The sequence below is a fragment of the Streptomyces noursei ATCC 11455 genome (assembly GCF_001704275.1).
GTDB lineage: Bacteria > Actinomycetota > Actinomycetes > Streptomycetales > Streptomycetaceae > Streptomyces > Streptomyces noursei.
Genome location: NZ_CP011533.1, coordinates 3,427,375 through 3,485,045, shown reverse-complemented (window position 1 = coordinate 3,485,045; position 57,671 = coordinate 3,427,375). Strand labels below are relative to the sequence as shown.

The following is a 57,671-nucleotide window of genomic DNA, read 5'->3' as shown; positions in this document are numbered from 1 at the left end:
TCTCGCCGCACGGGCGAGCGACCCCGACCCGCGGGCCGGCCTCCGCGCCGTGGCCGCGCTCCGCCGGCTGTTGGAGCAGCTGGAGGCGGTACAGGTGCGCAGCGCCCGCGCGAAGGGCTGGTCGTGGCAGGAGATCGCCGCCGAGCTGGGGGTCAGCCGGCAGGCGGTCCACAAGAAACACGGGAGGCGTTGATGTTCGAGAGGTTCACGGCCGCCGCCCGGGCGGTGGTGGGCGGTGCGGTGGGGCACGCGGACCGCACCGGAAGCGACTGCATCGGCGAACCGGAGCTGCTGCTCGCGCTGTTGGACCAGCGGGACTCCCCGGCGGCGGCCGCGCTCGACGGGCTCGGCGCGCCGCGTCCTGCGGTCGTCCGCGACCTGGCGGCGGACCGGCGGCGGGGCGGTCTCTCGGCGGCCGACACGGCGGCGCTGGCCGGACTCGGGATCGACGTCGACGCGGTCGTGGCCCGGGTGGAGGAGGCGCACGGGGCCGGGGCGCTGACCGGTGGGGGGCGTCGGGCCGGGCGCGGCAAGCGGGTGCGCCGGACGTTCGCGCCGGAGGGCAGGGCGGTGCTGGAGCGCGCGCTGCGGATCGCGGCGGGTCGCGGCGACCGGCGCCTGGGCGACGAGCACCTGCTGCTGGCGCTGACGGCCGGGTCCGGCCCGGCCGGGGTGGTGCTGGCCGGCCACGGGGTGACGTACGACGCCGTGGCGCGGGTCCTGGCGGAGCCCTCCGCCCGACGCGCGAGCTGACCGGTCCGAGGAGCAGTGCGGCGGTGTCGCCCGCGGCCCGACCCGGCCCGGCGGCCGTGCCCGGCGCACCCGCCCGCGAATTCGGTGGAACCGGCCGCACCGGGCTGCGTACCGTGACCCGGTTACCGGCCGGCGGTCGGCAGCCGGCGGCCGGTGTGCTCGCCCCTGCCCGCCCGCGGGCCGACCGGAGCGGCAAGAGGAGCGCGTGGTGTCGGGTTGGGACCTCCCAGCGGTGGCTGGGGGAGGGGCGGCGGACGAGGGGTTCGGCGCGGTCGCGGAGGAGTTCCGGCGGAACTTCACCGAGCGCGGGGAGCTGGGCGCCGCCCTCACCGTCCACGTCGGCGGGCGCAAGGTCGTGGACCTGTGGGGCGGCACCGCCGACGTGCGGACCGGGCGGGCCTGGGAGGCGGACACCGCGGTTCCGGTGATGTCCTGCGCCAAGGGGATGCTCGCGGTCAGTGCCCATCTGCTGGCGCAGCAGGGCGTCTGGGACCTGGACGCGCCGATCGCCGCGTACTGGCCGGAGTTCGGCCGGCACGGCAAGGAGCGGATCACCGCCCGGATGATGCTCGCGCACACCGCCGGGATCCCGCTCGCCGAACGCAAGCTGACGTTCGATCAGATCATGGCGTGGACACCGATGATCGAGGCGCTGGAGGAGCAGCCGCCCCTGTGGGAGCCCGGCACCGCGTACGAGTACCACGCGCATGCGCTGGGCTTCGTCCTCGGCGAGGTCGTCCGCCGGCTCACCGGGCTGAAGCCCGGGGCCCACTTCCGTCGGGCGATCGGCGACGACCTGGGCCTGCGCACCTGGATCGGGGTGCCGCAGGAGGAACTTCCGACGCTGGCCCGGCTGGTCGAGGCCGAGGGGCGCCCGACCCTGCCGCCGAGCGACTCGCTGATCATGCGGGCGCTGACGCTGCACGGCGTGGTGCCCTTCCCCGGCCTCGACGATCCGCACGGCTACAACGCGCCGGCCGTGCTGACCCGGGAGTTCCCCGGGGCCGGCGCGGTCTCCTCGGCGCGCGGACTGGCGGCGCTGTTCGCGGCCGTGGCGACCGGCGTGGAGGGCGGGCCGCGGCTGCTGGGCGAGGAGACCGTCACCGACGCCGTCCGGCCGCTGTCCGGCGGCCCGACCTTCTCGGGGCTGCCGGACCTCGGCGCCCGCTACGGCAGCGGCTTCCTGCTGGACTCGCCGTTCCGCCGGCTGCTGGGCCGGCGCTCCTTCGCCACCAGCGGGGCGGGCGGCCAGTTCGCCTTCGGTGACGACGAGTTCGGGGTCGGCTTCGGCTATGTCACCAACCGGCTGGGCGCCAGCGGCGACGTCCGCGCCGAGCGGCTGATCGAGGCCGTTCGGGCCTGCGTGGGGGCGCCGGCCGTGGCCTGAGCCCGCGGCGGCGGTCGGCGCCGGGGAGCCTTCGCCCCCGGTGCCGACCGCCGGGCCGGCCGCTACGCCTCGCCGTCCGTCTCCCGGTCCGCCTCCGTGCCGTCCGTCCCCGGGCGGCGCAGCAGCGTGCCGATGTGGGCGGCGGCGTTCGCCAGCCGCCGGCGGGACTCGGTGAGCTGTTCCTCGGTGACGCCGTGGTCGCGGGCGGCGTCCCGCAGATCGTCCCGGAAGCGGTCCAGCAGGCGGTCGAAGTCGCGGGCCGGATCGCCGCTGGCCGGCTCGGCGGCCCATGCGGGCGCGGGGGGCTCCTGGGGGGCGCGCGCGTCGTGGGACCCCGACGCGGCGGGCTCCGGCGCCGCCGGGGCCTGCTTGGTGAGGTCGATCCGCTCGGTCGCCACCCGGGTGCCGTCCGGGGCGGTCCCGGTGCGCTCCTCGGCCGGGCCGGCGTCGGCCGGGGCGGCGTCGCGCGGGGCGCCCGTGAAGCGGCCGACCTCGCGGGAGACCTCGCTCAGCGCCTCCCGCACCGCCGCCGACCAGTCGCCGGTGCGCACCGCCCCCTGGGTCTGCTCCTGCACGCGCCTGATGACCCGCTGGATCTCCTCGCGGGCGAACACCTGGGCGTCCCGGGCCTGTTTGCGGGCCCGCTGGGCGTCCTGCTTGGCGCGGCGGCTCTCCTCCTTGGCGCGGCGGGCCTGTTCCTTCCACTCCTCCTTGGCGCGCCGGAACTCCTCCTTCGCCTGCCGCCAGGAGTCCTTGTCGCCGAACGCGGCGTCGAAGTAGTCCGAGGCTTCCGGGAACGGCCGCCCGCCGGCTTTGCGCCCGGCCTTCCCGGCGCCCGCCCGGGCCTGCTGGGCGGCCTCCTTGACCTCCCGGCGCAGGTCCCGCGCCGAGCCGCTGACGTCCTCCCGGATGTCGGAGGCGAGGGCCGCCACCGACTCCCTGATCTCCAGCTCCAGATCGGCGAGTTCACCGCCGCGGTCGGCCAGTTCGGCGCGGCCGGCGTCGGTGATGGTGTAGACCTTGCGGCCGCCCTCGGTGGTGTGGTTGACCAGGCCCTCGGCCTCCAGCTTGGCCAGCCGCGGGTAGACCGTGCCGGCGGACGGGGCGTAGAGCCCCTGGAAGCGCTCCTCCAGGAGGCGGATGATCTCGTAGCCGTGTCGCGGGGCCTCGTCGAGCAGCTTGAGGAGGTAGAGGCGCAGACGGCCGTGGGCGAAGACGGGGGGCATGCTCAGAGCACCTTCTTCCCGGCGGGCGGGGTCGTGGGGGAGGAGCCGCCGGCCGGGCCGCCGTCGGCCTCCTCGTAGGCGGGGCGGCGCAGCAGGGCGAGAGCGCCGGAGACGGTGGTCGCCTTGAGCCGGCCGGTGCCGGCGCCCAGCGAGCCGGTGATCCGCTTGGTGCCCCACTGGCCGCTGACCCGCAGGTCGTCGAAGGCGTTGGTGACCACGCCGGTGGTGGTGTTGGCCTCGACCTCGGCGTCGGCCGGGTCGGGCAGCCGGATGGCGATCTCGCCGGAGACCGTGGTCAGGTCGATCTCCGCGCCCGCCGCCGGGTCCAGATCCAGGACCATGTCACCGCTGACGGAGTCGGCGTGCACCGCGCCGCCGGCGCCCTCGATGACCGTCAGGTCGCCGGAGACGGAGTTGAACTCCAGGGATCCGGTGAGGGCCTGCGCCTCGACGTCGCCGGAGACGGTGTCGGCGCGGACCGGGCCGGAGAGGCCGACGAGGGTGCTGTTCCCGTTGACCCCGCGCAGCTCGGTGCGCCCGGCGATGCCGGAGACGACCGCGGTGGCGCCGACCACCCCGACCTCGACGCGGGTGGTGGTCGGCACCGTCACCGAGGCCACCGCGCTACGGTTCCAGCCCCGGCGGTCCAGGAATTTCAGGAAGCCCTTCCACTGCACGTCGTCATAGCCGACGCAAAGGACACCGCCCTCGTAGGAGACCTCCACCGGCGGGCCGTGCAGCTCGGAGATCTCCAGCCGGGCCGGCCCGCCCTCGGAGGTGCCGACGACGTTGACGGTGCCGCCCACCAGGCGGACGGTCAGGGCGCTGACGGGTTCCTCGATCTCCAGCGTGCGTGCTGTGGAGACCGTCCACTCGGTCCGGGCTGACATACCTGGCCTCCCCTGGGTAGGCAGACAACGCAACATATCGCGTCTTCGTTAGACACGATATATCGCAGCCTGTGGGAGTCAAGTGGATCCGTCCCTGACCGTGCCCTGATACACCCCTTTCGTTCCCCCTAGGTGACGCGGACGGACCGGCGCCCCGGCCGATGCCTACGCGTCGTCGTCCTCGTCGTCCAGCCGGGCCAGCCAGGTGGCCAGCCGCTCCACCGGCACCTCGAAGTCCGGGTTGAGGTCGACGAACGTCCGCAGCTGATCGGCCAGCCACCCGAGGGTGACCTCCTCCTCGCCGCGCCGGTTCTCCAGCTCCTCGATGCCGCGGTCAGTGAAATACACGTGCTCTCCAGCAGGTCAATGGGACAGTGCGGCCAGGATAGGCAGCCGCGCGGACCGCCCGTGCCGCGGGCGGCGGGTGGCCGTACCGCCCCCGACAGCCCGAAGGGCCCGCCCCACCCGGAGGTGGTGACGGGCCCTTCGGGGACCGTGTTCAGCGGTGGCCGACCGCTCAGGCGTCGAAGACCTCCGCCATGAGCTGGGCCTGCTCGGCCTGGTGCCGCTTGGCGGAGCCGACCGCCGGCGACGAGCCGTGCGGCCGCGAGATGCGGCGCAGGCGCTCACCGTGCGGGACGTCGGCGCCGACCGCCAGGTCCAGGTGGTCGATCAGGTTGAGACCGAGGAACGGCCAGGCACCCTGGTTCGCCGGCTCCTCCTGCGCCCACAGGTACTTCCCGGCGTTCGGGAACTTCTTGATCTCCGCCTGGAGCTCGGCACCCGGCAGCGGGTACAGCCGCTCGATGCGGACCAGCGCGGTGTCGAAGGCGCCGCGCTTCTCCCGCTCGGCCTCCAGGTCGTAGTAGACCTTGCCGGAGCAGAAGACGACCTTGCGGACGTCCTCGGCCTTGACCGTGCTGTCGCCGATGACCGGGCGGAAGCCGCCGGTGGTGAACTCCGCCGTCTTCGACGCCGCCGCCTTCAGACGCAGCATCGACTTCGGGGTGAAGACGATCAGCGGCTTGTGGTGCGGGTTGTGCACCTGCCAGCGCAGCAGGTGGAAGTAGTTCGACGGGAGCGTCGGCATCGCGACGGTCATGTTGTTCTGCGCGCACAGCTGGAGGTAGCGCTCGATCCGGGCCGAGGAGTGGTCCGGGCCCTGGCCCTCGTAGCCGTGCGGGAGCAGCAGGGTGACGCCGGAGGTCTGGCCCCACTTCTGCTCCGCCGAGGAGATGAACTCGTCGATGACGGTCTGCGCGCCGTTGGCGAAGTCGCCGAACTGCGCCTCCCACATGACCAGGGACTCGGGACGCGCCAGCGAGTAGCCGTACTCGAAGCCCATCGCCGCGTACTCGCTGAGCAGCGAGTCGTAGACGTTGAAGCGGGCCTGGTCGTCGGACAGGTACAGCAGCGGGGTGTAGTCCTCGCCGGTCTTCCGGTCGATCAGCACCGCGTGGCGCTGGCCGAACGTGCCGCGGCGGGAGTCCTGGCCGGCGAGCCGGACCGGGGTGCCCTCCATCAGCAGCGAGCCGATGGCCAGGGTCTCGCCCATGCCCCAGTCGATCGTGTCGTCCTCGATCATCGCCGCCCGGCGCTGCAGCTGCGGCAGCAGACGCGGGTGGACGGTGATGTGGTCGGGGATGTTGACCTGGGACTCGGCGATCCGCTTGACGACCTCCTGGGAGATCGCGGTGTCCACGAAGACCGGGAACTCGGCCTTGGGCTGCGGCACCTCGGGGGTGACCGGGGCCGTCGTGGCGTCGCGGACCTCGGTGAAGACCTTCTCCAGCTGGCCCTGGAAGTCCTGCAGCGCCTGCTCGGCCTCTTCGAGGGTGATGTCGCCCCGGCCGATCAGCGACTCGGTGTAGAGCTTGCGCACCGAGCGCTTCTTGTCGATCAGGTCGTACATCAGCGGCTGGGTGAAGGCCGGGTTGTCCGACTCGTTGTGGCCGCGGCGGCGGTAGCAGATCAGGTCGATGACCACGTCCTTGTTGAACGCCTGGCGGAACTCGAAGGCGAGCCGCGCGACGCGGACGACGGCCTCGGGGTCGTCGCCGTTGACGTGGAAGATCGGGGCCTCGATCATGCGGGCCACGTCCGTCGCGTACATGGAGGAACGCGAGGACTCGGGGGCCGCGGTGAAGCCGACCTGGTTGTTGATGACGACGTGGACGGTGCCGCCGGTGCGGTAGCCGCGCAGCTGCGACATGTTCAGCGTCTCGGCGACCACGCCCTGGCCGGCGAACGCCGCGTCGCCGTGCAGCTGGATCGGCAGGACGGTGAAGTCCGTGCCGCCCTTGTTGATGATGTCCTGCTTGGCGCGGGAGACGCCCTCGACGACCGGGTCCACGGCCTCCAGGTGGGAGGGGTTGGCGGTCAGCGAGACCTTGATCTGCTCGCCGTCCAGGCCGGTGAAGGTGCCCTCGGCGCCCAGGTGGTACTTCACGTCGCCGGAGCCGTGCATCGACTTCGGGTCGAGGTTGCCCTCGAACTCGCGGAAGATCTGCGCGTAGGACTTGCCGACGATGTTGGCGAGGACGTTGAGGCGGCCGCGGTGGGCCATGCCGATGACGGCCTCGTCCAGCCGCGCCTCGGCCGCGGAGTCGATGACCGCGTCCAGCAGCGGGATGACCGATTCGCCGCCCTCCAGCGAGAACCGCTTCTGGCCGACGTACTTGGTCTGCAGGAAGGTCTCGAACGCCTCGGCGGAGTTCAGCCGGCGCAGGATGCGCAGCTGCTCGTCGCGCTCGGGCGACTTGTGCGGGCGCTCGACCCGGTCCTGGATCCACTTGCGCTGCTTGGGGTCCTGGATGTGCATGAACTCGATGCCGGTGGTGCGGCAGTACGAGTCGCGCAGCACGCCCAGGATGTCGCGCAGCTTCATCATCGACTTGCCGGCGAAGCCGCCGACCGCGAACTCCCGCTCCAGGTCCCACAGGGTGAGGCCGTGCTCGGTGATGTCCAGGTCGGGGTGCTTGCGCTGGTGGTACTCCAGCGGGTCGGTGTCGGCCATGACGTGGCCGCGCTGCCGGTAGGAGTGGATCAGCTCGAAGACCCGCGCGGCCTTGGTGACGTCGTCGTCGTGCGACGCGTCGATGTCGCGCATCCAGCGGATCGGCTCGTAGGGGATCCGCAGCGACTTGAAGATGTCGTCGAAGAAATCGTTCTCGCCGAGCAGCAGCTGGCTCATGATCCGCAGGAACTCGCCGGAGGCGGCGCCCTGGATCACCCGGTGGTCGTACGTGCTGGTCAGCGTCATGACCTTGGAGACGCCCAGCTTGTTCAGGGCGTCCTGCGAGGTGCCCTGGAACTCGGCCGGGTAGTCCATCGAGCCGACGCCCATGATCATGGACTGGCCGGGCATCAGACGCGGCACCGAGTGGACGGTGCCGATGCCGCCGGGGTTCGTCAGCGACGCGGTGACCCCGGTGAAGTCGGCCATCGTGAGCTTGTTGTCCCGGGCCCGGCGGACGATGTCCTCGTACGCCTGCCAGAACTCGAAGAAGGTCATCGTCTCGGCCTTCTTGATGGCCGCGACGACCAGCTGGCGCTCGCCCTTCGCCTTGACCAGGTCGATCGCCAGGCCGAGGTTGATGTGCGGGGGCTTGACCAGCGTCGGCTTGCCGTCCTTCTCCGCGAAGGAGTAGTTCATCGACGGCATGGCCTTGAGGGCCTGCACCATGGCGTACCCGATGATGTGCGTGAAGGAGACCTTCCCGCCGCGGGCGCGCTTGAGGTGGTTGTTGATGACGATCCGGTTGTCGAACAGCAGCTTCACCGGGACCGCGCGGACGGACGTGGCCGTCGGCAGCTCCAGGGACGCGCTCATGTTCTTCGCCACGGCCGCCGACGGGCCGCGCAGCGTCACGAGCTCCGGACCCTCGGGGGCCTCGGCGGGCTGCTTGGCGGCCGGCGCCGGCTTCGCCGCGGCCTTGGCGGGCGCGCTCTTGACCGGCGCCACCGCGGCCGGCTTCGCCGGGGTGGCCGGCTGGGCCGCGGGGGCGGTGGCGGGCTCCGGCGCGGCCGCGGGGGCCGGGGCCGACGGAGCCGGGGCGGGGGCCGAGCCCTCCGCGGGCTTGGCCGGCGCGGCGGGGGGCGCGGCGTCAGCCGCCCCGGTGCCACCCGGCTTGTAGTCGGCGAAGAAGTCCCACCAGGCTCGGTCTACCGAGTTCGGGTCCTGGAGGTACTGCTGGTAGATCTCGTCGACGAGCCACTCGTTGGACCCGAACGCGGCGGCAGGATTCTTCCCCTGCGCTCCCTGTTCGGTCGAGACACTCGCACTGTTGGGGGACTGTAGCGACACGGCGGCAACCGCCCTCTTCCGCTTCCTAAGGTGGTGGACAGCGGGAATAAAGGCTACGCCTCTTGTGACCTTTGGTGCAGTCCGGGAGGGCCACTCGTCGCGCACGTCACATTCACCGAAGGGTTTCAGGGCCTGACTTGGCGGGAAACACACGTGGTTTGCCCGCGTGCGGGTAGCGCTCATCGCCGTCGCACCCCGGAATGTGTGCTCCCGCCACCGACCCTACGTCAGTCGGCGTCAACCCCGGGATGACTCCAGCCCCGGAAGAGTGACCCGGATCCGGCAACCCCGGGATGATTCCGCCACCCCGATCCGTCCGCCGTGCAGGTCCACCGCCCAGCGCGCGATCGCCAGGCCCAGCCCCGTCCCGCCGTCGGTGCCCGGACCCGAGGGGCCGGGGCCGCCGCGGTTGAACCGCTCGAAGACCCGGTAGCGCTCGGACTCCGGAATGCCGGGGCCCTCGTCCTGCACCTCCAGCACCAGGCTCGCCGGACCGTCGCCGCGGCGGGCCCGGACCGTGACCCGGCCGTGCCGCGGGCTGTGCTTGATCGCGTTGTCGATGAGGTTGGCGACGACCTGGTGGAGCCGCTCGGCGTCGGCGTACGCGGTCAGCTCCGGTGGCGAGACGTCGAGGTGCAGATGGACGTCGGTACGGGTGTGGGTGCCGGAGCCGGCGAGGCCGGAGAGCCCGGAGAGGGTGGAGGCGCCGCGGCTCATGTTGGCCTCCTTGAGCACCCCGGACAGGTACGGCCAGACCTCGAAGCGTCGGGCGTGCAGCGGCACCACGCCGTTGTCCAGCCGGGACAGGTCCAGCAGGTGCTCGACCAGCCGGCCCAGCCGCTCGGTCTGCTTCAGCGCCGTGCGCATGGTGTCGGAGTCCGGCTCGCAGACGCCGTCGACGACGTTCTCCAGCACCGCGCGCAGCGCTGCGATGGGGGTGCGCAGCTCGTGCGAGACGTTGGCGACCAATTCCTTGCGGTGGGTGTCCACCGCCTCCAGGTCGGCGGCCATGCGGTTGAAGGCGTCGGCCAGGTCGCCGAACTCGTCGCGGCGGCCGGCGCGCACCCGGCGGGTGTAGTCACCGTGCGCCATCGCCCGGGTGACATCGGTCATCTCGCCGAGCGGGGCGGTCAGGCCGGTCGCCACGAACTGGGTGATCAGCAGCGAGGCGATGATCGAGAAGACCGTGATCACCCGCAGCTCGGTCGCCGAGTGCATCGCCACGAAGACCAGGAGTGTGGTGATGATCACCGAGATGATCACCAGGGCGCCGAGCGCCGCCTTGACCGAGCGGTACGGGTCCAGGGGGCGCAGCGCCTCCCAGAACCGGTCCCACAGGGCGCGCGCCCGTGGCCGCCACTGACGGATCATGCCGGCGGGGTCTCCAGGGCGTACCCCACGCCGTGGACGGTGCGGATGCGCTCGGCTCCGATCTTGCGGCGCAGTGCCTTGATGTGGCTGTCGACCGTCCGCGTGCCCGACGCGTCCGCCCAGTCCCAGACCTCGGCCAGCAGCTGTTCGCGGGAGAGCACCGCGCGCGGGGTGTTCGCCAGGCAGACCAGCAGGTCGAACTCGGTGGGGGTGAGGTGGACGTCGTTGCCGCGCACCCGTACCCGGCGCTGGGCGTGGTCGATCTCCAGCTCGCCCAGCCGCAGGATGCCGCTGCGCGGGGTGTGCGCGGCCAGCGCGGCCCGCTCGACCCGGCGCAGCAGGACGTGCACCCGGGCGGCCAGCTCCCGCATGGAGAACGGCTTGGTCATGTAGTCGTCGGCGCCGACCCCGAGGCCGACCAGCATGTCGGTCTCGTCGTCGCGGGCGGTGAGCATCATCACCGGCACCGGGCGCTGGGCCTGCACCCGACGGCACACCTCCAGGCCGTCGAAGCCCGGCAGCATCACGTCGAGCACGAGCAGGTCCGGCTGCCACGCCTCGGCGGTGTCGACCGCGGCCGGGCCGTCGGTGGCCGTCTGCACCTGGAACCCCTCGGCGCGCAGCCGGGCCGCGATGGCCTCGACGATCGTCGGATCGTCCTCCACGACCAGGACCCGGCGCTGGGCGCCCGGCGTGGCCGCGGTGGTGCCGCCCTGGGTTGTCTGAGTCTGGTCCATCGCCCGCCCCTGCATGTGCCCTGCGTGGTCGCGTCTTGCTGGGCAGCAGCGTAAGGGCATGATGTGACAGTCGGCTACGCGCCCTACGCGGACCGGAGCGCCAGGTGGACGACGTCCGGGACGCCTCGGGCAACCGGCATCTCTTCCGTCCTTACGCCCTCGAAACCGGCATTTCTCAGCGCCTGTTCGAACGCCGGCGAGGGTTGGGCCGACCACACGGCGAGCACTCCGCCCGAGGTCAGACGGTCCCGGCAGGCGGCCAGGCCGGCGGGGGAGTAGAGGCCGTCGTTGTCCTCGGTGACGGTCCAGTCGGGGCCGTTGTCGATGTCCAAGCACAGGGCGTCGTAGGCGAGTTGGCCGGCGTCCGTGCACAGGTGCGCCACCAGGTCGGTGTGCAGGATCTCGGTACGGGGATCGGCCAGCGCCGGTCCGGAGACCGCCGCCAGCGGGCCCGTGCGGTGCCAGTCGATCACCGCCGTCTCCCGCTCCACGACCGTGATCCGGCCCCACCGTGGCTCGTCCGCCGCCCGGGCCAGCGAGAAGCCCACGCCCAGTCCGCCGATCAGTACCGAGGGGCTCCCGCGGTCGGGCGGCAGGGCGGCCAGCGCGGCGTCCACCAGCAGCCGTTCGGAGCGGCCGTCGGAGGTGTCCATCAGGAAGCAGCCGTTGGCGATGATCTCGTATACCGGGCCGCACCTCTCGGGCGCCGCAAGGGTGTTGGGGTCCGCGGCGGCCGGATCCCGCTGCCGCAGCACCACCTCTCCGTAGGGGCCCTCGCGGCGGTCGAGGGTGCGTACGGCCGGCTCGTCGCCGGCGGTCGGATGCCAGGGGTGAACGGGAGCCATGCGGCCATCTTGACCACAGTCCGGCGCGGCGGTCCAACGGTTTCGGACCCGGTTCCGGGACGGTTCCCGGGCGGTTCCGGAGGCCGACACGCGCAACGCCGTGCCTCGTACGAAGGTTGAGGGCTGTGAGGGATATCACTCACACAGCTGACTCATGGGTTGGCCGGGCACAGTGGAACGCGGACGGTGCGCGGGGCGGCGGAAGGGGCCTGGAATGGCGAGTGCGGTGGAGACGGCCGGCGGCGCGCCGGCCGGGGACGGTGCGGCGCCGGACGACGGTGCGCCGGTCCTCCTCGCCGGGCTGCCCCGGCAGCGCGGCGGCGCGGGCGCGCCGGCCGCGCACACCGCCGCCCCGGTCCCCGCCGCCCGCCGCCCCTGGACGGGCCTGCGCCCCTGGCGGCTGCTCCCCACCCCGACCGGCACCCCCTTCACGTTCGGTTACGCGCTGCTGCTCGTGGCCACCTCGCTCTTCGCCGAGCACGGCAACCCCTCCGTGGTCTCCGCACTGCTCCAGGGCTCCAGAACCGACGTGGTCCACCTCGCCCAGGCGCCGCTGCTGGTGCTGGTCGCCAGCGCGCTGTGGATCGCCGGCGGGCTGACCTCGGGGTACGCCATCGCCTTCCTCTTCGTGCTGACCGCTCTGGAGCGGCGGATCGGCGGGGTGCGCAGCGCGGTGGTGTTCTTCGGCGGGCATGCGCTGGCCACCCTCGCCACCGAGGTGCCGATCGGCTTCTCGGTCGCCGCCGGCGGGCTGCCGGACAGCTCCCTGCACCGCCTCGACTACGGGATCAGCTTCGGCGTGATGGCCTGCCTCGGGGCGCTCACCGGGCTGCTGCCCGCCTGGGCGCGCTGGCCGCTGCTGGCCGCCGGCGGCTATCAGGCGGTGAGCGGCCTGCTCACCTACATCGACCCGATGACCGACTGGGGTCATCTGCTCTCGCTCGCCCTGGGTGTCGCCGCCTGGCCGCTGCTGCGCAGCTGGCAGGCGCGGCGGGCCGGGCCCGCGCCGCTGCCGGGGGACCTGGGCCATCCGGCGTTCCGGACGCCCGGCCTGCCGCGGACGTCCTGATCCCCGGCGCCGCCCGGCGCTCGGGCCGCCCGGCCCGCCGCGGGTCACGGACGCCCGCCGCGGGTCACGGACAATGGGACTCCTCGCGGGCGCTCGGAGGGAGGGCGCCCGCCGGCCGTAGGAGCAGAGAAGAACCGTGTCGCACGAGTCCCGCCGCCCCGCCCAGGACCGCACGTCCGACCCGGCGCACGCCCCGGACGCCGCCCGGTTGCCGCTGCTCTCCGACTGCGGGAACTGCTTCGGCCTGTGCTGTGTGGCGCTGCCGTTCGCGCGCTCGGCGGACTTCGCCCTCGACAAGGAGGCCGGGCGGCCCTGTCCGAACCTCCAGGCCGACTTCCGCTGCGGCGTCCACCAGGATCTGCGGCAGCGCGGCTTCTCCGGCTGCACGGTCTTCGAGTGCTTCGGCGCCGGCCAGAAGATCTCCCAGGTCACCTTCCAGGGGCAGGACTGGCGGACCGCGCCGGAGACCGCCCGGCCGATGTTCGACGCGTTCGCCGTGATGCGCCAGCTGCACGAACTGCTCTGGTACCTGACCCAGGCGGTGGCACTGCCCCCGTCCGGTGCGAGCACCGGCTCCACCGGAGCGGCCAGCGCCGCGCTGCCTGCCGCGCTGCGGGACGAGCTGCGGGCGGCCCTGGAGAAGACCGAGCGGCTGACCCTGGGCACCGCGGAGGAGCTGGCCGGGCTGGACGTGCCCGCCCACCGGGCCGAGGCCAACACCCTGCTGCTGCGGGTCAGCGAGCTGGTCCGGGCGAAGGTCCCGGGCCGGAAGAAGGACCGGCGCGGCGCGGACCTGATGGGGGCGAGGCTCAAGGGCGCGGACCTCAAGGGCGCCAACCTGCGCGGCGCCTATCTCATCGCCGCCGACCTGCGGGGCGCCGACCTGCGCTCCGCGGACATGATCGGCGCCGACCTCCGGGACGCCGATCTGCGCGGCGCCGACCTCACCGGCAGCATCTTCCTGACGCAGGCCCAGGTGAACGCCGCCCGGGGCGACGCGACCACCAGGCTGCCGCGCGGGCTGCGCCGCCCCGCCCACTGGTAGCGGCGCCCGCTCGCCCTCGGCCTGGCCCACCGCCCCTGGCCCGTAACGGAGTTGCCGCCGCCTGATCGCTCACAGCGAACACGTGCGGGGGAACAACGGCAGGGCTTCCAGCATTGAGTGGGTAAAGCTCAACTTGCTTGCCGAAGGGGAGATCATGACTGCTGAGTCCGCTCGGTCGACGGAGTCCACACCGCTCACCCTGCCCGTGCTGCCCCTCGACGACGAGGTCGTCCTGCCCGGCATGGTGGTGCCCCTGGACCTGTCCGACGCCGAGGTGCGCGCCGCCGTGGAGGCCGCCCAGGCCGCCGCGTCATCGGGCAGCAAGCCCCGTGTGCTGCTGGTGCCGCGGATCGACGGGACGTACGCGGCGATCGGCACGCTCGGGCGGATCGAGCAGGTCGGACGGCTGTCCGACGGCGATCCCGGGGCCCTGATCCGGGGGCTGGGCCGGGTGCGGATCGGCTCCGGCACCACCGGGCCGGGCGCCGCGCTCTGGGTGGAGGGGACCACCGTCGAGGAGAAGGTCCCGGACCCCCTCCCCGGAGCGATCGCCGAACTCGTCACGGAATACAAGGCACTGGCCACCAGCTGGCTGCGCAAGCGCGGCGCCTGGCAGGTCGTGGACCGGGTTGCCGGCATCGACGACGTCCCCACGCTCGCCGACAACGCCGGCTACCTGCCGTTCCTGACGGGCGAGCAGAAGCTCCAGCTGCTGGAGACCACCGACCCGGTCGCCCGGCTGAAGTACGCCGCCGAGGCGCTCCGCTCCCACCTGGCCGAGCAGGACATCGCCGAGTCCATCGCCAAGGACGTCCAGGAGGGCGTAGAGGCGCAGCAGCGGGAGTTCCTGCTGCGCCGGCAGCTGGACGCGGTCCGCAAGGAACTGCGCGAGCTGAACGGCGAGAACTCCAAGGACCCGGGCGAGGAGTCCGACGACTACCGCGCCCGCGTGGAGGCCGCCGACCTGCCGGAGAAGGTCCGCGAGGCGGCCCTGAAGGAGGTCGACAAGCTGGAGCGGGCCAGCGACCAGAGCCCGGAGGGCAGCTGGATCAGGACCTGGCTCGACACCGTCCTGGAACTCCCCTGGAGCGAGCGGACCGAGGACGCCTACGACATCGCGGGCGCCCGGGAGGTCCTGGACGCCGACCACGCGGGCCTGGAGGACGTCAAGGAGCGGATCACCGAGTACCTGGCCGTGCGCAAGCGGCGCGCCGAGCGGGGGCTCGGGCTCGTCGGCGGGCCGTCGAAGGGGGCGTCGCGCGGCGGTTCCGGCGAGGGCGGCGGCGGGCGACGGGCGGGCGGCGCGGTGCTGGCGCTGGTCGGGCCGCCGGGCGTCGGAAAGACCTCGCTCGGGGAATCCGTGGCGCGGGCCATGGGGCGGAAGTTCGTCCGGGTCGCCCTCGGCGGCGTCCGGGACGAGGCGGAGATCCGCGGCCACCGGCGGACGTACGTCGGGGCGCTCCCCGGCCGGATCGTGCGGGCCGTCAAGGAGGCCGGCTCGATGAACCCGGTCGTCCTCCTCGACGAGATCGACAAGGTGGGCTCCGACTACCGGGGCGACCCGGCCGCCGCCCTCCTGGAAGTGCTGGACCCCGCGCAGAACCACACCTTCCGGGACCACTACCTGGAGGTCGAACTGGACCTCTCCGACGTGGTGTTCCTGGCCACCGCCAACGTCCTGGAGGCGATCCCCGAGCCGCTGCTGGACCGGATGGAACTGGTCCGGCTGGACGGCTACACCGAGGACGAGAAGGTCGTCATCGCCCGGGACCACCTGGTGCCGCGCCAGTTGGAGCGGGCCGGACTGGAGCCCGGCGAGGTGAGCGTGGCCGACGCCGCGCTGCGCAGGCTGGCCGGCGAGTACACCCGCGAGGCGGGCGTGCGGAACCTGGAGCGCTCGCTCGCCCGGTTGCTGCGCAAGGTGGCCGCCCGGCACGAACTGGGTGAGCAGGAGCTGCCGTTCGCCGTCGGGGTGGACGAGCTGCGCCCGCTGCTCGGGCGCCCGCACCACACCCCGGAGTCGGCCCAGGACCCGGCCGAGCGGCGGACCGCGGTGCCCGGTGTGGTCACCGGTCTGGCGGTCACCGGCGCCGGCGGCGACGTGCTCTACGTCGAGGCGTCGCTGGCCGATCCGGAGACCGGTGCCTCCGGCCTGACGCTGACCGGTCAGCTGGGCGACGTGATGAAGGAGTCGGCGCACATCGCGCTGTCCTTCCTGCGCTCGCACGGCGCCGAACTGGAGCTCCCGGTGGGCGACCTGAAGGAGCGCGGGGTCCATCTGCACGTCCCGGCCGGCGCCGTCCCCAAGGACGGCCCCAGCGCGGGCATCACGATGACCACCGCGCTGGCCTCGCTGCTGTCGGGCCGGCAGGTCCGTCCGGACGTGGCGATGACCGGTGAGGTCTCGCTCACCGGGCGGGTGCTGCCGATCGGCGGCGTCAAGCAGAAGCTGTTGGCGGCGCACCGGGCCGGCATCACCACCGTGATCATCCCCAAGCGCAACGAACCGGACCTGGACGACGTCCCGGCCGAGGTCCTCGAAGCGCTAGAGGTGCACCCGGTCGCGGACGTCCGGCAGGTGCTGGAACTGGCCCTGACGCCGGCCGCGAACGGCCGGCGGCCGGAGGTCCCGGTCGCGGCGTAGCGCACGGTCGGTGACGTCCGGCACGGGCCGGCCCGCCCCTCGCCAGGGGGACGGGCCGGCCCGCCGCGCGTCAGCCGTCGGCCAGCGCCTGGAGCCGGTCGTAGGCCCCGTTGAACTTGTTGTGGTCACCGACCGTCGGGCCGGTCGAGGTGTACTGCCAGATGGTGTGGAAGCCCCAGCCGGCCGGGAGTTCGCCGGCCGAGGAGCCGTAGCGGGGGATCCACAGCGGGTTGATGCTGCCGAAGGCGTCGGAGTTGCCGGTGCACTGCTTCCACCAGCCGGTGGAGGTGTAGACGACCGCGTCCCGGCCGGTGCGCGCCTTGTAGGTGGCGAACCAGTCCTTCATCCAGTTCACCAGCCCGGCCGCGCTCAGCCCGTAACAGGTGGCGCCGTAGGGGTTGTACTCCATGTCCAGCGCGCCGGGCAGTGTCCTGCCGTCCTTGGACCAGCCGCCGCCGTGGTCGACGAAGTAGTTGGCCTGGGCGGCGCCGCTGGAGGTGTCGGGCGTGGCGAAGTGGTACGCGCCGCGGATCATGCCGCTGTTGTAGGAGCCGTTGTACTGCTGCGCGAAGTAGGGATTGGTGTAGCTGGTGGACTCGGTGGCCTTGACGTAGGCGAACTTCACGCCGCTGTTCCACAGCGTCGACCAGGCGACGTTGCCGTTGTGGCTGCTGACGTCCACGCCCTCGACGGTCGCGGCCAGCGAGGGCGACGGGAGGGCACCGCCCTTGGTGCCCTCGTGCCTGGCGATCTGGGAGCCGGCCCAGTCCAATTCGGGGTGGCGGGGTTCGGGTGCGCGCGCGGTGGCGGCGGCACCGGCCGTGCCGGGCAGGCCGACGAGGAGGGAGACGGTCGCGAGGAGGGTCCCGGCCACGGTCGCGCGGGAGCGCACGGAGCGGTGGGGGGAGCCGGATCTGAGCACGGGCATTTACGTGCCTCCGTAGATCTCGGTGGATCTCGATGCGGTGACTCCGAGAAGGAAGTGACCTCTGAGGGGGGAGGTACCGGCACCACATTTGGTGTGGTCATGCCAGAAATGACGATACGCGCGTAGAACCCCGTGGCAAAAGGGGGCCGCGGGCTGCCGTTGGTCTACTCCTGCGAAATACTGGCCCAACTGCGGTTCCACCCACCCGGGACAGAAAATTTCAGCCGGACGGAAACGCGGGGCGAACACGACGGGGGATTTGTTGGACGAGCGGGACAACGCGGGAAAGGGTGCTGACGTGCACGAGACCGGAGCCGGCGGTACCACGGCGGACGGCGAGCCGATGGGTGTGGACCCCGCATTCCTGTCCCTGGAACGGGAATTGGCGGTGTTTCTGCGCCGCGCCCGCGCCTCCTCCGGCGAGCTCTCCCGCGAGGTCCACCCCGACCTCGAACCGGCCGCCTACGGCCTGCTGGTGCGGCTCGCCGACGCCGGCGCCCAGCGCGCCACCGACCTCGCCGCCTTCTTCGGCGTCGGCAAGGCGACCATAAGCCGCCAACTGCACGCCCTGGAACGGCTCGGGCTGGTCGCCCGCGCACCCGACCCGGCCGACGGCCGCGCGGTCCTGGTGCGGATCACCGACGAGGGCCGGGACCGCTTCAACCGCGTCCGCACCGCCCGCCGCGCCCGCTACGCCCGCCGCCTCGCCTCCTGGGACCGTGCCGAGGTCGCCGAACTCGCCCGTCTCCTGCACCGACTGAACGCGGAGCAGGAGGGCGAGCACGAGGGCGAACCGGCGGGTGAGCGCGAGGGGCAGGAAGGCTAGGGCATTCCCCGGCCCTGTTGTCACGGCGCGACGTGGATCACCGCCGCGTCGTCCCGGGTCTTCCCCCGTGGGTGCGCGGTGCCCTCCGGGTCCGCCGCCTCCAGTTCCCGCACCCGGTCGATCAGCGCCTGCGGCCCGGCCTCGGCGACCAGCGCCGCGCACTGGGCCCAGGAGCCCGCGCGGAAGACCTCCACCCAGCGGCCCGCGCCGTCGCTGAGCGCCGTCAGCGAGCGGAGCCCGGCGCGCGGGGTGGCGCCGGTCAGCGCGCGGGCGGCCACCGACGGATCGGCGGCGGCGGTGAAGAAACCGCCCTCGGCGTTGCGCAGCGCCTCCACCGCACGGACGTACTCCCGGGCCGCGGCGGCGCGTTCGGCGGATCCGCGGGGCAGCGCCCGGACCGCCGCGCGCCGCGCGCGGACCGCGGGCGGGAGGCCGTCGAGCCGGGTGTCCCGCACGGGATGCACCGAGCCGTCCGCCTTCTCCAGGAGCAGTACGGAATCGGACAACACCAGGTGCTCCACGGTCTCCCGGGACCAGCGCGCGGCGACCACCGTCGCCTGCGGCGTACGAGGGTGAGAAAGGTCACAGGTGTCGCGGTGTGCCGCGGCCGTTCTGGTCACGGCCGCGGCGAGCGCCTCAGTCAACGTCATATCGCGGCGTGAAACCGACAGTTCGAGCATTGCGCCCCCGAGTCGCGCGGTGAACCACGGCACGGAATGGACACAGCCGCAGTCCCCCTCCGGAGGGGTCACCCCGTCCAGCAGCACCAGGGCGCCGCCGTCGCCGGAGGCCGGCAGGGCGACCGACGCGTAGTCCTCGTTGGGGCGTTGGGGATCGCCCGGGTCGGTGGCGAGTGCGATGCGCATACCGGAAAGTCTGCCGGAGGTGGCCGAAAAGGCCCGGTGACCGGCCGTCGCATCGGAAGGTGGGGAGATAGTGGCCCCCATGTGCGCGAGGCGCCCGGTGCCGGCTGCGGGCGGGCATCCTTCCAGGACCGGCACGCATCTCCAAACCCGTCGGGGGGTTGCGCAAGGTTGCGGCCGAAACTGATGCCGCATGGAAGTTGATGCCCAAACTCCGATTGCTGTTCACTCGTTCAGGTGGCCGGGCATGTGTTGCCGAGCCACTGCGCGGCGCCGGTGGAATGGTCGATTCCCGGAGTAACCGGGGTGGTCAGGACGTTCGTCGCGACGCGCAGAGCCGGGCTGTTCCCCTTTCGCGGAATTGTGCGCTGCCGCGGTCTTCGCGCAGATCCGCCCCGCGAGCGGTGAGCGAGCCGGATCCGCGACGCCGACACGGCGTGGGCAGGCGAGATTAGGAATGCGAGCAGCGGTGCGGAAGAAGCGGCTTCGGGGCGGCGCAGGGAAGCCGGGGTCACCGGCCGGATCGGTCTCGGTACCGGGCACGGCACCCGGTGCGGGATCGGGCACGACGGGCGACGACGCGACCGGCTCGGGACGGCGTCCCGCGCGGGTCCGCAACCGGCTCATGGGGGCCGTGGCCGTGGTCGCCGTGGCCGTCCTGGGAGCCGGCGCCCCCGCCGTGCTGACCGCCGCCGACAACGCCGGTGGCAGTCAGCACCTCGTCGACCTGGCCGGGCTGAACGCGCACGCCGTCACCCTCGCGCACACCCTCGCCGACGAGCGCGACGCGATGACCGCGTACGTCGCCGCCGGCCGCACCGGCCGCAACGTCACCCAGGCCCCCACCGACTCCCAGCGCGCCCAGGTGGACCGGCAGATCGACGAACTGCGCGGCCAGGCCCAGGGCGTGGCCGGGGACACCGCCGCGTTCGCCGCCGCCGACAAGCTCCTCAAGCAGCTCCCCGAGACCCGCCAGAAGGCGCTGGCCGGGCCCGCCACCGCCGAGCAGGTCTACGACGAATACAGCGCGGCCGTCGCGGCACTCGGCACGATCAGTGACGACATCGCCCGCGGCCTGCCCGCCCGGGCCGACGGCGGGGCCGCCGACACCCTGGCGCTGCCCGCCCTCGGCCGGGCCGCCGACCAGGCCGCCGGCACCCGCGCGCTGCTGCTCGCCGGGCTCAAGGCGGGCGGCGCCCAGCCCCGGCTGACCGCCGCCGCACAGGTCGCCCACATCCGCGAGCAGGGCGCCCTCGGCGACTTCAACCAGGCCGCGAGCCAGGACGCCAGGGACCGCTTCCAGCGCACCGTCAACGGCACCGACGTCGACACCGCCGAGCGCTACCTGACCAAGCTGACCGACCAGCCGTTCCTGGACGCCACGGACCTGGCCCTCAGCCGGCGCCGGGTACAGGCCGCCCTGACCGCCCGGGTCGGCCTGATGCGGGGCGTCGAATCGGCCATCGCCACCGCCGAGATCCAGCGCCTGGGCCAACTGCGCGACGACGACGTGACGGACCTGGAGATCGCCGTCGGCCTGGAGGGGCTCTGCCTCCTGGTGGCCGTCGGCACCGGCATCTGGGCCGCCCGCACGATGACCCAGCCGCTGGCCGCGCTGCGGATCGGCGCCAAGCGGCTGGCGGCCGACCCCGGCCACGAGGAGCCCATCGGCTACAAGGGCCGCAACGACGAGTACGCCGCCGCCGTCCGCTCCGTCAACGCGCTGCACGCCCAGGTCGCCGAGGCCGCCCGGCGCGGCGCCGAGCTGGAGGGCGAGCGCAAGCGGTTGGTCGGCGGCCGGCAGCGGCTGGTCGCCGAGCGGGAGGTCCTCCAGGAACAGGCCGAGGCGCTCAAGGAGGAGGTCGCCGAACTCCACGAGCGGCTGGCGGTGCTGCGCACCGGCGTCCACGGCCGGTTCGTCAACCTCTCGCTGCGCACCCTCGGACTGGTCGAGCGCCAGCTCGCGGTCATCGAGTCCCTGGAGGAGAGCGAGTCCGACCCGGAGCGGCTGGACACCCTCTTCAAGCTGGACCACTTCGCCGCGCGGATGCGCCGCAACAGCGAGAACCTGCTCGTCCTGGCCGGCGCCGAACAGCACGGCAGCAGCCACTCCGGGCCGGTGCCGCTGCTGGACATGCTGCGCGCCGCGGTCAGCGAGATCGAGCGGTACGAGCGGGTGCGCATCACCTCGCTGCCGCCGCACGCCCAGGTCGCCGGGTTCGCCGCCGACGACATCAGCCACCTGGTCGCCGAACTCCTGGAGAACGCCACCGCGTTCTCCCCGCCGGAAGCCCATGTCGAGCTGTCCGGCTGGCTGCTGGAGAGCGGCGAGCTGATGCTCTCGGTCGAGGACGAGGGCATCGGAATGACCGCGGACCGGCTGACCGAGGTCAACGAGCGGCTCTCGGACGCGGAGGCCGCCTCGACCTCCGAGAGCGTGGACGAGGCGCTGGGCCTGGGCCTGTACGTGGTGGTGCGGCTGGCCGCCCGGCACGGCGTGCGGGTCCAGTTGCGCGACCGGAAGCAGGGCGGTGTCACCGCCGTCGTCGTGCTCCCCGGCTCGATCCTGCCCAACCGCCCGGGGCCGGCGCCGTCCGCCCCCGCGGCGGGCATCGGCGGGCCGTCCGCGCCGACCCTCCCGGGCTCGATCGCGGAGGCCAACTCCAACACCCTCCAGACGCGGATGAGCCGGCCCGAGCCGACGGCACCGCCGGCGGTCGAGGAACCCGCCCCGGCGGAGCCCGCCCCGTCGGCGGAGGCAACGGCCGCGGAGGCAACGGTCGCGGACGCACCGGTCGCGGACGCCCCGGTCGCCCAGGAGGCGCCGGAGCCCGCCCCGCAGCAGCCGCCGGCCGGCCGGCGCGGGCTCGCCGACGACCCGTTCGTCGCCGCGGCCGAACGCGCCATCGACGCGGCGGGGCTCGGCGCCCAGCCGCCGGCGGAAGCACCGGCACCGGCCGGGCGGCCGGCGGTACCGGCCCAGTCCCAGGGCCCGGCGGAGCCGCCCGCGGCGCAGGAGCCCCCGTTCACCGGAGCGGCGGACGCCGAGCGCCCCGCCGCCGCGCCCGAACCGAGCCCGTACGGCCCGCAGTCGCCCGGCCCGTACGCCACGGCGGGCGCCGCCGCCGGCACCACCGGCGAACACACCCGTCCCGGGGAGACCACGCCGTCGGCCGACGGCGCCCCGGCCGTCCCGGCGCCCGGGAAGGGACGGCACCCCGCCGCGGCGCCCGCCAGCGCCGACCCGTACGCCATAGGGCCGGACGAGCACAGTCGCCCGGCGCCGGCCGGGGAGACCGACGGGGCACCGGAACCGGGCGCGGACCCGGACCCGGCGCCCCAGGGGGAAGTGCCCCCGGCGGAGTCACCCGCCGGGCCCGCGCCGCGGCGCCGGACGAGCACCGGGCTGCCCAAGCGCGTCCCGAAGAACGTGGCGCAGAAGAAGGCGCCCGCCGCACCCCGCAAGACCGGGACCGCCCACGCCGAGGCACTGCGCCGTCGGCTCGGCGGATTCCAGCAGGGTGCGCGGGACGGCCGCCGCGATGTCGCGGCCGAGATCGCGGACAGCACCGCGGAGCAGACCATCCCACAGACCGACACCGACGGAGCGGGGGCCCCGGGACAAAGCCATACCGGCGAGGAGGCACGCGATTGAAGGCGCAAGCGCCCACGGCTCAGGGAAAAGGACCGAGCCCCCAGGCACGTAACCTGCACTGGCTGCTGAGCGATCTGGTCGACGAGGTGCCCGGCATCCACTCGGTCGCGGTGGTCTCCTCCGACGGTCTGCTGCTGCTGTCCTCCGACCCCGAGCGGGTGGAGAACGCCGCGGCGCACACCGCCGACGGCGGCCCACGGGGCTCCAGCGCCGACCTCGCCACCATCGTGTCCGGCCTCGGCAGCCTCACCAACGGCGCCGCGAAGCTGATGGACGGCGGCGCGGTCAAGCAGACGATGGTCGCGATGGACGAGGGCAGCCTGTTCGTCATGTCGATCAGCGACGGCTCACTGCTCGGCGTGCACGCCACCCCGGACTGCGACATGAGCGTCATCGCCTACCACATGGCGCTCTTCGTCGGCCGGGCCGGCCACGTCCTGACCCCGGAACTGCGCACCGAACTCCGCAAGTCGATGGAGAACGCCCAGTGAGTAGTACTCCCAAACTCCCCGTACGCGGCGCAGACCTCCCCCGAGCTCTCGGCTCCGCTCGACCAGGGGGGACCCCCAAGCCCGCGCGGGTCCGGCCGTACTCGCTCACCGGCGGGCGGACGCGCTTCGGCCACGTGCTGCTCGTCGAGACGTTCGTGGCCGCGCTGGAGGCCCCCGAGGAGCGGCGGGAGCTCACCGCCTCGTCCGGGCCCGGCTGGCTGGACCGCGTGATGCCGGAGATGCGCGCGATCGTCGAGCTGTGCCGCCGGATGCGCTCGGTCGCGGAGATCTCCGCACTGCTCAAGATGCCGCTGGGAGTCGTCCGCGTCCTCCTCAGCGATCTCGCCGACCAGGGAAAGATTCGCGTCTACGGCACCGGGCACGGCACCGGCCGGCCCGAACGCGCGCTGCTCGAAAGGGTGCTGAGTGGACTTCACAGGCTCTGACACGATAACGGCCGGGACAGGGCCGGCCGCCGCCGACGATGCGGGGCTGCAGAGCTGGCAGATGGATCGGACGCAGGCACCGGTCGCCACCAAGATCGTGGTGGCGGGCGGCTTCGGCGTCGGCAAGACCACCTTCGTCGGATCGGTCTCGGAGATCACTCCGCTGCAGACCGAAGCGGTGATGACCGAGGCCAGCGAGGCGACCGACGACCTGTCGGCGACGCCGGACAAGACCACGACCACGGTCGCCATGGACTTCGGCCGGATCACCCTCGACCAGGAACTGGTGCTGTACCTCTTCGGCACACCGGGCCAGCAGCGCTTCTGGTTCATGTGGGACGACCTGGTGCGCGGCGCGATCGGCGCGATCGTGATGGCCGACACCCGGCGGCTGGAGGACTGCTTCCCGGCGCTGGACTACTTCGAGAGCTGCGGGCTGCCGTACGTCGTCGCGGTCAACCACTTCGAGGGGACCGAGCGGTACGAGGTGGACGACGTCCGGGACGCGCTGACCGTGCCGCCGGAGGTGCCGGTCGTGGTGATGGACGCGCGGCGCCGGCCCACCGTCATCCAGGCCCTGCTCGCGCTGGTCGGCCACGCGCTGGACGTCACGCCCGAATAGCCCGCCACCCCCCAGCCTTCCCCCCGAACAGCAGGAACAGAGAAGAGCCCCGCCATGCGGAAGATACTCATCGTCGGAGCCGGCCAGTCCGGTCTCCAGCTCGCCCTCGGCCTCCAGTCCCAGGGCTACGAGGTCACCCTGATGTCCAACCGCACCGCCGACGAGATCCGCTCCGGCCGGGTCATGTCGACGCAGTGCATGTTCCACACCGCCCTCCAGCACGAGCGCGACCTGGCGCTCAACTTCTGGGAGAGCCAGGCCCCGCGCATCGAGGGTCTGGGCGTCTCGGTCGCCGCGCCCGGCAGCCACGCCGCGCCCGGCGGCACCCAGCGCGCCATCGACTGGGTCGGCAAGCTCGACGGCCACGCCCAGTCCGTCGACCAGCGCCTGAAGATGGCCGGCTGGATGGAGACCTTCGCCCAGCGCGGCGGCCAGGTCGTCATCCACGGCGCGGCCGTCTCCGACCTGGACTTCTTCGCTCAGCGCTACGACCTGACGCTGGTCTCGGCCGGCAAGGGCGAGCTGGTGTCGATGTTCGGCCGGGACGCCGCCCGTTCGCCGTACGACGCCCCGCAGCGCGCGCTGGCCGTCGCCTACGTCCACGGCATGGGCCCGCGCCCGGAGCACCCGGAGTTCGACGCGGTGCGCTGCAATGTCGTCCCCGGCGTCGGCGAGCTGTTCGTGATGCCGACCCTGACCGTCACCGGCCGCGCCGACATCCTCTTCTGGGAGGGCCTGCCCGGCGGCCCGGTGGACGTCTTCCAGGGCGTGCGGGACCCCCAGGAGCACCTGGCCCTCACGCTGGACCTGATGAAGACGTTCCTGCCGTGGGAGTACGAGCGCAGCGCCGACGTCGAACTGACCGACGCCAACGGCACGCTGGCCGGCCGCTACGCCCCCACCGTCCGCAAGCCGATCGGCCGGCTGCCCTCCGGCGGCCTGGTCCTGGGCGTCGCGGACGTGGTGGTGGCCAACGACCCGATCACCGGCCAGGGCGCCAACTCGGCCGCCAAGTGCGCCGCGTCCTACCTCGCGTCCATCGTCGAGCGGGGCGAGCGGCCGTTCGACGCGGCGTGGATGCAGGCCACCTTCGACCGCTACTGGCAGACCGCCCGGCACGTCACCAAGTGGACCAACGCGATGCTGGCCCCGCCGCCGGAGCACGTCCTCAACCTGTTCGGCGCCGCCGGCCAGCTCCAGCCGATCGCCGACCGGTTCGCCAACGGCTTCGACGACCCGTCCGACTTCGAGCACTTCTTCTTCGAGCCGGAGAAGGCCGACGCCTACGTGGCGTCGCTCACCGGCTGATCCCGGTACGGCCCGGCGGGCCGGCGGACCGTGCGGCGGTCCACCGGCCCGCTTCCGGCGTCACTGCCGCCGGCGTCCCTTCCGTCAACGCCGCTTCCGCCAGGGCCACTTGGGCCCGGCGGCGGGGCGGCCCTCGGGGTCGTAGGCGTACCGCCAGCCGCGCGGCAGCCCCAGTCGGCCCGGCGGCCCGGGGACCCGGCGGTACAGGTGCACCTCCGGCGGCCGGCCGTCGTCGCGGGGCACCGGGATCTCGTAGGTCTTCGGGGGCAGTCCGGTGGGGCCGACCAGGACGGGAAGGACCCGGCCGTCCAGGGGACCGCCGACGAAGGGGATGTTCTCGCTGCGCACCGACCCAGTCTCACAGCAGGTGGGCGGCCTCGCTCACCACGGGTAGGATCCGGCGCGCCAGCTCGCCGGCCGGGCCGTCGGGCGCCTCGCCCTTCAGCGCCGCCCGCATCACCCGGGCGGTCTGCGGGTCCCGGGCCGCGGTGGCGGTCAGCAGCGCGACGAAGTGGTCCACCAGCCAGTCCCGCAGCTCGTCGAGGGTGGGCCGCTTCTCCTCGTCGAGCCAGATCAGCGAGGCGGCCTCGACCGCGGTGATCCACATCCGGACGGTGGTCCGCAGTCGCGGGCTCGGTTCCGGCTCGCCCAGGTGGCGCAGGATCTGCTCGGCGGCGGCGCGCCGGACCTCGTCCACGATCGCGGTCGTCCGGGACGTCTCCACCACGCTGCCGCCCTGGAGCAGCGCGCTGAACCCGGCGTCGTGCTGGTCGACGAAGGTCAGGTAGCGGTCCAGGGCGTGGCCCAGCCGCTGGGTGAGCGGGCCGCTCTCCGGCTCGGCGAAGCACTGCTCCAGCTCGTCGGCGGCGCTGCGCAGCGCCGCCTCGTACAACTGCTGCTTGCCGCCGGGGAAGTAGCGGTAGACGAGCGGCCGCGAGACCTCGGCGGCGGTCGCGACGTCGTCCAACGAGACGTCCTCCGGAGCGCGCTGGGCGAACAGGCCCAGCGCCGCGGCCAGCAACTGGCTGCGGCGCTGCTCGACGCTCAGCCTGCGGTAGGCGGGCCTGGGTACTGCTGGGGCGGTGCCGCTGCCGTTCATGAACAGCAGCGTAACCGCCGGGGTTTCCCCGTCGTACAGGTGCTCGGGGTGGCGGTGCCCGTGGACGGGGCGTTCAGGCCAGCAACCCCGAGGACCGCCACAGGCGGCGGCCCACGCCGCGCAGCACCCCGATGTCGTCGAGGAAGTCGGTCAGCCGCTTGGCGCCGTTCTGCATGACCTCGCGCCGGTGGGGGCTGGCCTTCACCTGCGCCATGGCCGCCCGCTTGTCCAGACCGACGTTGGCGTAGACCTCGGGGTTGATGAAGGCGATGGCGAAGACCCGGGCGAATTCGCCCGAAGTGACCCGGGTGAACTCCTGCGACCACTTCGGCGCGGTCACCATCTGCCGCCGCAGCTCCTCGCGCGCGTACCGCACGTGCCGGGCCTCCTCCACCACGTGGATCCGGGTGACGCCCCGGACCAGCGGCTGCACCCGCTCGTCAGGGAAGGTCAGCCGCTGCATCCAGTCCAGGACCTCCTCGCCGAGCAGGGTCGCGGTGAACGAACCGGGGGTGGTGGAGATCGTCTTGAAGAGGCGGCCGAGGTTCTGGTGTACCCGGGCGACCGGGTACCAGGGCGTGTCCCCGCGGGAGATCAGCCGCGCGAACATCTTCGAGTGCCGGCACTCGTCCTCGATCTCGGTGAGCGCGTACCGGACGTGTGCGCTGGTCGCCGGCTTGTCGTAGATGTGCCGGACGAGCAGCTGCATGAGGATGATCTCGAACCAGATGCCGAGCGAGGCCAGCGCCGCCGCCTCGTGCCGGGAGAGCAGGATCCGCTGCTCCTCGCTCATCCGCCGCCACATCGGGGTGTCGTACAGCGAGACCAGCTCCGGCGGCCAGAACCACTTGCCCTCCTCGAAGGGCGCGTCCCAGTCGAGTTCGCTGTCGGGGTCGAAGGAGTGCTTGGCGGAGGAGGCGAGCAGCCGCTCGGCGATCTGCTCCCGGTCCTTGAGCAACCCGAGGGCGTCTCGCAGGACGTCGATATCCGCCTCGGTCATTGCGGTGGGCGCGCTCGTCATGGCTCTGGCTACACCTCACAGTCGGAGTTACCCGCGGTCACATGCGGCTGCCTCTTATGAGACTGCCTGTCAGCAAGCGCGTCAATCCCTCGCGCACGACTTATTGACCCGCCGGTAAGAAGCGTGTGACTCTGCCAACGGCCCGTTCGCGACGAGGCGTTCGGCGGGCGGAGGAGGCGAGGCGCCGTGTCGATCCGAGAGCTCTACGTCCAGGACCCCGGGGATTCCCTGTGGACCGTGCCGGCCTCCGGCGCGGCTCGCTTCACCTGGGAGTACGACGACGGGCGGGACCGTCTGCTGGCCCTCTACCAAAAGGGCAAGGACAAGCAGTGGGACGCCACCACGCGGATCGACTGGGACCTGGAGGTGGACCCCAGGGACCCGCTCGGCACCCCCGACGAGTCCCTGGCGCTGTACGGGACGAAGTACTGGGGCCGGATGACGGAGAAGGACCGCGGCGACCTCCGGCAGCACTACTCCGCCTGGCAGTTCAGCCAGTTCCTGCACGGCGAGCAGGGCGCGATGGTGTGCGCCGCGCGGATCGTGGAATCCGTCCCCGACCTCGACGCCAAGTTCTACTCGGCCACCCAGACCATGGACGAGGCCCGGCACGCGGAGATCTACGGCCGCTTCCTCAAGGACAAGATCGGGATGCTCTACCCGGTCAACGACAACCTCAAGGCGCTGCTCGACGACACCCTCGCCGACTCCCGCTGGGACATGCCCTACCTCGGCATGCAGGTGCTCATCGAGGGCCTGGCGCTGGCCGCGTTCGGCATGATCCGCGACACCACCACCAAGCCGCTGCCCAAGCAGATACTCGCCTACGTCATGCAGGACGAGGCCCGCCACGTCGCCTTCGGCCGGATGGCGCTGCGCGACTACTACCGGCAGCTCACCGACGCCGAACTCCGCGAGCGCGAGGAGTTCGTCATCGAGGGCTGCTACCTGATGCGCGACCGGCTGCGCGGCACGGAGGTCCTGGAGAACTACGGCATCCCGGTCGAGGAGGCCGCCGAGTTCACCGAGCGCTCGGAGTTCCTCCAGCTTTTCCGGAAGCTGCTGTTCAGCCGGATCGTCCCCTGCGTCAAGGACATCGGTCTGTGGGGCGAACGCCTCCAGCGCGCCTACGTGGACCTCGGCGTCCTCGAACTGGGCGACGCCAACCTGGATCTGCTGATGTCCCAGGACGAGGAGCTCGCCGAGCAACTGGACGCCGAGCGGTTCGCCGCCGAGGAGGCGGCCCGCACCGCCGAGGTCGCCGACACCATCGCGCGGGGTGCCGCCCACGACTGACTCCGCCCGCGCCCCACCGGCCGTACGGACCGGGGCACGGATGACAGGATCCGCCCATGGACACCGGCGACCGACGGCGCGCCGCGGTGCGCGGCAGCATCGAGGGCCTGGCGCACGGCGATGCCTTCGGCGAACGCTTCTTCGCGCCCTTCCGCCCCGAGGCGGAGGCCCGACCGCGCCGCCGCACAGGCCGCCCGGTCCGCGGAGGTCACCCACGCCCACCCCAGGGCGTCGCCGGCGCCGTGGCGGTGGCCGTCGTCGCCGCGCTCGCCGCCCGCGGCGGGCCGCTCGCCCTGCCCGAGATCGCCGCCAGGCCCCGAGCCGCCGCCCATCAGCCCGTCAGGAACCCGGCCACCCACCCGTCCAACTCCGCCGACCGCAGCTCCGGCAGCGCATGGTGCCCGACCCCCGGCACCGTCACCACCCGCGCCCCCGGCAGCGACCGCCCGGCCACCGCCGCGACCCGTCGCACGTCATGCGCCCTGCTGCGCCCGGCCAGCAGCACCAGCGCGGGCGGCGCGGCGGTCCCCAACCGCGCCACGTCCGGCCGCGGCCCGGTGACCGGCCGTCCCCGGAACTCCCGGCCGCCCACCCCCGTCAGCCGGACCGACTCCGGCGCCACCGCCGGTCCACCGCGGGCCTCCCACGCCAGGAACCGCCGTGCCGTGACCTCACCGGGCCGCACCAACAGCGGTACCGCCCGCACCAGATACGACGCCCGGAAGCCCGCGAAGCACTGCGTGGGGTCGAGCAGGGCCAGCCGTTCCACCCGATCCGGGGCGTGCACCGCGTAACTCAGCGCGATCCACCCTCCGTACGAGTGCCCCAGCAGCGCGACCCGTTCGGCCCCGAGCGCGTCCACCACCCCGTCCAGCCACGCCATCAGATCGGCCGGTCGGCGCAGCGGCCGACCGCCGGGCACGCTCAACCCGGGCCCGCCCATCAGGTCCACCGCGTACACCCGGTGCGTCCGCGCGAGGCTCGCGACCCGTGCGTACCAGACGGCGGAGGTGGTCCCACCGCCGCTCAGCAACACCAGCGGCGGCCCACCGGACGGCCCGCAGGCATTGACCCGCGTGCTGCCGAACTCCGTCTCCAGATCGAGCCGTTCGACCGGCACCGGCCAGAGCGCCATGCCCTGCCCGTACGCGGCCCGGAACTCCGACGACGTGCGTTTCGCGTTCACGGTGCGCCTCCGTGGTGAGGACGACAGCAGACGGGCGGGCCGCCAGGTACCTCGCCCGCCAGGTACCTCGCCCGCCAAGTATCTCGCTCGGCGAGACAATGCGGGATCATACGCGCCCCGGCCGGGTTAGGTTGCTGGTTCGGGATATACGGGCCGGACGTAGGAGAGGTGGGGATCCGTGGTGGTGGCGCGGGAGCGGGAACCGGAGGGTATGGACCTGGTCCATCTGCTGCGCGAGGTGACGCTTCAACTCGACCTGGCGGGTGGTGAGTTCGCCGCTCGCAACGGTCTGCACCGCACCGACCTGCGGGCCCTGATCGCCCTGCTGGACGCGGCCCGTGCCGGCGAGGAACTGACCGCCGGACGGCTCGGCGCCCGGCTCGGCCTGAACTCCGCCGGCACCACGGCGCTGGTCGACCGCCTGGAACGGCTGGGACACCTCCGCCGGGTCCGCGACACCCGCGACCGACGCCGCGTCCTGCTGGTCATCGACCCGCGCGCGGTCACCCTGGGGCAGTCGTTCTTCGGCCCGCTGATCGCGCGCACCCTCGCCCTGCTCGACAGCTTCGACCCCGGCGAACGGGCCGCCATCCGCCGCTTCCTGACCGGCGTGCGGGACGCGGCGGCCGGTACGCAGGAAACCTGACGGTGCCGAGAAAACGTCACGACACGTAGCAGGTCGACGGCACGCGGAACGACAACGTCACACGGAAGACGTCACGCGCAAGACGGCACGCACAAGACGGCACGCGCAAGAAGTCACGCAGAAGACGTCACACAGGGCGCACTACCGCCGACCGGACTGGGCCAGCCACCGCCCCTCGTGCCGGGACACCTCGATCGGCCGGCCGAAACACGCCGTCATCCGCTCGCCCGTCAGCACCTCCGCCACCGGACCGAGCGCCTGCACCCGCCCGTCGCGCAACAGCACGGCCTGCCCGACGGCCGGGGACAGCTCCTCCAGATGGTGGGTCACCGTCACCGTCGCCAGCTCTGGTCGCCCCGCGGCCAGCCGGTGCAGCGCGTCGATCAGGTCCTCCCGGGAGGGCAGGTCCAGCGCGTTGAACGGCTCGTCGAGCAGCAGCAGCGACGGATCGGCCATCAGCGCCCGGGCGATCAGGATCCGGGCCCGCTGGCCGCCCGAGCAGACGCCGTACGGCCGGTCCGCCAGCTCCTTGCAGTCCAGCTCGGCCAGCAACTCGTCGGCCCGTTCCCGGGTGGCCTGGTCGTACTTCCGCCACAGCGGCTGCACGGTGCCGGTCGCGCCGGTCAGGACCACCGTGTGCGCGGTGGCGTCCTGCGGCACCTTCTGCGCACTGGACACCAGGCCGATGGCGGCGCGCAGTTCCCGCACGTCCACCCGGCCGAGCCGGTGGCCGAGCACCTCCACGGTGCCGACGGTGGGGAACATCAGCGCGCCGATCAGCCGCAGGACGGTGGTCTTGCCCGCGCCGTTCGCGCCGAGCAGTGCCCAGTGCTCGCCCGCCCGCACGGTCCAGTCGATGTCGTCGAGGATGACCTGGTCGGTGGTGTAGCGGCGGACGCCGACGCCCGCCAGCGCGGCGATCACCCGTCCCCCTTCAGGGCGTTGCGGGTCCGCGGGCCGGGCGGTCGGGTGCGTCGGTTCCGAAGGCTGCGAGGGAGTCATCGCGGCAGATTAGCTGCGTAGGGCATCTTTCGGTGCGGCCGTCCGATGCGTGGAACCGCAGGAGAAGATTCCGGCCACCGGCCACCAGCCACCGGCCACCGGCCACGGGCCACCGGGCGTTGCCCCCGACCACCACCGCCCCCACCCCACCCGCAAACCCGAAGCCCGAGAACCGCAACCTGGAGCCCCATCCCCCGGACACACCACACGTCGTCGGCTCACCCCAGTCCCAACAGGGCCCGCACCCGGGCGTACTTGGCGGTCAGCCGCTCCCGGGTGGGTGCGTCCAGGACCGCCAGCCGCGCCGGATCGGCGTTGTGCGCCAGGTCCGCCTCCTTGACCAGCAGCGCGCCCGGCGTCGCCAGAATCCGGGCGGTGTACTCCTCGACCGGTTCCCCGGGCCGTTTGGTGACCGCCAGGACCATCGCCCTGGTCGCCTCGTCCAGCGGCGCCCCGGCCAGCCAGTCGGCGCTCACCGCGCCGTCCTCGACCGCGTCGTGCAGCCAGGCCGCGGCGATCTGCGCCTCGCTGCCGCCGCGCGCCCGCACCCCCGCCGCGACCGCCGCCAGGTGCTCGGCATACGGGCGGCCCGCCTTGTCGGTCTGCCCCTCGTGCGCGCGCCGGGCCAGCGCCTCCACCTCGGCGAGCGGGAGCCGCGAGGGCGCAGCAGGAGCCGTGCGGGGATCCGCGTCAGAAGCCATGGCGCCATTGTGACCGGACACCCATCACCCCACGCACCGACCACCTCACGCCCCCGGACACCGCCCCCGCCCCGCCTCACCGCAACCCCGCCGCCATCACCGCCCGCGCGATCGGCCCGGCGCTGCCGCCGCCGCTGATGTCCTCGCGCTCGGCCTCCGCATCCTCCACGACCACCGCCACCGCCGACAGCGGCTCATGGCTCTGTTGGTCCCGCACCCACGCGATGAACCAGGCGTACGGCGTGCCCTCGTTGCGCACGCCGTGCTGGGCCGTCCCCGTCTTGCCGCCCACGATGAACCCGTCGATCGCCGCGGTCCGCCCGCTCCCGTGCTCGACGACCTCGGCCATCATTTCCTGGAGCTGCTCGGCGGTGGCCGGGTTCATCACCTGCCGGGTGGGCCGCCGCGCTCCGGTGGCGACCATCACCCCGTGGGCGTCGGTCACCCGCTCGACGAGGTACGGCGGCGTCAGCTGGCCGTCGTTGGCCACCGCCGCCGCGACCATCGCCATCTGCATCGGGGTGGCGGCGGTGTCGTACTGCCCGATCGCGGAGAGCGCCAGCTGCGCCGGGTGCATCCTGGTGTCGAAGGTGCTCGGCGCGACGGGGGAGGGGATCCGCAGCCCCCGGTCGTTGAAGCCGAACCGCTGCGCCGCCTCGGCCATCCCGCGCTCCCCGACGCCGACGCCCAGCCGCGCGAAGACGGTGTTGCAGGAGAGCCGGAAGGCTTCCCGCAGGCCCGCGTGCTCGCAGCCCTCCGTCGGATTGCCCAGCTGGGTGCGGGTGCCCGGCAGGGTGTAGGGGTCGGGCACGTCCAGCGGCGCGTCGAGGTCCTTGACCAGGCCGCTGTCCAGCGCCGCCGCCGCGGTGACGACCTTGAAGACCGAACCGGGCGGATAGGTCTGCTGCAGCGCCCGGTTGAGCATCGGCCGGTCCGGCGCCTCGTTCAGCCGCCGCCAGGCACCGGTCACCGAACGGCCGTTCCCGGACAGCTCCCCGGGGTCGTACGACGGCGAGCTGACCAGCGCCAACACCCGCCCGGTGCGCGGCTCGACCGCCACCACCGCGCCCTTCCGGCCGGCCAGCCCGTGGTACGCGGCGCGCTGCATCGCCGGGTTGACGGTGGTCTCGACCCGGCCGCCCGGCGGCCGGCGGTGGACCAACCCGTCCCACCAGGGGAACACGACCAGCCGATCGTCGGTCCCGGCCAGGATGCCGTCCTCGGAACTCTCCAGCAGCGACGTGCCGTACTGCTGCGAGGCGAAGCCGGTGAGCGGCGCGTACAGCGGTCCGTCGGTGTAGGTGCGCTCGTAGCGCAGCCGCCCGCCGCTGTCCCGGGAGCCGGTGACCGGGTGGCCGCCGACCACGACGGCGCCCCGCGGCTGGGCGTACCGGGCGATCGCGGTCCGCCGGTTGGCCGGGTTGCCGGTGTAGCCCTCCGCCTCGAAGACCTGCACCCGCACGGCGTTGACCAGCAGCGCCGTCAGCAGCAGGAAGGAGAACGCGGCGGTGTGCCGGATGCCGCGGATCACCGCGCCGCCCCGAGGGCGTCGGGGGCGGCGCGGGCCTGCCGGGCGGGCGCGTCGGGCCACGGCCCCCGCGCCCGGTCGGTGATCCGCGCCAGCAGCGCGACGATGATCCAGTTGGTCACCACCGACGAGCCGCCCTGCGCCAGGAACGGCATCGCCATCCCGGTCAGCGGGATCAGCCCCATCACCCCGCCCGCGATCACGAACACCTGGAGGGCGGGCAGCACCGCCAGCCCGACCGCCAGCAGACTGCCGAACGGGTCGCGCAGCCCGAGCGCCGCCCGGTAGCCGCACGCCGCCAGCAGCGCGTAGAGCAGGAACAGCGCGCTCAGCCCGGCCAGTCCCAGTTCCTCGCCCAGCGTCGCCAGGATGAAGTCCGACTTGCGCGCGAACCCGATCAGCGACGAGTGCCCCTGCCCCAGCCCGGTCCCGAACGTCCCGCCCGCGGCGAACGCGAACAGCGACTGCGCCAACTGCCCCGGCCCCCGCCCCGCCGCGATCCCGGCGAACGGATGCAGCCAGTCCTGCACCCGGCCGTGCACATGCGGCTCCAGCGTGCCCACCGCCGCCGCCCCGGCCGCCGCCAGCAGCACCCCCACCGCGATCCACCCGGTCCGCCCGGTGGCCACGTACAGCAGGACCACGAACACCCCGAAGAACAGCAGCGAGGTCCCCAGGTCCCGTTCGAGGACCAGCACCCCGACGCTCACCAGCCAGATGGCGACGACCGGCCCGAGCACCTGCGCCGCCGGCAGCCGCAGTCGCCACACCGCCTTCCCGGTGTCCGCCAGCGCCTCCCGGTTGGCCGCCAGGTACGCCGCGAAGAACACCGTGATCAGCACCTTGGCGAACTCGCCCGGCTGGAGCGAGAATCCGGCCGCCCGGATCCAGATCCGCGCCCCGTTGACGGCCGGGAACAGGATCGGCGCCACCATCAGGGCCAGCGCCAGCCCCGCGCACCCGTAGGCGTACCGCTGCAACACCCGGTGGTCCCGCAGTACCGCCACCACCGCGATGAACAGCGCCACGCCCACCGTGGACCACACCAGCTGCGCGGGCGCCGCATGATCGGCCGGCGTCTCCAGGTCGAGCCGGAAAATCAGCACCAGCCCGAGCCCGTTGAGCAGCACCCCGGTCGGCAGCAGCAGCGGATCGGCGTACGGCGCCCCGAACCGCACCGCCAGGTGCGCCAGCAGCGCCAGCCCGCCCAGCCCCGCCGCGTACCGGAGCGCCCCGGCCGGCACCGCGTGCGTCCGGGCCAGCCCCACTGCCAGATAGCCGCAGAAGCTGATGAGCACGGCACCCACGAGGAGGGCCAGTTCGACCCCCCGCCTCTTGGGCCGGGGCGGCGCCGGAGGCGCGCCCGCCGCCCGCCCGTCGCCCGCCGCCTGCGCCCGCGCCTCGGCCGCATCCGCCCGGTCCGCCACATCCATCCCCGCAACGTAGCAAGCAAATCGCCGCATTTCGCCAATATCGGCCATGGTTGCCGCTCTTGCCCCCGCTCCCCCGGGGGACCCCGCGCCCGGCCGATGGAGTCCCCTAGGGGAAGAATCGGGGTCCTCACGGGGGTGGGTACGGGCCGTTCCGTGAACGAGGTCAATGGCAGTTTGTAAACTCGGTCAGAACGAAAAGCAGAAGGCCGAGCTCGTCACGCTGATACGGACGACCGATCGCACCGATCGCACCGGTCGACGCCATGGACACGCGCCATGGCGCCGCACGCGAGGGGCTGTGGCGTACGACACCAAGCACGCCGAGTAAAGGTCCCGCGCCGTTTCGGTCCACGGGGGCGGCCGAGCGCGGGTGACCGTCCCCCGCGACGAAAGGCAGTATGACCGCCATGACGACCCTCCGTTCCCGGATCTTCGCCTGGGCCGGCCGCCTCTACCTGGCGAGAACGCGGAAGAAGGGCTTCGACCTTTCCCGCATGTCCTTCCTGCCGGAATCCGTCCTGATGCCCCTGCGGCGGGACGGTCTCGACCCGGTCCCCGACCTGGCCGCCGTCCGCGAACGGGAGCCCATCAGCAAGCTCCCGGTGCCCATAGCCGCCAACGTCTGGCTGGTCACCGGCTACGACGAGGCCAAGGCGGTGCTCGGCAAGGCCGACGCCTTCAGCTCCGACTTCACCAACCTCATCGGCAAGGCCGGCGCCGGCGCCGAGCAGAACCCCGGCGGCCTGGGCTTCTCCGACCCGCCCGTGCACACCCGCCTCCGCCGGCTGCTCACCCCCGAATTCACCATGCGCCGCCTGAACAGGCTCACGCCCCGCATCCACGACATCGTCGAGGAGCGCCTGGCGGCCATGGAGAAGGCCGGCAGCAACGGCGACCCGGTGGACCTCGTCGCCGCCTTCGCCCTGCCCATCCCCTCCCTCGTCATCTGCGAGCTCCTCGGCGTCCCCTACGAGGACCGGGACGACTTCGAGCGCCTCAGTGCCGCCCGCTTCGACCTCTTCAGCGGCGCCAACGCCTCCTTCGGCGCCATATCCGAATCGCTGACCTACTTCCGCGAGGTCGTCAAGAAGCAGCGTGCCAACCCGGGTGACGGCCTGCTCGGCATGATCGTGCGGGAACACGGCGACTCGGTCACCGACGAGGAACTGGCCGGCCTCGCCGACGGCGTCCTCACCGGCGGCTTCGAGACCACCGCCAGCATGCTCGCGCTCGGCGCCCTGGTCCTCCTCCAGGACCCGGAGCACTTCGCCGCCCTCAAGGACGGCGACGAGGCCGTCGACCGCTACGTCGAAGAGCTGCTGCGCTACCTCACCGTCGTCCAGGTCGCCTTCCCCCGCTTCGCCCGCGAGGACATGGAGATCGCCGGCGTCCGGATCGCCGCCGGCGACGTCGTCCTGTGCTCCCTCAGCGGCGCCGACCGCGACGGCAAACTCGGCCCCGACATGGAACAGTTCGACCCGCACCGCGCCAAGGTCCCCTCGCACCTCGCCTTCGGCTACGGCATCCACCGTTGCGTGGGCGCCGAACTCGCCCGCATGGAACTCCGCGCCGCCTACCCCGCCCTGGTCCGCCGCTTCCCCGCCATGCGCCTCGCCGTCCCCCCGGAGGAACTCGAATTCCGCAAGCTGTCGATCGTCTACGGCATCGATTCACTGCCCGTGCGACTGGACGACTGAGGGAGGGGCGAGCGGGGGGGGCCGCTGGGCCGGCCAGTCTGAGCGGCGCGGCCCGGGCCGGCTCCCCCCATCCGGCGCAATCTGCCCGCGACGATTCGCCTCCTGACCATTCGCTTCCTGATCGCCGACGGCCAGGAGATGCTCCGGCACGGTTCATGAGCGCCGAGTAGTGGTCGGCAGCCCGATGACCTCCGATGGTCTGGAGGCGATGGCCTTGCAGGCCGGACCGAGACCGGCCTGCAAGGGAGGCAGCCAGGGTGTCCCCTCCCCACCGCGATCCGGGCCCCGAGGACCTGGTCGAGGCCGCCCGCGCCTCCGGCGTAATGTCTCCGCCGCCGGGCTGCACCACATCGCCGGTGTGCTGGCCAAGCAGTACCACCAGGAGTCGGTGCTCACCTTCCGGTACCTGCCGCGGACGGCACTGGACGCCAATGCGGTCGACATCGAGGCGCTGGGTGTCGACGCCCGGTGCCTCCACCACGCACTGGTGGCGGACCCGGTTGCCCGCGACCGGCTGGGCGGCGGCTCCGTCACCACCGGCGGCCGGCTCATCCTGCTCGTCCCGTGCGTCGACCTAGCCCTGGCACGGAAGTTCGTCGCCGGGCTCGGCATCGACTGGTCCACGGTGCGGGTGCGGTACGGGGCGGCGTAGTTCGTCAACTAGGGCGCTTCTGATGGCTCTTGCCGGGGTGGTGGATCAGTGCTCCGGCTGGGCAGTTGCGTCTTATGGTGCGGCGACATGAGCTCACGGACGCGCAGTGGCAGAAGATCGAGGCTTTACTGCCCGCCAACGGCAGGCCCGGCGGGCAATGGGCCGATCACCGCACGGTGATCAACGGGGTGCTGTTCCGGGCCCGTACCGGCGTTCCCTGGCCGGACCTTCCCGAACGATATGGCCCCTGGCAGACCGTTTATGAACGGCACCGCCGCTGGTCAGCTGACGGTACCTGGCAGCAGATCCTGACCGAGTTACAGATCGAGGCTGACGCCACCGACCCCGACGGGACCCTGGCCAAAGACGTCGAGAAGGAAAGCGTGCAGCGCCGGCGGGAGTGGGCGGTGAACATCGACTCCACGTCCTGCCGCGCACACCAGCACGCGGCCGGTGCCCGCCGCCGGCCGCCGCGGGACTTTCCGCAAAAGGGGGCGGTGCGCGTGTGGAAGACGATGGGCGTGAGGCGCTGGGGCGTTCAAGAGGCGGACTGACCAGCAAAGTCCATCTGCTGGCCGTTGACCGGGCCCGCCCGTTGACCTGGCAGATCTCTCCAGGCCAACGGGGCGACAGCCCCATGTTCATCCCCGTGCTGGAGGGCCTACGCATCCGACGGCGCGGGTCGGGTCGGCCTCGTAGCCGGCCGGATCGCGTCCGCGGTGACAAGGCGTACTCCAGCTACGACAACCGTGCTTACCTACGACGACGGGGCATCAAGGCGACCATCGCCCAGCCCGATGACCAACGGGCCAACCGCCGGCGCAAAGGCCAGGCCGGCGGACGACCTCCGGCATTCGACAAGACCCAGTACCGCCACCGCAGCGCTGTCGAGCGATGCGTCAGCAAGTGGAAGCAGCACCGCGCAGTGGCCAGCAGGTACGACAAACGTGACTACATCTTCAACGGCACCCTGACCGTTGCAGCGATCGTCATCTGGCTCCGCGACACCGTCCAAGAGCCATCAGAAGCGCCCTAGCCCAAGCCGCCCGACTCACGTCGTAGGACGGACGGCCTTGGCCAGCCCTTCGCTGTCGCGGACAAGAATGCCGCCAGGGACGTCGGGGGAGAGCAGTGGCGCTGGCGACGATGGCACCTAGTACACCGTGCGTCCGTGTGTCAGGCAGCGGCCGAGCCGGACGGCGGGCCGTCGTCCGTCAGCAGGGACGTCGCCCGGCCGGCGTCTCTGTCTGCATGCTCGGGCAGGTAGCGGCTGGCCTTGCCGTGCCACGTCACCACCAGCTCGTCCCGGGCCCTGGTGGCTGCGACGAACAGCAGGGAACGCGCCCGTTGCTCCTCTTGGCGGTACCGGGCGGGCTGGCTGAGCCGAAAACCCTCGATGCGCTGGTGTGGCACCAGTCCTTCACTGACGCCTGCCAGGAACACGCGCTGGAACTCCAGTCCCTTGAACCTGTGCAGGGTGCCAATGCGTACGGTGTCGATGTCGGGTGGGCCGTCACGGCCGATCTCACTCACCGGGATCTGGAACGGCTTGTCTGCCAGAGCGTAAGCGAGTTGGCTGGCGGCGGCCTTGTCCGGCACGCTGACGGCCATGGCCGCGTAGGGAGTGCCGTAACGCTCGTGACGCTCCTTGAGCAGGGTGGCGATGGCCCGCATCTCCGTCTCCCAGTCGGGTGCCCGCCAGTACTGGGGGGCCAGCCCGCTCAGGACGGAGCGGTAGCCGTCCAGTGTGTCCGGCCGGTCGTCGAGGTCGTCGAAGTTCTCGCCGCGCACCAGGCCCTGTGCACTGCCCAGGATCTCCCGTGTGGTGCGATAGTTCAGCGTCAGGCGGCGGGACGCTCGCCCCCGGGCGTTGATGCCGAGCCTGCCCAGCACCACCTGATGGGAGTAGATGCGCTGATGGGCGTCGCCCACCAAGAAGATGTCGTCGGGGCCGGGGGCGACCATCGCGCGTAGCATCCGCCAGTGCGAGGCGGACAGGTCCTGGGCCTCGTCCACCACGATATGACGGTAGCGGGGCTTCAGCCACATACCGCTGCCGGCCTCGCGGTGGATCAGATCGATTCCGCCGTGCTCTTCTTTGTACCGCGCCTGTTCGGCCGCCCTGGCCATGCGGCGCTCCTCGATTCGGGCGGCCTCGTCGGCGATCAGCGCGTACGTGGTGCGCCGGGGTGGCCCAGCCAGATGGGCGCGGTACGCCTCCACCAGCTCCCACACCTGACTCCGGTCGGTACGCTGCAGCACACCCCGGCCGCGGCGCTCGGCGCGGAAGTACGCGCGGGCGGTGCCGCAGTCCTGGGCGAGGATGACGTGCTTGAACTCCGAGTCGAGGAAGTCGGCGTCGTAGTCGAAGACGCCCGCCGCGGCACATACCGTATGCCAAAGGCCCATAGCCTCCTCATCGCGCAGGGGAGTGCCCAGCACAGCGGACGGGTGCTGCTCGACCACCTCGCGGGCTAGCTGGTCCACGGACCTGACGTCGACCCGGCGCAGGAGCGCGTCGCCACCGAGCTGGCGCAGGCGCTGTTTCAGGTCGGCGGCGAGGTTGGTGTTGTACGTGGTCAGCAACACGGGACGGTTCTGGCCCGGGGGCAGCTGTGCGACGAGATGCCGCACACGGTGGAGGGCCACCACGGTCTTGCCCGTGCCGGGTCCTCCGGTGACCTTCGCCGACCCCTTGAACGACATGGTGGCAAGCCGCTGTTGCTCGGGGTGGAGGAAGAGCCGCCAGGCGTCGAAACTGTCGCCAAGCGCGTCCAGGACGGCCGCGTCCTCCGTGCTGACCTGGGAGACCGGCCGACGTGCCGCCCGGGCCCAGTCATGCGGGTCGACCTCGTCCTCGGCCTCCCACTGGCTGGTGATGTGCCGGCGCACGTCGTCCGGCTTCATGCCGTCGTGCAGCGCCAGCAGCACATCACGGGTGAGCCCCGGGAGGTTGTGGCCGAGCACGGCCGCCAACTGTCGGCTGTCGGTGATCCGCCGCAGGGCCGGCAGCAGGGACGCGATGACGCCCAGCCCAATAAGGTCCTCGTCCTCGAAGCGGGCGAAGAGAGGAACGGGCAGAGGGGAGGGTGAGCCGCCCGATTCCGGGGCGGTCTCCGCCGCAGGCGGCCGACCGGTCGCCTCGACAGCAGTGGTCGCCCCCTCGCCCGCCGGGGATTCCCCTGCCCCGGCGCAGTGGCCCGGCTGGGGGCGGGCGGGCATCGCGACGACGTTGGCGCTGACCTCGCTCTGGTCCACGAGCTCGACGCCACCCGAGACCGTGTTGATCTCCACGGTCAGCCGGGCGAGTTCGTCCCGTGCGGTGGGGCCGACGCGTACGGCCAGCAGACTGAAGCGGTTCTCCTCGGTCTCCAGCAGCAGCCCCATCCGGGTGCCGTCGAGCGTGGCGAGGAACAGCCGTCCGTTGCCCCCCGCCTTGCGCAGCGGGGCCAGGCGCAGGGCGCGGTTGGACCGGTCCGCCCGAAGCCGGCGGACGAAGTCGCCCACGGCGTTCTTCGTGCCCGCGTCCAGCCGTCGGATGTCCTCGTTCGCCTGCGGTGTGACGGCGACCTGTGTCCTGACCGCGTGGCTCATCGCCGGTCCCCTCCCTCTCCGGGGGCGTTTCCGGAAACCCTCTCGGAAACTCTCCCGGAGGTGCCCCCGGAAACGCCTTCGGAAGCGCTCTGCTGCCAGTCGCGGAGCAGGGCGGCGAGCTCTTCCTCGTCCCATGCACCCGGCGCCCGGACGTGCCACCCCGCCGCCGCGCACTCCGCCACATAGGCATCGTCCGCCGCGTCCTCGGCCAGAACGACCGCGATCCTCCGGTCGGGCCAGGCCAGTTCGAGCGGCCGGGAGATGCCATCGGCGTCCCAGCCCGCCTCGGCGGCCCGCACATCGCCGCGCTCCGCGAGTGCCCGGGCGAGGGCGTCGACGGCCGGGTCGCCCACGTACGAGAGCTGACGCCGGACGAGATTCCAAGCGGCCCGCTCCAGAGCCGCGACATGCTCGGGGGCCCTGCCTGCCCCGGGCTCGGTCCGGGCAGCAGGCGTCGGCGCGGCTTCGCGCTCCGCGTACGGCGGCTCCGGTTCCGGTTCCGCCACCACCAGTCCGGTGCCGGCCAGCTCCGCGCGCAGCGCCGTCAACAGCCCGTCTGCCCGGACGGCCGTGGCCGCCAGCAGCCCCGCATCGAAGGAGTCCAGTTCGCTGCGGGCGAGCTGGAGTCCGTCCGCGCGGCCCGCCCCGGTCGGATCCAGGAACTGGAGTACGTTCCCCCAGCACAGCCACGCCTTCCAGCGCCGCCGGTGCGCGGCGCTGTCACCGGCGACGGCCTCGGCGCGGTCGTCCAGCACGGCCAGTGCACTCAGCCCCTGCGGCTTCACCCGCGGATCGCCGATCAGTACCAGGGGCAGCCCCGAGGCATCGGCCACCGGGTAGAGCTTCAGCCCCTCACCGCTGACCGGGGGACGCTCGTCGCCGCGCAGCGCCGCCTCGATCCACGGCACGGCCGCCTTCGGGGCAGCGTTGACCACCTCCTCCCGCCTCGCCAGAGGCAGCAGACCCATCACACACAGCCGGGCCAGAGCGTGCCAGCGCCGCAGGTCCGGGTCGGCCAGGAAGCCGAGCAGTGCCGGGATGGCGCCCGCGAACAGCCGGTCCATCTCGGCGGGATCCTGCCGCTGCTGGGCCCATCGCTCCCGGGCCCGGCCACCCGGCGTCTTCTCGCCCTCCACCGGGTACGGCGGCCAGGCGGCCTGCGCCGACGGCCCGGCGAGCGCCGGCGCGAGCACCCGCGCGGCCTCGTCCCCGTCCGCCGCGGCGCCCCGCCCGGCCCGGGCCCGCAACTCCTTCTCCCAGGCCATGACGTCGTCCCAGGTGATCTGCCAGACTAGGGTGCCGTCGGCACGTAGCCGGGCCCGCTTGGCAGCGTCTCCGGCGATGCGGTTCGTCTGCGCCGAGGCGTGCCAGCGGTAGCCGTCCAGATAGACCGCCACCGGCATCGGCGGCGCGCCGTCCGAGGTGGTCTCGCCCGCGACCGGCCGCAGCAGCAGATCCGGCACGGTGCCCTGCGCGTGCAGCGGCTTCTGTGCCACGACCTCCCAGCGGATCGGCGAGCCGTCCCGTCGGCGCAGCGTGATCTGCTTGCCCTGGCGGCCGGTCGGTGTCTCCTCGTGCCCTACGTCGGACTGGTTGGCGGGATCGGCGAGCCAGCGGTCGAGGCAGTCGATGAACCGCCGTTCCAGGTCGCTCTGCGCCTGCTCGGCGAACCGCCGCCGGTCCTCCGCCTCGTCCTCCTCCCGGCCCGCCCGGTCCTTGCGTACGGGCTTGACCGCCCACCGGCTGCGGCCGTCCTCGCCGAGCGTGTCGTCGAGCATCCACAGCGCCTCCCGGCGGTCCAGCAGCCGGTAGTCGCGCTCCGGTGCGTACCCGAGGAGGCACAGGTGGCAGGCGCGGCGCGAACCGTCCTCGCACGGGCAGTCCCGCAGATACGCCTGCGCCGCCGCCAGTACGGTCCGGAACTCCTCGCCGTCGCCCTCCACGAGCCGCTGGAGGTATCCCGTCCCGCCGGGCAACGAGTCGTACAGCACCAGGTAGTTGCGGCTCAGCCCGCTCTCGCGGTCCGGCTCCGTGCTCGGCGTCGACCGGATGTGCGCCGGGTCCCCGCCGTAGCGCAGCGCCAGCCCCAAGTGCAGGGCCGCCGAGAAGGACGCCAGCCGCTCCGGTACGTGCAGGGTCGCGGCGGGCAGCAGGATGCGCAACGCCTCTGTGCGGTGCTCGGTGGCGGTGATCACCCGGCGGTCCTGGGCCTGCGTGGACCGGTCCCGGCGCCGGGTCGGGCACCAGGGCCGGTGATGGGCCAACTCCGGCCGGGCGGCCAGCGATTCGGACAGCTCTTCCTGTACGGGAACGTGCCCCGGCTCCCGGTCCGTGGCGCCGCCGCACAACGGGCACAGCACGAAGGGCGTGATGGTGACCTCGGTGCCGGCGAAGTACGTGTCCGGCCGCCGACTGAGCTTTGCGGGGCCGAGGTTGAACCGCCGGATGACCGCCTCACGCACGTGGTCGACACCGAAGGTGGTGCCCGAGTGCCGCCAACTCTCCTTGATCGCCGCGGGGTCGATGTCCACCGCCGTGGCCGTGGAGTAGTGGCGCTGGGTGCGCGAGTCGTGGTCGTCGATGATCCGCGCGTCATCCCGCTTGTCCCGGGACGTGACCTTGCGCGGCACGATCACATGGTGCAGCGCGGCCCGCCCGCCGATCCCGGGCCCCGCACAGCGCGGGCATGCCGACGTGTCTGCTTCGGCGTTCTCGGTACGGACGTACCCGCACTCCCGGCAGACCCGCCAGGCGACCACGGCCGAACGCGCGCCCTCCTCGCCCTTCTTGGGGCGCGGCCCCAGATCGAATCCGTCGATCTTGTGGCGATAGCCGAGCACGTAGTACGAGTTCCCGGGCGCCAGCTCGGTGAGAGCCGACTCCCATGGCCGGTCATACGGGCGGATCTCGGTACGCCACTGCGACTTCGGCGCCTCATCCGACCCTGACCCCGCCACCGGTCCGGATCCGCCGCGGTCGCGCCGGGCCGGCTCCTTGCGGGTCAGCGCGGCCTCCAGCCGGACACCGTCCTCCACCAGGCTGTAGTTCGGCAGCAGACCCCGCTCGACCAGGAACGCCTGTGCCCCTGCCTGCGCGAACTCCTGTAGCCGCTTGGCGACCGCGGCCGCCTCACGGTCGAGGTTCCGCTTCTCCCGGGCCTCGTCGTCCACGTTCTCGTGGAGCGCCTCCGCCGCGATGTTGATCGCGGCCCGGCGGTCCACGAGCTCGGCCCGCTCAGCCTCCCAGGCGTCCTCTGCATCCCTCAGGTCCTTGGCCAGCTTGCCGGCGGCGAAGCGGCGCAGCGCCGTACGGGCATCCCGGGAGGCCCCCGAGTCCGGCACGCCTTCGATCTCGGGGAAGAGCCTCAGGAACTCCTCGACCAGCTCCATCCGGCCGGTCACCGCCTGCTCGAACCGCCGCAGCCAGCCGACCCGGCCGAACAGCGCCGTCACCCGGTCGGGCAGCGGCGTCACGCCCTCCAGCCGGCCCCGGGCAGCCAGGTCGATCAGATGCGCCACGTACTGCCGGCGCAGCAGCTCGCCCGCGGACAGGAAACAGCCCGGAGGCAGGATCCGGCCGGCGATCAGGTGGCGCGGCTCGGACAGGTGGTACAGGGCACGCGGACTGGTGTCGGCCAGCGACACCATCAGCGCGTTGCCCGTCGACCGGCCGGCCCGGCCGACCCGCTGCACGTACCCGGCGGTGCTCGGCGGCAGCGACGCGAGGATCACCGCTTCCAACTGGCCGATGTCGATACCTAGTTCCAGGGTGGGCGTACAGGAGAGCACATTCGGGTCGGTGTGCCGGACGCCCTGCCGGAAGCCCTTCTCGATCTCCTCGCGGGCCTTGCGGCTCAGCACACCGGTGTGCTCGGCGGCGACCACGCTGTACGGGTCGGCCTCCCGGTACAACCGCCGGTAGTAGTCGGCCCGGAAGTCCCGCCCGGCCCGTCCGGGAGCCTGCGCGGAAGGCACCGCCAGCTGCCCCGTGCACCCCTTGAGCGGACAGGCCAGCCCCTGCCACACCGCCACCCGCTCTGGCGGCACGGTCTGCGTCCAGCCGCACTCCGGGCAGGCCAGCGCCGCCCCTGCCGTCTGCTCGTCGCTCAGCGGCCGCACCCGGATGTGCCCGGGAGTGAGCCCGTACACGCCGTGCCCCCTGTTGTTGCCGCCGGCGTTGTTCTCGCCCGTACGGCGATAGGCGAGCGCGCCCACCTCGCCGTCCGCCAGCCGCGGCAGCAGCTCCGCGAGGTAACCGGCCGCCAGGGACCGGTCCATGTCCAGGCAGCGCGCGGCGAAGTCGGTGTACCAGCTCTCCTTGGTATCGACCCGCTCGAAGTCTGTCCGCCCCGAGCGCGCCCCGACCAGGACGAAGGCCGGCGCGTCGGAGTTCCGCCCGAAGGCCTGCATACCCTCGGGCCGCCCGGTCCAGATCGTGTAGCGGTTGCGCCCCTCGGCCTCTATGAACCCGTCCAGCCAGGTGTGCCGGATGCCGCCGCTGGTTCGTACGTGCTCCAGCAAACCCCGTACGAACCCTTCGAAGCGGCGCAGCCGTTCGGGTCCGGACGCGGGCAGGGCGCGCCGCGCCACGCCTTCGGCGCCCTCCGCGCCGCCCTTGCCTTCCTGGCTTTCCTCATCCTCCTGTGCGTCCTCCGGATCCACCGGCAACTGCCGCCGCAGGTGCTCCTCGTACAGCGCCTCTGCGACCCGGGCCGCGCGCTCGGGGTCCGGCAGGAACACCTCCGCCGCCACCGTGCGGGTGAGCTCCAGGGTCCGGCCCAAGCGCGAGTTCAGCCCGAATTCCAGCAGGGTGTTGAACGCCAGCCGCTCCCCGACCAGGTCCCAAGTCCCCTTGGGCAGGCGCTTCTTGCCGGCCAGCAGTCGCTTCACCCCCTCCACATCGTGGAGGTCCGGTGGCACGACGGAGGAGAGCAGTTTCTCCTTGTCCACCGACGCCCGCTTCACCAGCGAGGCGATCAGCTCATTGAGCGGCACGCCGTCCGCGCCGTAGTCGGGCTCCTCCGCCGAGCGCTCCGCCAACTGCTGGTGCACAAGCGCCCGCAGCGAGAACTTCCAGGCCCGCGAGGCAACGAACCCGGCCCGGTGCGCCGCGTCCTGCACGGAGTCGTTGAAGATCAGGGTCTTGCGCCGGTCGTTCCCGTCGGCGTCCTCCTTCGGCAACTCCCCACCGGTGAACAGCTGCGTGACGGCCACCGACGCAAGCGGCGCGACACCGGCACCCAGGAAGCGGATGCCCTGCGCCTGCCCGCAAGCCGGGCAGCGGTCCTGCTTCGCGTACTCGTCCCGGTCGGCGTTGTCGAACCACGTCTTGACGAACACCCCGTTCTCCGGGGCCTCGGCGATCGACCCGTCGGCGTGGAACACCTCGTCCGGGTCGATCCGGCGCAGCGCCTCGCCACTGTCCTCCAGCACCAGCACGGTCGCCTCGCGGGTCGCAGCCCGCCGCCCGCGCCGCATGCCGTGGTCCAGCGCCTGCCGCGCCTGCTTGGCCGCCTCCGCGGGAGTGGCCGCGATCATGGCTCGTACCCGCGCCTTGCCGGCGCCGCCGCTCGCGCTGAGCCGGTAGATGTCATCCGGCGCGGTCACCAGGGAGCTCGGGTTCCGCTCGGGGCTGATGGCGCTCCAGCCCGAGCGCCCGCAGTGCCGGCAGTACGCCGAGGGCAGTCGCCCGGTGCGGGCTGCGGCCCGCCGCCGCTCCTCCTGCTCGACGGACGCGACGGCGGCAGTGGCGGCCTGATCGGCGTCCGTCCAGGAGAACACCGGCCGCGGTGAGACGAACCGCAGGACGCGGGAGAGCGAGCGCACCCATAGGTGCGTCTCGACGAGCAGGAGCGGCCGTTCCTGGCCGGCGGGCGCGCCCGGGTCCCGGGCCACCGAGATCAGCGCGATGAACCGGGCCAGGGCCTCGGCAGCGTCCTGCGGGTCCTGTACCGCGGCCACCCGCCAGGAGGAGCTCGCGGGGAAGGCGGCCAGGATCTCCTCGGCGGTGAGCGGCTGATCCACATCGGCGGTCAGCAGATCGTGGGTGAGCGTGTGCGCGAGGAGCCGACGGCCCATCTCTCGGGCGTCGGAAGTGTCGCAGCCGAGCACGGCCCGGGACAGGGCGTCCAGCCCGCCGCCGTCGGCGGCAGCGGTCGGATCAGGCAGGGCGACGAGGTCGGCGGGCGCGGGCAGCGGCAGCGTGAGGTCGACGGGGCGGAGGAAGGAGTTCAGCTCTCGCCGGTCCTCCCCGACAACCGCGTCGTCGGGGAACCGCACCCCGAACACCTGGGAGGCCACATCCAGCATGGCGCGAGGCCCGGTCCCGCCACCCTGGTCCTGCCGGTCGCGCACGGGCGACTCGCCCAGCGTCGCCGAGGTGGCGACGGGGCAGATCGAGCCGAGCGGACGGCCCTCCTCAGCGGCTCCGACGACCGCCCCGAGGCGGCGCAGCAGCATGGCGACATCGGTGCCCTGCGCGCCGTCATAGGTGTGGAACTCGTCAATCACGATGTACGCGAGATCCGCGTCCACCCACAGTGGGGCGTCCTGCTGCCGCTGGAGCAGCAGGTCCAGCATCTTGTAGTTGGTGATGAGGATGTCCGGCGGATTCCGCCGGATCTCGGCCCGGTCCACCGCGACCCGCCCATACGGGGAGCCGTTCTTGGTGGAGCTCGCCTCACCAATGTAGAGCCCGGCGGTCACGTCCTGCAGCCGCTCGTCGTCGAGCAGCTTGCCGATACGGTCGGCCTGGTCCCCGGCGAGCGCGTTCATCGGGTAGAGGAGCACGGCCTTGACTCCGTGCTTGCCGGCCGCCTTCGCACGTCGGCAGTGGTCGATGACCGGGACGAGGAAGGACTCGGTCTTACCGGAGCCGGTACCGGTGGTGACGAGGGTCGGCTGGGGGGCGTGCCCGCCCTTGGTGGTCAGCCGCGTAAAGGCCTCGGCCTGATGCGCGTACGGCCAGAAACCGCTCTTCCACCAGTCGAGATGCTGCTGCCAGCCGTCCTCGGCAGCCCGGAAGGGCCGCCGGATGCGGAGGTAAGGGCCACGGAACAGCCCGTCGGCCGGGTCGGTGAGGAAGTCGGTGAGCGCGGCCTGGGTAGCGGGCTCGGCCAGCGCGAACGTGGTGGTCAGATACTCGACCGTCGTATCGCGCAATGCCTGCGCGGCGAGTGTGGGTTTCATAGCCCCCGCCGGCCCTCCCGTAGGTCCTGCACTTCACTTATCGCTTCACTCACGATCGCGACCACTCTACGTGCGGGGTCTGACAGCGGTGCCGGATTCGGCCGAAAGAGGCTGGTGGGAGGGGGCAGGGACGGTCTGCTCAGTCGGAGGAGGCGCCACCATTGGACTTGTCGGAGGGCGGTAGTACGTCAACGACGTAGGAGCCCTTGTGCGGGAGCGTCTCGATCAACCCTCGCTCCCGAAGGTCCCGCAGCGCACGCCGGATCGTCCGGTCGGCAACGCCATGCGCCTCGGCGAGCCGCGTGATGCTGGACAGGGCTCCGCCCGGCGGGATGCGTCCCGACCGGATCTCTTCCTCGATGACGCGTGCGATCCGCTGCCACTCGTACTCGGCCATGCCTTCAGCTTCGCGCGGTGCGCCAGGCTCTACATTGGCGGCCCATGGTGCGGCGATCCCTACCGTGGTATACCGTGGTGCATCGCAAAGGAGCCCCCGCAACCGTTGCAGCGGCTCGGGGGCGTGGCCACCAACCCCGTGGAGGTTGATGACAGTGGGCATTATCCATGCCTTCCTGCACTTGTTGCTGGGCGTGTTCGGGGCGACACCGGGCTGGCATTCTGCCTGCCACCCCGACTTCCGTCCGGCGGACGGAAGGGGCTGGTCCGGCCAGCGCGCCTGCACGGCGGGGGCTGTGTGGGCGGTTCGGCCCGGCAGGGGGCCGGGCCACGCGGCCCAGGTCCCCCTACGGGCTCACGGAAACGTTCAACGGAGAGGACACCGCCCTCGTCCGCCCCTACCTGGTCGAGCACGAGCGGAGTCAGGAGCGCGCCCGCCAGCGGCGGCGGCGCCTCACTCTCGTGATGGCGGCGGACTTCGGCATCGATTTGGACACCCGGAACGTGCACGCGGCGGGGATGGCCTGGTGAGCGAGCCGACCCCCAGCGCGCCGCCGCGGAAGTCCATCCGCATGTGCGTGCGCTGCAACCACATCACGGACGCGGCCATGGTCGTCTCCGAGGTGCACCAGAACTCCGGGCCCGGGTGGAACGTGTACGCGTGCCCGGAGTGTGCGCCGCACTTCCCGCCGGTGCCCGATGTGTTCGACCGGCCGCAGTGGCCTTGACCTCAACTGCGCTTGAGCTTCTAGGGTCGGCCGCATGATCTTCACTGAGAGGGAGCGCGAGTACCTCGCGGCCCAGCCCCTGGCCCGCCTGGCCACCATCGGCCCCGACGGCCATCCGCAGGTTCGCCCGGTCGGCTTCCGGCTCAACGACGACGGCACCATCGACATCGGCGGGCCCGCTATGGCCCGCAGCCAGAAGTACCGCAACGCGCAGGCCCGCCCCGATGTCTCCGTGCTGGTCGACGACCTAGCACCAGCCGATGACGAGGTCGCGGGCGGGTGGGGGCGCGGGGTCGAGGTCAGGGGCCGCGCCGAGGTCGCGACCGTCGACCTGCCACCCGTTTCACCCGACCACTTCAGCCGGGACATCATCCGCGTCCACCCGCAGAGGGTCATTACCTGGAACCTGGAGGCACGCGGCACCACCGCCCGCGACGTCGGGTGACATGGGGGCAAATCCGTTGCCTCAGCCCCGCAGGCTGGAAGCGGTCGGTGGAGAAATCGCGCAAGTTGCAGCCCGGTCAGCAGCACCAGCCGCGTCAGCGTCCCGGTGGGGAATCGTGACCGCGAGGGTGGGGAATTACGTGACGCTGATCATGCAGATCGTGGCGAATTGTTTGACCGTCGACAGGCTCACGAGCCCCGGAGCTCTGCGAAGAGCTGATGCGTCCACGCCCCGCTGGATACCGAGGCCCACCCTGGAGGACACCGTGAGCACACAACCGATTCACTCCGACCCGCAGCCGATCCCGTGCACACAGAACGCCGTCGCCGCCGCGTTGCCGCCCGCGCAGCGCATGGAGTTCTACCGCGAGATGGGCGAAGCCACCCCCGAGACGATCGGCCACGTCCTGACGAACTGGTGGCTCTTGGTCCAGGTGGCAGGCGACCCTCAGACCGCTCGCACCGCGGCCGCGGTGAAGGCGCGCACCGCGCCTGGTCGCCCTGCGTCCACGGTCATGCGAGAGCTGCGGGAGCGCGGACAGCGAGCGATGGCTCCGACCGGTACGAGGGGCCCGAAGAGGAAGATCCTCTGACCCTCTCACCCCAGGTCGAAGGGGTCCTCTTCAGCCTCGGCACCCCCGGCCGACGTGATGTCGGCCGTTTCCTCCGCCATGGTCGAGATGCGTGAGGCCCTGGAACTGGGCGTGCTGCCTCCGAGTGGCCGGCCGCTCCCGGGCATTCCCGGAGCGTTCGTCTCGCCCATGCCGCGCGGACTCGGCCTCATCGAGTTCCACGAGACCGCCACGGCCAAAGGCGAGCGCGGGTTCTACCTGGCCCGCGTGATCAGAGCCGACGACTATCCCACTGAGTTCTGAGCCCGGCTCCACCGTGACCTTGCGCCGGTCCAGCGGGGTGGCCCCAAGGGGGCTTGACGGCCGGTTGCCCTCGCTGGGCGAGTCCCACCGCCCTGCGGTCTCGGGGGTCGATCAAGGAGCCCTAGCGAGTCAGGCCGACGGCAAGTCCGCCCCGTTCCCCTGGGGGAGGTGGGGCGGACGGCCCCCGACCGCGTGGGTGCCGGGCCCTGTCTACTCGTCCGCCGAACCCGGTGGCTCCGTGTCCCCGGGCTCCCAGCCGGCAGCACGCATTCGCCGCGTGAACTCCGCGTGCGCGGCACGCATTTCCTTCACCCGGTCCGCCCGATACAGCGGCCCCTCGTACCCCTCGGGCACATTCGCTTCGAGCGGGAAGTTCTCATGCGAACTGAGCTGCTTCCAAGCGTCCTTCGGCTGCCCGTAGCCGTGCTGCTGGTGCGCCTTGGCGATCCGTCGCCCGGTCGCGTCGAACCACATGTTCTCCTCGTACTGCTGGAGCACGGGGAAGCGGGCGCGGTACATGGCGACGAGCTCATCAGCGCTTATGCCTAGCCACACGGCCACTAGGGCGTCGATCTCTACGAGTGCCGCACGCCGCTCGAACTCGCTGCGGAGAGGCGTGCTCCGACCCCATTCGGACTTGATGCCGTCGGACAAGGGAGAGAGTGTCGAAGGCCACGCAGTTCGTGCGGCCCAGATGTCCTCTTGCCATTCGGGGGGGTGCAACTCCGCCCACAGCTCGTCATATGCCTCAGTCTGGCAGTTGAGGCGAAGAGTCCGTAGCAGTAGTGGCTGAGTCAGCGGGTGGCCCAAGGTGGGAGCTGGCATTGCCGCTGCGTCAGAGACGTCCAGATGGCCGCGACCTGAAATCCTGAGTGCGTAGTCGAGCGGAAGTGAGGCGAAGAATCCTGCCAGGAGCACTGTCTGCAAGTTCGTCGCCAGCGCTGTACTGCGCACCGCATGAACATGGGTGACGCCCGGAGGCATCAAGCTGGCAAAGAGGCTGCGCTCAGTATTCGATGCGATCATCTCTCGCCACACGACGCGATAGAACTCGGAGCACGGACGGGCACTCGCTACCCTCAGAAGGGTACCCACGGCCTGCTCCCGTGCTGCCTCGATTAGGTCAGGCTCTGCCGCTTTGATATCGGATTCGGCGGCGTGGACGGCAGCCGGGCAGTGTTGTAGTTGCGCGAAGCGCTCGTGATCCAACCAGCGATCGTGGGCAGCGATGAATCGCGCACGCTGTCCCGCTGGGCGGTAGTTGGTCCGCGGAACCTCGTCATCTGCGAGGTCCTTTGCAACCCAGGGCTCCACTTGAAGCGACGTACGGGCGCCCTCGATCGGCCGTTTGGCGAAAGGCGTAGCAATGCCGAAGAAGGGCCCCTGAAGGATGACGTCTTTCCAGCTCCGTGCAGGTCCCGAGTCCCAGGTGAAGTAGCCGGCCGTCCGGTCGTTCTTCTCGTGAAAGCCAGGGCTAATGCGCGGGCCCAGCGCAGCGAGCCGGTGCGGCCATCTGGCGAGGGCGGTGATGGCAGACTTCTCGGATTCGGTGACGGGGAACAGAAGCTTGGCCTCTTCGGCGGGCGGAGGGTTTTCCTCCCCTGCCAACTTCTGCCACTCGGCCAGAGTGGCCCCATCCACTGTGATAACACGCTTGGCGTGTGGTCGAGTGTCCCAGGTCCCATCGTACTTGATCCCTGGGGTTTCCCCTGAACCGTTATGCCACACCGAGTGTGTGAGTACCAGGGGATGGAAAAGCCAGCTGATGTGTTGGAAACGGATCTCCTGCGCTGCTGCATAGATATTCACGCTGAAGTGCGTTGTGTCGCTCACCGGGGGCGCGAAGAGCAACTTGGCGTTTACGAAGTCCGCGTGCAGCCGCAAATGACGGTAGGCCGCTCGTCGGAGTGCCGCCTCCTTGGCGCCGGTGAAGTGCGTGGCAGGGTGAATCAGCCCCGCAACTCCCTGATCACCAATTGCCCGCCAAGACAACAGCATGAACGCCCGATACAAGTCAGGCTGTGTCCCCACTAGCTCGCGATAGGCGTCCACCGACGCCAAGTACCCCGACATCGCCGCCGAGTCCGCCAGCTCGCCCATGAAAGCCGACCGCGCATCCCCTCGGGCCAGCACCGCCGCCTTGCGCTCCGCCCAAGCCTCATTACTCGGCTTCTCCGCCAGTTCGAACCACGGCTCGAACTCCGCGAGAACGCCGCTCTCTTTCCACTCCTGCTTGACCCACGGCGGATTCCCCACCATCAAGTCAAACCCGCCCCCCGCAAACACATGCGCGAAGTCCAACTCCCAGTGGAAGAAGCCCCGTTCCTTCGCGATCCGCACGGCCGTCCCGTGCCACGGGAAGACGTCCCCCAGGTTCAAGGGGTCCACCCAGCCCGAGATCTCCGTCATCTTTTCGTCGAGGGACTCCTCGAACTCGTCAAGTTTCTTAAGCCCCTTGACCTTCGGGATCTCAAACAGCGAGCCGGTGTCCTTCCCCGGCTCCGCATCCACCCGGCCGACGACCGACTCCGCGAACTCGATCCACTCGTCTAGGTTCCGCAGCGCCACCTTCCGGTCGCGGCTGCCCTTGCTGAGCTTTTTGCGATCAAGGTCACCGTCGAAGTAGTCCGGCGCCGTGCCGTCCAGGAGCGAGACCTCCTCCAGCGGCCAGAACCACAGTGCGCACCACGCATCCATGACCTGCTTCAGCCGCCAGTACGGGCTGCCCTCCACCTGGAGGGCCTGACGGACGGCCTCCCGGTCCATCACCGGGGCCGATCGCTCCCCACGACCCTCCGCACCCCACACCGGAATGTCGCGGGAGATCTCCTGCTCCGACAGTTCAAGCCGCAGCTTGACCAGGCCCCACAGGTACTCCACCCGCTCGGCGAGGGCCCGCAGGCGCCCCGCCTGCCCGTAGGTACCGTCGTCTGTACTCGCGTCCACGCCGCGTCGCGCCTGGGTGGCGCGCTTGGCGGGAGCCGGTGCCGGGGCCTCGACCGGCGGCTCCGCCGAGAAGTCGAAGCCCGACTGCTCCCAGATCTCCAGGCCCAGGTCGAGCGCGCCCTGACCGGTGCGTGCCTCCCTTTTCAGGACGGTGGCCTGGGTCGTCGGAGCCTTCTCCGACGGAGACGGCGACTTCTTCTCGCCCTTCGGCGCCCGGCGGATGCCCGAACGCCACTTCTTCATCGCCTCGATGAGCTGAGGGTCGAGCCAGTCGGCCACCGCCCCGGCCACCACGCTCTGTCCGGTGCTCTTGCGTACCGACACCGAGTCGAAGACCGAGCCCCACCCCAGCGCCGGCAGCAGGAACTGGTGCACCGGCCGGTGGACGCCGGTGCCCGTCAGCTTCTCGGTCAGCGGGACCGCCTTCGGCGCCTGCTGGTCGGAGGCCTTCAGCCAGCCGCCCTTGTCCAGAGACTGACCCGGGTAGACCTTCCGCGCCGCTCCGATCAGCGAGTTGCCCCGGTGCAGGTGCAGCCCGTACCAGGGCGCCCGCATGCCCGGGTACATGGTGTTGAGCCACAGTGAGATCTCCGCCAGCTCCACCGCCGTCTTGTTGAGGTCGACGCCGTACGCGTTGTGCAAGGCGATGTATGCCTTGGCCTTCTGCAGTTCGCGTGGGTACTCCTCCGGGTCGATCTGCTCGCCCCGCTCGTGCTGCGCCAGCTTCAGATACAGCTCGGCCAGCTGGTTGACCGCCTCGTTCAGGAACGCGCCGGAGCCGAGCGCCGGTTCGCACACCCGCCAACGGAGCACCTCCGCCGCCGTGACGTCGGACTTCTCCGGCTCACGCGGGTCCACGCGGCCCTCGTCGTCCAGGCGGAAGCGGAGCGTCTGCTCGACGGTCGCCTGAGTCAGGGACTCCGGCGTGTAGTAGGAGGCGCTCGTCTGGCGGTCGCGGCCGGCCAGCCGGTACACGTACGAGCCGACCGGGTGCACCACCGAGTCCGGCTCGCCGGTCTCCGGGTTGATGCCGTCTTCCTTGACGAAGACGCTGTCGCCCGGCGCATCCGAGTACAGCCCGCTCCGCACCTGGTCGGCCGTGATCAGCCAGGACCCGCCCTCCGGGTTGCCGCCCTTGGCGACCTCGTACATCGGCTCGGTGGCGATGAAACCGGTGTACGACATCAGGCCCTCGTACACCGCGCCCAGGTGGTTGATGCTGAGGTTGGCGTAGCTGATGAACCCGCCCCGGCCCTTCCCCCGGCCTTCGACCAGCGTCAGGTGGCGAAGGACCTGGTGCAGCACCTTGTTGCGCAGGCGCAGGTCCAGGCACTTCGTCGGGGCCGGAGAACCGTCGGGGCGGACCGGCCCCGGGTAGGCGATCCGCTGCCCGACGAGCCTTATCGACTCGGGGTCGAAGAGCCGCGAGCGCAGAGCCTCGATGCGTACGCTCTCGTGGCCGTCGTCCTCGGCCAGCTCGGGCGCCTCCTCGATCGGCGCGCTCCGGTCGGTGACCGTGTTCGCCACCGGGTGGCCGGTGAACACCTTCTCGAAGAGCAGGGCCAGCGACTCGTGGAAGTGGAACCGGTCCCGGGATGCGCTGCCCAGTTTCTCCTGGACGATGAGCTCGCGCAGCCGGGCCACGCCGTACCCGGTCGCGTACGCCTCGCTCTTCACCGGCAGGATGTCGAGCTCCGGCCGGGCCTCCGCGTACAGCAGGAACAGGATCCGGTACAGGTAGCGCAGCGACTCCTCGGTCAGCAGGCGCGGCAGGTCGCCGGGCTCCTTCAGGGCGTCGGGCAGCCATTCCGGCAGGTCCTCGGGGTGGACACCGGACTCCTCGCGGGCCCGCCGCAGCACCTCGTTGGCGATGAGCTGGACGGACTTCTGGAGCCCGACCCGGAGTTCGGCGGTCACGCCCACCGAGTGGTCCCGGGACTCGGCGACCAGCTTGGCGATCTTGTCGTCCGAGCCGTCCTCGGCGGGCCGCAGGGACGAGGCCGCGAAGATCGCCGCGATCAGGTCGATTTCGTTGGCCTTCGCCCCCTTCGCCGCCTTGCGGGGCAGCGCTGTGTCCAGGTTCACCGCCAGATAGCGGCCACGGGAGAACTCCTGCCGGTCGGCGAGGATCACCACGCCGCCGAAGAGGAGCAGCGCGTAACGCGGGGCGTTCTCCGCATTCAGCACCCATGAGGCCAGCTCGCGGACGGTCGTCAGCGTCTTCGAGGCCGAGAGCCGGACCGGGGCGGGGAGGAGGTTCGCCGGACCGTCGCCCCGGGTGGCATCCAGATCCTCCGCGAAACCACCGGTCAGAACGAGGACGCCGGGCTCCGAATGGGCCACGGGCACGGCCACCGGGCCGGTCGGGGTGTGGGCGGTGAAGTGCCCCGGCCGCGGGGTGAAGTCCAGGGCCTTCAGCAGGCGTTCGTGCCACCCGGCCAGTGTGGCCCGCCATTCGCCCTCGGGCGCGGTGTCGGCTTCGGCCTCCGAGGGCGTCGGCTGGAAGGCGGGCGGTTCCATGTCCGGGCCCGTGGCCATCAGGGCGGCGGCAGCAGCTTCCTGCGCGGTGACGGCCGCCGCGTACGGCAGCGCGTTGTACTTCTCGGCGTCCGGGCCGAGCACGGCCCGTACGTCCATGTAAGGGCGGGTCAGGTCACGCAGGTTCTGCCGGGGAGTGGTCTGTCCCTGGCGCTCAAGGGCCGACCACTCCTTGAGGGGGCCGCTCGCGAGCTGCTTCGGCAGGATGTCGTCCAGGTAGAAGGACGGGAAGTACTCGCGCTCGTTGATCAGGGAGTCGAACGTCACGCCTGCTGCTCCTGCTCGCTGTTCATAGGGGTGCGGTCGAGGGGACGGGGACTCATGCGCCGGGCTCCAGCACGGCCAGGACCCGGACCATCGGGTCGCCCGAGGTCCGGAGCCGTGCGGCGGCCTCGGCCAGGCGGTCCGCCGCTTCGTCACGGGTGGAGCGGGTGAATCCAGGGAGCAGATCCTGCCGCCAGTCGCCGACCTGCTTCTCGTACACGCGCAGCGGAGCGTCGACCTCCCTGTCGGCGATCTCCCGCAGACCGTCGAGCGTCCGCCGGGTCTCGGCCACGGCCTTGGGGACCAGCGGTTGGAGGTCCTCCAGTGAGCCCGGGGCGTAATGGTCGGGCATGTCAGGGCCGATGCCGAGTTCGGCGAGCAGTTCCGGGGTGAGTTTCCGGACCCGAGGCTCCGGCTCGTCGAGGCGGTCGATCGCGAGCCAGGCGACCAAGGTCGGCCGCCCCTCGGCGTTGGACCACACGCCCTGGGTGAGGACCACGGGCGTGGGCGCGACCCGGGCATCGACCTGGAGGACCTGGGCCTGCTGACGGCCGAGCTGGACGAGCACCTTGTCGGTGATCCACTCGACCACCGGGTGGAGTTCGCCGACGTAGTGGGCGTCCGGCCAGAGCGAGGACGAATTCGAGTCCTCGCGAGCCCTCTTGAGGGAATCGGACGCATCCTCGCGGCTGAAGGTCAGTTTCATCCGGCGGGCGATGTTCTGATCGCGCAGATAGCCGGGCGGCAGCACGTCGAGCCGGTCGGCCAGGTCCTCGGGAGTGTCGAAGCTGAGGTCGGTGCCGGTGAAGGCGGTGTTGAGGCGGAACGACTCCAGTTTGGCCAGCTCGTCCAGGCCGGTGCGTACGTACAGGAGGCGGTTCCGCTCCGGGGCAGGATCGAACAGGCGCAGCTCGTCGACCGTCGGGATGTCGGAATCCTTAGTGGTCGAGGCGGGGCTGTCCTGCGCCGGTTGTGTCTCTTCCGGAGCGTTGGATCCGTAGTCATCCAGGTCTATGTCCAGGTCGA

Annotated in this window: 43 protein-coding genes (2 of these 43 only partly in view); 21 read left to right on the top strand and 22 right to left on the bottom strand. The window is 72.0% G+C overall.

Annotated features, from left to right (window positions below):
• From SNOUR_RS14380 to SNOUR_RS14370, 3 genes are all read left to right on the top strand, one after another.
• Positions 1-193, top strand: the 3' portion of a protein-coding gene (locus tag SNOUR_RS14380; RefSeq protein WP_039640853.1) for a helix-turn-helix domain-containing protein. 17 nt of this gene lie to the left of the window's left edge; 193 of the gene's 210 nt are visible here — the last part of the coding sequence; the start codon falls outside the window, past its left edge; the stop codon is at positions 191-193.
• On the top strand, positions 193-753 hold the full coding sequence (locus SNOUR_RS14375; protein ID WP_067347006.1) for a Clp protease N-terminal domain-containing protein: 561 nt from the start codon (positions 193-195) through the stop codon (positions 751-753). Before SNOUR_RS14380 ends, SNOUR_RS14375 begins: the two co-directional genes overlap by 1 nt.
• Before the next feature lie 208 nt (positions 754-961).
• Positions 962-2,140 (top strand): serine hydrolase domain-containing protein, encoded by a 1,179-nt coding sequence (locus tag SNOUR_RS14370; RefSeq protein ID WP_376738516.1) that lies wholly within the window; start codon positions 962-964, stop codon positions 2,138-2,140.
• Positions 2,141-2,202: 62 nt separating this feature from the next.
• Here SNOUR_RS14370 and SNOUR_RS14365 read toward each other — a convergent pair whose 3' ends face one another.
• From SNOUR_RS14365 to SNOUR_RS14335, 7 genes are all read right to left on the bottom strand, one after another.
• Positions 2,203-3,366 (bottom strand): PadR family transcriptional regulator, encoded by a 1,164-nt coding sequence (locus SNOUR_RS14365; RefSeq protein ID WP_067347000.1) that lies wholly within the window; start codon positions 3,364-3,366, stop codon positions 2,203-2,205.
• A gap of 2 nt (positions 3,367-3,368) precedes the next feature.
• The gene (locus tag SNOUR_RS14360) at positions 3,369-4,256 is read right to left on the bottom strand and encodes a DUF4097 family beta strand repeat-containing protein (protein WP_067346998.1); all 888 of its coding nucleotides are present in this window, start codon (positions 4,254-4,256) and stop codon (positions 3,369-3,371) included.
• A 165-nt stretch (positions 4,257-4,421) separates the two neighbouring features.
• Positions 4,422-4,604, bottom strand: a complete 183-nt coding sequence (locus tag SNOUR_RS14355; protein ID WP_067346997.1) for a DUF6104 family protein — start codon at positions 4,602-4,604, stop codon at positions 4,422-4,424.
• A gap of 169 nt (positions 4,605-4,773) precedes the next feature.
• Complete coding sequence (locus SNOUR_RS14350) at positions 4,774-8,562, bottom strand: multifunctional oxoglutarate decarboxylase/oxoglutarate dehydrogenase thiamine pyrophosphate-binding subunit/dihydrolipoyllysine-residue succinyltransferase subunit (RefSeq protein WP_067346995.1); 3,789 nt, start codon at positions 8,560-8,562, stop codon at positions 4,774-4,776.
• Positions 8,563-8,799: 237 nt separating this feature from the next.
• On the bottom strand, positions 8,800-9,933 hold the full coding sequence (locus SNOUR_RS14345; RefSeq protein ID WP_067346993.1) for a HAMP domain-containing sensor histidine kinase: 1,134 nt from the start codon (positions 9,931-9,933) through the stop codon (positions 8,800-8,802).
• Entirely contained in the window at positions 9,930-10,670 is a 741-nt protein-coding gene (locus tag SNOUR_RS14340) for a response regulator transcription factor (RefSeq protein ID WP_067346991.1), read from the bottom strand. The genes SNOUR_RS14345 and SNOUR_RS14340 overlap by 4 nt, the downstream gene beginning before the upstream one ends.
• An 83-nt stretch (positions 10,671-10,753) precedes the next feature.
• A complete protein-coding gene (locus SNOUR_RS14335; RefSeq protein ID WP_067346990.1) occupies positions 10,754-11,515 on the bottom strand; it encodes a spermidine synthase family protein in 762 nt (253 codons plus the stop codon).
• A 214-nt stretch (positions 11,516-11,729) separates the two neighbouring features.
• On the opposite strand from SNOUR_RS14335, the gene SNOUR_RS14330 reads away from it, so the two are divergent.
• From SNOUR_RS14330 to lon, 3 genes are all read left to right on the top strand, one after another.
• Positions 11,730-12,584 carry a rhomboid-like protein gene (locus SNOUR_RS14330; protein ID WP_067346988.1) on the top strand — a complete coding sequence of 285 codons (855 nt, stop codon included), beginning with the start codon at positions 11,730-11,732 and terminating at the stop codon, positions 12,582-12,584.
• A 136-nt stretch (positions 12,585-12,720) separates the two neighbouring features.
• Positions 12,721-13,629 (top strand): pentapeptide repeat-containing protein, encoded by a 909-nt coding sequence (locus tag SNOUR_RS14325; protein ID WP_067346986.1) that lies wholly within the window; start codon positions 12,721-12,723, stop codon positions 13,627-13,629.
• 154 nt (positions 13,630-13,783) lie between these two features.
• Entirely contained in the window at positions 13,784-16,273 is a 2,490-nt protein-coding gene (gene lon / locus SNOUR_RS14320) for an endopeptidase La (protein WP_067346985.1), read from the top strand.
• A 70-nt stretch (positions 16,274-16,343) separates the two neighbouring features.
• Here the strand turns inward: lon and SNOUR_RS14315 are convergent, their stop codons facing one another.
• Complete coding sequence (locus SNOUR_RS14315; protein ID WP_067346983.1) at positions 16,344-17,201, bottom strand: lysozyme; 858 nt, start codon at positions 17,199-17,201, stop codon at positions 16,344-16,346.
• A gap of 298 nt (positions 17,202-17,499) precedes the next feature.
• On the opposite strand from SNOUR_RS14315, the gene SNOUR_RS14310 reads away from it, so the two are divergent.
• Positions 17,500-18,027, top strand: a complete 528-nt coding sequence (locus SNOUR_RS14310) for a MarR family winged helix-turn-helix transcriptional regulator (RefSeq protein ID WP_067358307.1) — start codon at positions 17,500-17,502, stop codon at positions 18,025-18,027.
• 20 nt (positions 18,028-18,047) lie between these two features.
• Here the strand turns inward: SNOUR_RS14310 and SNOUR_RS14305 are convergent, their stop codons facing one another.
• A complete protein-coding gene (locus SNOUR_RS14305) occupies positions 18,048-18,893 on the bottom strand; it encodes a hypothetical protein (protein ID WP_067346981.1) in 846 nt (281 codons plus the stop codon).
• Between the two features lie 622 nt (positions 18,894-19,515).
• Here SNOUR_RS14305 and SNOUR_RS14300 point away from each other — a divergent pair.
• The 5 genes from SNOUR_RS14300 to SNOUR_RS14280 all read left to right on the top strand — a co-directional run bounded on the left by SNOUR_RS14300 (position 19,516) and on the right by SNOUR_RS14280 (position 25,412).
• The gene (locus SNOUR_RS14300; RefSeq protein WP_067346979.1) at positions 19,516-22,545 is read left to right on the top strand and encodes a nitrate- and nitrite sensing domain-containing protein; all 3,030 of its coding nucleotides are present in this window, start codon (positions 19,516-19,518) and stop codon (positions 22,543-22,545) included.
• The gene (locus tag SNOUR_RS14295) at positions 22,542-23,036 is read left to right on the top strand and encodes a roadblock/LC7 domain-containing protein (RefSeq protein WP_067346977.1); all 495 of its coding nucleotides are present in this window, start codon (positions 22,542-22,544) and stop codon (positions 23,034-23,036) included. Before SNOUR_RS14300 ends, SNOUR_RS14295 begins: the two co-directional genes overlap by 4 nt.
• Positions 23,033-23,482, top strand: a complete 450-nt coding sequence (locus tag SNOUR_RS14290; protein WP_079142635.1) for a DUF742 domain-containing protein — start codon at positions 23,033-23,035, stop codon at positions 23,480-23,482. The genes SNOUR_RS14295 and SNOUR_RS14290 overlap by 4 nt, the downstream gene beginning before the upstream one ends.
• A 61-nt stretch (positions 23,483-23,543) precedes the next feature.
• Positions 23,544-24,104, top strand: a complete 561-nt coding sequence (locus SNOUR_RS14285; RefSeq protein WP_312632573.1) for a GTP-binding protein — start codon at positions 23,544-23,546, stop codon at positions 24,102-24,104.
• A 54-nt stretch (positions 24,105-24,158) separates the two neighbouring features.
• Positions 24,159-25,412, top strand: coding sequence for a styrene monooxygenase/indole monooxygenase family protein (locus SNOUR_RS14280; protein WP_067346972.1), 1,254 nt, complete (start codon positions 24,159-24,161; stop codon positions 25,410-25,412).
• 84 nt (positions 25,413-25,496) lie between these two features.
• Here the strand turns inward: SNOUR_RS14280 and SNOUR_RS14275 are convergent, their stop codons facing one another.
• From SNOUR_RS14275 to SNOUR_RS14265, 3 genes are all read right to left on the bottom strand, one after another.
• A complete protein-coding gene (locus SNOUR_RS14275; protein ID WP_067346971.1) occupies positions 25,497-25,760 on the bottom strand; it encodes a DUF8847 domain-containing protein in 264 nt (87 codons plus the stop codon).
• Positions 25,761-25,770: 10 nt separating this feature from the next.
• Positions 25,771-26,511: a TetR/AcrR family transcriptional regulator gene (locus tag SNOUR_RS14270; protein ID WP_067346969.1), complete on the bottom strand. Its 741-nt coding sequence runs from the start codon at positions 26,509-26,511 to the stop codon at positions 25,771-25,773.
• Between the two features lie 73 nt (positions 26,512-26,584).
• Positions 26,585-27,511, bottom strand: a complete 927-nt coding sequence (locus tag SNOUR_RS14265) for an AurF N-oxygenase family protein (RefSeq protein WP_067346967.1) — start codon at positions 27,509-27,511, stop codon at positions 26,585-26,587.
• Between the two features lie 207 nt (positions 27,512-27,718).
• On the opposite strand from SNOUR_RS14265, the gene SNOUR_RS14260 reads away from it, so the two are divergent.
• Positions 27,719-28,828: a ferritin-like domain-containing protein gene (locus SNOUR_RS14260; RefSeq protein WP_067346965.1), complete on the top strand. Its 1,110-nt coding sequence runs from the start codon at positions 27,719-27,721 to the stop codon at positions 28,826-28,828.
• Between the two features lie 331 nt (positions 28,829-29,159).
• On the opposite strand, the gene SNOUR_RS14255 is transcribed toward SNOUR_RS14260, so the two are convergent.
• Positions 29,160-29,963, bottom strand: a complete 804-nt coding sequence (locus tag SNOUR_RS14255; RefSeq protein ID WP_174717957.1) for an alpha/beta fold hydrolase — start codon at positions 29,961-29,963, stop codon at positions 29,160-29,162.
• A gap of 262 nt (positions 29,964-30,225) precedes the next feature.
• Here SNOUR_RS14255 and SNOUR_RS14250 point away from each other — a divergent pair, with 262 nt between their 5' ends.
• Entirely contained in the window at positions 30,226-30,660 is a 435-nt protein-coding gene (locus tag SNOUR_RS14250; protein ID WP_067358302.1) for a MarR family transcriptional regulator, read from the top strand.
• A 141-nt stretch (positions 30,661-30,801) separates the two neighbouring features.
• Here the strand turns inward: SNOUR_RS14250 and SNOUR_RS14245 are convergent, their stop codons facing one another.
• The 4 genes from SNOUR_RS14245 to SNOUR_RS14230 form a co-directional block, all read right to left on the bottom strand.
• On the bottom strand, positions 30,802-31,584 hold the full coding sequence (locus SNOUR_RS14245; protein ID WP_067346963.1) for an ABC transporter ATP-binding protein: 783 nt from the start codon (positions 31,582-31,584) through the stop codon (positions 30,802-30,804).
• 296 nt (positions 31,585-31,880) lie between these two features.
• A complete protein-coding gene (locus SNOUR_RS14240; RefSeq protein WP_067346962.1) occupies positions 31,881-32,363 on the bottom strand; it encodes an HD domain-containing protein in 483 nt (160 codons plus the stop codon).
• Between the two features lie 76 nt (positions 32,364-32,439).
• Complete coding sequence (locus tag SNOUR_RS14235) at positions 32,440-33,894, bottom strand: penicillin-binding transpeptidase domain-containing protein (RefSeq protein WP_067358300.1); 1,455 nt, start codon at positions 33,892-33,894, stop codon at positions 32,440-32,442.
• Complete coding sequence (locus SNOUR_RS14230; RefSeq protein WP_079142631.1) at positions 33,891-35,324, bottom strand: FtsW/RodA/SpoVE family cell cycle protein; 1,434 nt, start codon at positions 35,322-35,324, stop codon at positions 33,891-33,893. The genes SNOUR_RS14235 and SNOUR_RS14230 overlap by 4 nt, the downstream gene beginning before the upstream one ends.
• A gap of 398 nt (positions 35,325-35,722) precedes the next feature.
• Here SNOUR_RS14230 and SNOUR_RS14225 point away from each other — a divergent pair, with 398 nt between their 5' ends.
• The 3 genes from SNOUR_RS14225 (at position 35,723) to SNOUR_RS42925 (ending at position 38,709) form a co-directional block, all read left to right on the top strand.
• Positions 35,723-37,021, top strand: a complete 1,299-nt coding sequence (locus SNOUR_RS14225; RefSeq protein ID WP_312632571.1) for a cytochrome P450 — start codon at positions 35,723-35,725, stop codon at positions 37,019-37,021.
• A 358-nt stretch (positions 37,022-37,379) separates the two neighbouring features.
• The gene (locus SNOUR_RS14220) at positions 37,380-37,673 is read left to right on the top strand and encodes a hypothetical protein (RefSeq protein WP_067346958.1); all 294 of its coding nucleotides are present in this window, start codon (positions 37,380-37,382) and stop codon (positions 37,671-37,673) included.
• Positions 37,674-37,747: 74 nt separating this feature from the next.
• Positions 37,748-38,709, top strand: a protein-coding gene (locus SNOUR_RS42925) for an IS5 family transposase (protein ID WP_376738515.1) whose coding sequence is annotated in 2 segments (ribosomal slippage) — positions 37,748-38,141 and positions 38,141-38,709 — 963 coding nt in all. Because the reading frame shifts where the segments join, the coding sequence is not laid out codon by codon here.
• A 140-nt stretch (positions 38,710-38,849) separates the two neighbouring features.
• Here the strand turns inward: SNOUR_RS42925 and SNOUR_RS14210 are convergent.
• The 3 genes from SNOUR_RS14210 to SNOUR_RS46175 form a co-directional block, all read right to left on the bottom strand.
• A complete protein-coding gene (locus SNOUR_RS14210) occupies positions 38,850-41,267 on the bottom strand; it encodes a UvrD-helicase domain-containing protein (RefSeq protein WP_067346957.1) in 2,418 nt (805 codons plus the stop codon).
• Positions 41,264-48,454 (bottom strand): DEAD/DEAH box helicase, encoded by a 7,191-nt coding sequence (locus SNOUR_RS14205; RefSeq protein WP_067346955.1) that lies wholly within the window; start codon positions 48,452-48,454, stop codon positions 41,264-41,266. Before SNOUR_RS14205 ends, SNOUR_RS14210 begins: the two co-directional genes overlap by 4 nt.
• Positions 48,455-48,593: 139 nt before the next feature.
• The gene (locus SNOUR_RS46175) at positions 48,594-48,851 is read right to left on the bottom strand and encodes a winged helix-turn-helix domain-containing protein (RefSeq protein WP_067346954.1); all 258 of its coding nucleotides are present in this window, start codon (positions 48,849-48,851) and stop codon (positions 48,594-48,596) included.
• A 526-nt stretch (positions 48,852-49,377) separates the two neighbouring features.
• Between SNOUR_RS46175 and SNOUR_RS42910 the strand changes: the two genes are divergently transcribed.
• The 4 genes from SNOUR_RS42910 to SNOUR_RS14185 all read left to right on the top strand — a co-directional run bounded on the left by SNOUR_RS42910 (position 49,378) and on the right by SNOUR_RS14185 (position 50,897).
• The gene (locus SNOUR_RS42910) at positions 49,378-49,578 is read left to right on the top strand and encodes a hypothetical protein (protein WP_079142625.1); all 201 of its coding nucleotides are present in this window, start codon (positions 49,378-49,380) and stop codon (positions 49,576-49,578) included.
• A gap of 34 nt (positions 49,579-49,612) precedes the next feature.
• On the top strand, positions 49,613-50,023 hold the full coding sequence (locus SNOUR_RS14195; RefSeq protein WP_067346952.1) for a PPOX class F420-dependent oxidoreductase: 411 nt from the start codon (positions 49,613-49,615) through the stop codon (positions 50,021-50,023).
• 265 nt (positions 50,024-50,288) lie between these two features.
• Positions 50,289-50,615 (top strand): hypothetical protein, encoded by a 327-nt coding sequence (locus tag SNOUR_RS14190; RefSeq protein ID WP_159425860.1) that lies wholly within the window; start codon positions 50,289-50,291, stop codon positions 50,613-50,615.
• A 78-nt stretch (positions 50,616-50,693) separates the two neighbouring features.
• The gene (locus tag SNOUR_RS14185; protein WP_159425859.1) at positions 50,694-50,897 is read left to right on the top strand and encodes a hypothetical protein; all 204 of its coding nucleotides are present in this window, start codon (positions 50,694-50,696) and stop codon (positions 50,895-50,897) included.
• A 210-nt stretch (positions 50,898-51,107) separates the two neighbouring features.
• Here the strand turns inward: SNOUR_RS14185 and SNOUR_RS14180 are convergent, their stop codons facing one another.
• Positions 51,108-56,465 (bottom strand): Eco57I restriction-modification methylase domain-containing protein, encoded by a 5,358-nt coding sequence (locus SNOUR_RS14180; protein WP_159425858.1) that lies wholly within the window; start codon positions 56,463-56,465, stop codon positions 51,108-51,110.
• A gap of 235 nt (positions 56,466-56,700) precedes the next feature.
• Positions 56,701-57,671, bottom strand: the 3' end of a protein-coding gene (locus SNOUR_RS14175) for an SNF2-related protein (RefSeq protein ID WP_067346945.1). 2,125 nt of this gene lie beyond the right edge of the window; 971 of the gene's 3,096 nt are visible here — the last part of the coding sequence; the start codon falls outside the window, past its right edge — the gene reads right to left on this strand; its stop codon occupies positions 56,701-56,703.

Bases quoted from the DNA above. Each gene is read 5' to 3' on its own strand.
- SNOUR_RS14335 (WP_067346990.1), bottom strand. From the start codon at position 11,515: ATGGCTCCCGTTCACCCCTGGCATCCGACCGCCGGCGACGAGCCGGCC.
- SNOUR_RS14365 (WP_067347000.1), bottom strand. From the start codon at position 3,366: ATGCCCCCCGTCTTCGCCCACGGCCGTCTGCGCCTCTACCTCCTCAAG.
- SNOUR_RS14305 (WP_067346981.1), bottom strand. From the start codon at position 18,893: ATGCGCATCGCACTCGCCACCGACCCGGGCGATCCCCAACGCCCCAAC.
- SNOUR_RS14280 (WP_067346972.1), top strand. From the start codon at position 24,159: ATGCGGAAGATACTCATCGTCGGAGCCGGCCAGTCCGGTCTCCAGCTC.
- SNOUR_RS14360 (WP_067346998.1), bottom strand. From the start codon at position 4,256: ATGTCAGCCCGGACCGAGTGGACGGTCTCCACAGCACGCACGCTGGAG.
- SNOUR_RS14195 (WP_067346952.1), top strand. From the start codon at position 49,613: ATGATCTTCACTGAGAGGGAGCGCGAGTACCTCGCGGCCCAGCCCCTG.
- SNOUR_RS14210 (WP_067346957.1), bottom strand. From the start codon at position 41,267: ATGAGCCACGCGGTCAGGACACAGGTCGCCGTCACACCGCAGGCGAAC.
- SNOUR_RS14185 (WP_159425859.1), top strand. From the start codon at position 50,694: ATGGTCGAGATGCGTGAGGCCCTGGAACTGGGCGTGCTGCCTCCGAGT.
- SNOUR_RS14375 (WP_067347006.1), top strand. From the start codon at position 193: ATGTTCGAGAGGTTCACGGCCGCCGCCCGGGCGGTGGTGGGCGGTGCG.
- SNOUR_RS14230 (WP_079142631.1), bottom strand. From the start codon at position 35,324: ATGGATGTGGCGGACCGGGCGGATGCGGCCGAGGCGCGGGCGCAGGCG.
- SNOUR_RS14330 (WP_067346988.1), top strand. From the start codon at position 11,730: ATGGCGAGTGCGGTGGAGACGGCCGGCGGCGCGCCGGCCGGGGACGGT.
- SNOUR_RS14315 (WP_067346983.1), bottom strand. From the start codon at position 17,201: ATGCCCGTGCTCAGATCCGGCTCCCCCCACCGCTCCGTGCGCTCCCGC.
- SNOUR_RS14265 (WP_067346967.1), bottom strand. From the start codon at position 27,511: ATGACCGAGGCGGATATCGACGTCCTGCGAGACGCCCTCGGGTTGCTC.
- lon (WP_067346985.1), top strand. From the start codon at position 13,784: ATGACTGCTGAGTCCGCTCGGTCGACGGAGTCCACACCGCTCACCCTG.
- SNOUR_RS14225 (WP_312632571.1), top strand. From the start codon at position 35,723: ATGACCGCCATGACGACCCTCCGTTCCCGGATCTTCGCCTGGGCCGGC.
- SNOUR_RS14270 (WP_067346969.1), bottom strand. From the start codon at position 26,511: ATGAACGGCAGCGGCACCGCCCCAGCAGTACCCAGGCCCGCCTACCGC.
- SNOUR_RS46175 (WP_067346954.1), bottom strand. From the start codon at position 48,851: ATGGCCGAGTACGAGTGGCAGCGGATCGCACGCGTCATCGAGGAAGAG.
- SNOUR_RS14340 (WP_067346991.1), bottom strand. From the start codon at position 10,670: ATGGACCAGACTCAGACAACCCAGGGCGGCACCACCGCGGCCACGCCG.
- SNOUR_RS14240 (WP_067346962.1), bottom strand. From the start codon at position 32,363: ATGGCTTCTGACGCGGATCCCCGCACGGCTCCTGCTGCGCCCTCGCGG.
- SNOUR_RS14250 (WP_067358302.1), top strand. From the start codon at position 30,226: ATGGACCTGGTCCATCTGCTGCGCGAGGTGACGCTTCAACTCGACCTG.
- SNOUR_RS14255 (WP_174717957.1), bottom strand. From the start codon at position 29,963: ATGGCGCTCTGGCCGGTGCCGGTCGAACGGCTCGATCTGGAGACGGAG.
- SNOUR_RS14300 (WP_067346979.1), top strand. From the start codon at position 19,516: ATGGGGGCCGTGGCCGTGGTCGCCGTGGCCGTCCTGGGAGCCGGCGCC.
- SNOUR_RS14285 (WP_312632573.1), top strand. From the start codon at position 23,544: ATGGATCGGACGCAGGCACCGGTCGCCACCAAGATCGTGGTGGCGGGC.
- SNOUR_RS14205 (WP_067346955.1), bottom strand. From the start codon at position 48,454: ATGAAACCCACACTCGCCGCGCAGGCATTGCGCGATACGACGGTCGAG.
- SNOUR_RS14345 (WP_067346993.1), bottom strand. From the start codon at position 9,933: ATGATCCGTCAGTGGCGGCCACGGGCGCGCGCCCTGTGGGACCGGTTC.